This is a genomic window from Kitasatospora sp. NPDC056076, from assembly GCF_042266305.1.
GTDB lineage: Bacteria > Actinomycetota > Actinomycetes > Streptomycetales > Streptomycetaceae > Kitasatospora.
Genome location: NZ_JBHJWG010000033.1, coordinates 1 through 57,671, shown reverse-complemented (window position 1 = coordinate 57,671; position 57,671 = coordinate 1). Strand labels below are relative to the sequence as shown.

Here is a 57,671-nt window from a genome sequence, read left to right as displayed (position 1 = left end):
GCCGGGGCGCGGGTGCGGGCCCGGTCAGTCCTCCTGGCCGTAGCGGGCCAGGTACGCGGCGAAGCGGGCGACGTCCTCGTCGGACCATTCGGTGAAGCGGGCGGTGAAGGCCGTCCGGCGCTGCTCGTTGGCGTCCCGCAGCAGGGTGAGGCCGCCCTCGGTGGCGCGCAGGATCTGGCCGCGCTGGTCGTCCGGGTCGGTCTCGCGGCGCAGCAGGCCGAGCTTCTCCAGCGCGGTGACCTGGCGGCTGACGGTGGACTTGTCGAGCATGAAGTACGCGGCCACGTCGGCGGCCCGGCAGCCGCCGCGCTCGGTGATCAGGTCGAGGATGCTGTACGTGACCAGGGAGAGGTCGGGGTGCAGCTGGGAGGCCTTGTGCCGGGCACGGCGGGCGAAGGCGGTCAGCTCGCGCTGGATGGTGTCGATGGACGACTCGCGGCCGGGCACGGCGTTCCTACCTCCTCGGGATTTGTTGCACTATACAACGGATTTACCCCGGGGTCGCGCGCCTCTCCGCCGCCGGGCCGCCGTTCGCGGGGTCCGGCGGGTCCTGCCCTACCCGCCCTGCCTGCCAGGCGCGGGCCGCCGCGATCCGGCGGGTCGCACTCGGGTGAGTGGCGAACAGTAGCTCAAGCAGCCTCGGCGGGTCGACATCCGAGACGTTCACCACCGCCAGTCTGCGCTGCATCGCCACGAACTGCTCGGCGTCCCCGGTCAGTTCGAGGGCGTGCCGGTCCGCCCTGGCCTCGATCCGGCGGCTCACCGCACACTGCACCGGCCCCGACAGCGCGCCGATCAGCGCCGCCGACGCGGCCAGCAGGGGCAGCGCCCGGGGATCCGCCGCGTCCGCGGCCCCGGCCGCCGCCAGCAGCGGCCGCCAGTTCGCCAGCAGGCCCAGCAGCACCACCGCCACTGCGGCACCCAGCGCCCCGAGCGCCGTACCGACCGGCACGTCCCGGTGCTTGACGTGCCCCAGTTCGTGCGCCACCACCAGCTCCACCTCGCGCGGCTCGGCGGCCGTCAGCAGGGTGTCGTACGCGACGATCCGGCGGGTCGCGCCGAACCCGGAGACGTACGCGTTCAGCGCGGTGGTCCGCCGGGAGGCGTCCGCCACCAGGACGTCCCGCACCCGCACGCCGTCCCGCTCGGCCAGCGCCAGCAGTGCCGTCCGCAGCTCGCCCGGCGGCATCGGGGTGAAGCGGTTGAACACCGGCTCGATCAGCAGCGGGTGGAGGAAGGACAGCGCGGCCGTCAGCAGCGCCGCCGCCCCCGCCGCGGGGAGCCACCAGTGCCGCGGGGACCACCCGGTCAGCGCGAACAGCCCGAGCACCAGCGGCAGGACCAGCAGCAGGGTCAGCCCGAGCGAGCGCACGGCGTCCAGCGCCCAGCCCGCCCAGCCCTGGGTCACCAGGCCGAACCGGGCCCGGACGGCCCGCGCCCCCGCCCCGAACGGCAGTTGCAGCGCCTGGCCCAGCACCACCAGGGCAGCCGCGCCCGCCAGCACCCCGGCCGTCCGGGAACCGCCGAACCAGCGGCCGGTGGCGGTCACCAGCGCGGCACCGGCCGGGGTCAGGCCCAGCACCAGGGTCAGCGCCAGGCCCGCCAGGCGGCCGCCGAGCGCCCACGGCAGCTGGGCGCGGCGCAGCGCGCGGCCGCGGGCGCGCTCGGCGGGGGTGAAGTCGGGTGCGGGGGTCGCGCCGGGGGTTGGGGCTGGCGCTGGGGTGGGCTCGGGCGTCGTCATCGGCGGGGTGGCTCCGGCGGGGGTGAGGGTGGGCGGGTCCAGCATGTCCTACCGCAGGCGGCGGGCGCCCACGCGTCGCGCGCGTTCGCGCGGGGTCGTCGAGTCTCGGCCCGCTGGTGTCCTCCTGTGTCCGGAATGTTGTGGATGCGGGCACAAGCGGTGCCGATTCGGTGGCGTAGGCTGACCGCTTGCATCGACCTCGGGGGGACCACTCATGCGCCGTGCCGCGGCTGCCGTCGCCGTGCTCGTCGGCCTGACCGTCGCCACCGCCTGCGGGCCGGACGACCCGGCACCCGGCTCGGCGTCGACCGCCCCGCCCGCCGCGGCGCCCCCGGCCTCCGCCGCCGCGACCACCGGTACGGCCCCCGCAGCCGCCCCCACCAAGGGCGGCGCGCCCCGCCCGGACGGCACCATCACCGTCGCCTTCGCCGGAGACGTCCACTTCGAGGGCCGCACCGAGCCCCGGCTGTCCGTCCAGCCGCCCGAGCAGGCCCTCGGCCCGATCTCCCGCACCCTCGCCGACGCCGACCTCTCCGTGCTCAACCTGGAGACCGCGATCACCGGGCGCGGCGCACCCGAACCGAAGACCTACACCTTCCGCACCACGCCCAAGGCGCTGTCCGTGCTCAAGGACTCCGGCGTGGACGTCGTCTCGATGGCCAACAACCACGCCGTCGACTTCGGCGCCGACGGCCTCACCGACACCCTGGCCGCCAAGGACTCCTCGCCCGTCCCGGTGATCGGCGTCGGGCACAACGCCAAGGAGGCGTACGCCCCGTACGTGACCACCGTGCGCGGGGTGAAGGTCGCGGTGGTCGCCGCCAGCCAGGTCGAGGACATCACCAACCAGAAGTGGCGGGCCGGCGCGAACAAGCCCGGCATCGCCTCCGCCCTGGACGTCCCCGCGCTGGTCGCGGCCGTGCAGGCGGCCAAGCAGCAGGCCCCGGTCGTCCTCGTCTACCTGCACTGGGGCGAGGAGGGCAAGGCCTGCCCGACCGCCGCCCAGACCGCCGTGGCGAAGAAGCTCGCCGCCGTCGGCGCCTCCGCGGTGGTGGGCACCCACGCCCACACCATGGTCGGCTCGGGCATGCTCGGCAACACCTACATCGGGTACGGCTTCGGCAACTTCCTCTGGTACGGCACCTCCAACTACGCCTTCTCCAACGAGACCGGCGTCACCACCCTCACCCTCGCCGCCGACGGCAAGGTCAAGGGCGAGGCCTTCGCCCCGGCCACCATCGACGACAAGGGCATCCCCCAGCCGGTCACCGGCGCCGCCGCCGAGGCCGCCCTCAAGCGCCGCGACGGCCTGCGCGGCTGCGCCGGACTCACCCCGCCCCCGGCCGCCCACTGACGACGGCTGCCCACTGGCGACGGCCGTCCACCGAGACGGCGGTCCGTACATCAACGGGTGAGCGGTCAACTGGAACTGACCACCCGTAGAGCATCGTTGCGACGCCCAGTCGAGGGCGGCATCGACGCGAACCCCCTAGGGCCCGTGTTCGGACTCCCGCAGACGGGAGTCCGAAGGCGGGCCCTGGAGCCCCTGAGGCCGCTCGTCCCGTCGTCGGGGCGGGCGGCCTCTTCGCGTGCCCGGGCGGATCGGGACGCAGCAGGACGGCTGGGCGGATTGACGACGGCCCAGGTGTCGGAATCTGTCGAACGGGCTATCGGCGTAGGCGAACAAATGTGTTAGGTTAGGCTTGCCTAACATTGCTGGTCGGAGGGGAAGTCCTGTGGAACGGTCCGAATTCGCCGGTGTCGTCGCGATGGTCACCGGGGCCGGACAGGGCATCGGCGCGGCCGTGGCCCGGGCGCTGGTCGCCGAGGGGGCCGTCGTCGCGGCAGTGGACCGGGAGGCCGGCCCGCTCGCCGGGGTCGCGGCGGAATCCGAGGCGCTGCACCCGTACGCCCTGGACGTCTCCGACGCCCGAGCGGTCGACAGCGCAGTGGAGTTGATGGAACGTCAACTCGGCCCGATCGGCGTACTGGTGAACGTCGCCGGAGTGCTGCGCCCCGGCCCGGTCGTCGAACTGTCCGACGCCGACTGGGCGGAGACCTTCGCCGTCAACAGCACCGGGGTGTTCCACACCGGCCGGGCGGTCGGCCGCCGGATGGCCGAGCGGGGGCGGGGCGCCGTCGTCACGGTGGGCTCCAACGCCGCCGGGGTGCCGCGGGCCGGGATGGCCGCCTACGCGGCGTCCAAGGCGGCGGCCACCATGTTCACCCGCTGCCTCGGCCTGGAGCTGGCCCGCTCCGGGGTGCGCTGCAACGTCGTCTCGCCCGGCTCGACCGACACCCGGATGCAGCGCGGGCTGTGGGGCGAGGACGCCGAGGCGGCCGAACAGCGCGTGATCGAGGGCGACTTGGCGTCCTGGCGGGTCGGCATCCCGCTCGGGCGGATCGCCGAGCCCGCCGACGTCGCGGAGGCCGTGCTCTTCCTGGCCTCCGACCGGGCCCGGCACATCACCATGCACGACCTGTACGTCGACGGCGGCGCGACCCTGCGCGCCTGAGGCACCCCCGGGCATCCGCCGACCGCAGACCGTAGACCCGTCCCAGACTGGAGAGACCACCGTGACCACGGTGCACCACGCCCCGCCGACCCCCACCGACGGCGGCCCCGACCGAACCGCCATCGGCGCGGCCAGCGGCCTGCTCGGCCAGTACCGGGCCGCCGACGACGAGGCGTTCCTCGCCTCACCGACCCGCACCCTGCTCGCCGCGGGCGTGCACGCCCGGGTGCCGCAGGACGCCCGTCCGCTGCCCGTCCGGGTCGCCGACGCGCTGGCCGGGGCACGCCGCGACGGGGTCGAACGGCCCCTGGTGGTCGGCGCGGTGGCCTTCGACCACGACGGCCGGGACGAACTCGCCGTCCCCGCCCGGGTCCGGTCCGCCGGGGCGCTGCGCGACGACCCGCTGATCGCGCTGCCCGCGCCGCGGGCCGCGCAGGCCGGCTGGCGGATCCGCCCGGTCCCGGAGCCGGAGGCGTACGGTGCGGGCGTCGCGGCGGCCGTCGAGCGGCTGCGCGGCGGGGAGTTGAGCAAGGTGGTGCTGGCCCGCACGCTGGAGCTGACCAGCGACCGGCCGCTCGACCTGCCGGCCGTGCTGCAGCGCCTGGCCCGGCGCGACCCCGGCGGCTACACCTTCGCCGTCCCGGCCGGCGCCGGCAGCACCCTGATCGGCGCCAGCCCCGAACTCCTGCTCTCCCGCCGGGGCACGGCCGTGCTGGCCAACCCGCTGGCCGGCTCGGTGCCGCGCAGCGAGGACCTCGGCGAGGACGTCCGGCGCGCCGCCGCGCTGCTGGAGTCGCCCAAGGACCTGCACGAGCACGCCGTGGTGGTGGACGCGATCCGCGCGGCGCTGGCGCCGTACTGCCGGAACCTGGACGTGCCGGAGCGGCCCACCCTGGTGCGGACGGCGGCGATGTGGCACCTGGCCACCACGATCAGCGGTGAGCTGGCCGACCCGGCCGTCTCCGCCCTGGAGCTGGCCTGCGCGCTGCACCCGACCCCGGCGGTCTGCGGCACGCCGACGGACGTCGCCCGCCGGGTGATCGGCGAGATCGAGCCCTTCGAGCGGGGCCTGTACACCGGCATGGTCGGCTGGGGCGACGAGAGCGGCGACGGCGAGTGGGTGGTGACCATCCGCTGCGCGCAGGCGCAGGACCGCACGCTGCGGGTGTACGCGGGCGCCGGGGTGGTCGAGCAGTCCCGTCCGGAGGCCGAACTCGCCGAGACCAGCGCCAAGTTCCGCACCTTCCTGGAGGCCGCGGGGGTGGCGCTGTGACGCCCCTGGACGAGGTGCTGGACGGATTCACCCCGTACCCGGCCGAGTTCGCCGAGCGCTACCGGGCGGCCGGCCACTGGCGCGGCGAGACCTTCGGGCGGATGCTGCGCGAGCGCGCCGCCGCGCACGGCGACCGGATCGCCGTGGTCGACCCCGGCGGCCACTCGGTGGCGGCGGGCGAGCGGCGCTGGACGTACGCCGAACTCGACCGCCGGGCCGACCGGATGGCCGCCGGGCTGCTCGCCCGCGGGCTCCGGGCCGGGGACCGGGTGGTGGTCCAACTGCCCAACGCCGCCGAGTTCTTCGAGGTGGTCTTCGCCCTGTTCCGGATCGGTGCGCTGCCGGTCTTCGCGCTGCCCGCGCACCGCTACGCGGAGATCTCGCACTTCTGCGCGTTCACGGGCGCCGTGGCGTACGTCGTCCCCGGCGTCGAGGGCGGCTTCGACCACCGCGAACTCGCCACCCGGGTACGGGCGGAGAACCCGGACCTGCGGCTGGTGCTGGTGGCCGGCGAGGACCCGGGCGAGCACCTGCGGCTGGCGGACGTGCCCTGCGACGGGCCCGGCCCCGCGCGCGAACCCGAGCCCGGGGACGTCGCGTTCCTCCAGCTCTCGGGCGGCAGCACTGGGGTGCCGAAGCTGATCCCGCGCACCCACGACGACTACATCTACTCGCTGCGCGGCTCGGTCGAGCTGTGCGCGCTGGACGGGCGCAGCGTCTACCTGTGCGTGCTGCCCGCCGCCCACAACTTCCCGCTCAGCTCGCCCGGTTCGCTCGGCACGCTGTACGCCGGCGGCCGGGTGGTGCTCTGCCCGCAGCCCAGCCCCGAGACGGCCTTCCCGCTGATGGCGCGCGAGGGCGTCACCGTCACCGGGCTCGTCCCGCCGCTCGCGCTGCTGTGGCTGGACGCCGTGGAGCGCGGCGCCCGCGGCCACGAGAGCCTGGAGGTGCTGCTGGTCGGCGGCGCCAAGTTCAGCGAGGAGGCGGCCCGGCGGGTCGGCCCGGTGCTGGGCTGCACGCTCCAGCAGGTGTTCGGGATGGCCGAGGGCCTGGTCAACTACACCCGGCTGGACGACCCGGAGGAGCTGATCGCCACCACCCAGGGCCGGCCGATCTCTGCCGACGACGAGGTCCGGGTGGTCGACGACCAGGACCGCGACCTGCCCGACGGCACCACCGGGCACCTGCTCACCCGCGGCCCGTACACCATCCGCGGCTACTGGAACGCCCCCGGGCACAACGCGGCCTCCTTCACCGCGGACGGCTACTACCGCACCGGGGACCTGGTCCGCCGGCTCCCCAGCGGCCACCTGGTGGTCGAGGGCCGGGCCAAGGACCAGATCAACCGGGGCGGCGAGAAGGTCGCCGCCGAGGAGATCGAGAACCACCTGCTCGCCCACCCGGCCGTGCACGACGCGGCGGTGGTGTCGATGCCCGACCCGTACCTCGGCGAACGCACCTGCGCGTACGTCGTGCTCCGCGCCGAACACCGCGAACAGCCGCCGAAGGGCGTCGAGTTGAAGCGCTTCGTGCGCGGGCGCGGACTGGCCGAGTACAAGGTGCCGGACCGGGTGGAGTTCGTCGACGCCTTCCCCGCCACCGGGATCGGCAAGGTCAGCAAGAAGGACCTGCGGGCCGCCATCGCGGCCTCCCTCCCCGCATCGTGACAGCCCCCCGTCTACCCCCCATCACCCCCGTGAATCCGAGGAGTTCGACCATCGTGGGCCTGCCCCGCATTCCCTCCTACCCGCTGCCCACCGCCGGGGAGCTGCCCGCCAACCGGGTCTCCTGGACGGTGGACCCGGCCCGCGCCGTGCTGCTGGTGCACGACCTGCAGAACCACTTCCTGGACGCCTTCCCGGGCGACGCCGCGCCCCTGCCCGAACTCCTGGACAACGTCGCCGCGTTGACCGCCGCGGCCCGCGCGAGCGGGGTGCCGGTCCTCTACTCGGCGCAGCGCGGCGGGCAGAGCCCGGCCGAACGCGGACTCCAGCAGGACTTCTGGGGCCCCGGCATCCCCGACGACCCGCGCGCCACCGCGGTCGCCGACGCCGTCGCCCCGGCCGAGGGCGACACCGTCCTCACCAAGTGGAAGTACAGCGCCTTCGTGCGCACCGAGTTGGAGCAGCTGCTGCGCGAGCAGGGCCGCGACCAGCTGGTGATCACCGGGGTCTACGCCCACATCGGCGTGCAGGCCACCGCCTGCGACGCCTGGATGCGGGACGTCCGGGCCTTCGTGGTGGCCGACGCGGTCGCCGACTTCGGACCGGACGAGCACCGCACCGCACTGGAGTGGATCGCCGGGCGGTGCGGGGCGGTCACCACGACGGACGTCGTACGCGCGGCGCTGGACGGGACGGACGGGAAGTGACGGGCGTGGACGCGACCGGTTTCACTGTGGAACGGATCCGGGGCGAGGTCGCCGACCTGCTCGGCGAGGCCCCGGCGGACATCCCGCTGGACGAGAACCTGGCCGACTGGGGGCTGGACTCGATCCGGCTGATGACCCTGGCCGAGCGCTGGCGGGCCGAGGGTGCCGAGGTGGAGTTCGTACGGCTGGCGGAGCGGCCGTCCGTCGAGGCCTGGGCCGAACTGCTGGGCGTGGCCTGATGGAGGCGGTCGTACGGGAGGCGGGAGCGGGCCCGGCCGGCGCGGGGGGCCCTTCCGTGGAGGAGGGCCCGGCCGGGCTGCTCGCGGCGGAGGGGCTGGTCCTGCCGGAACCGGTGCGGTCCGGTCCGGCGGTCGAGTACCCGGCCACCACCGTGGTCGGCCCGGTCGAGGCCCAGGCGGCCCGGACGCCGCAGGCGCCGGCGCTGGTGCTCGCGGACGGCGGGGTGGTGACGTACCGGGAGCTGAACGCCTCGGCCAACCGGCTGGCCCGGGCCCTGGCCCGGCGCGGCGCCCGGCCGGGTGCGGTGGTCGGGCTGACGCCCGCCGGCCGTCCGGAGGAGCAGCTGACGGCGGTGCTCGCGGTGGCCAAGTCCGGGGCGGCGTGGCTGTCGTTGGACCCGGCGGACCCGCCCGGGCGGCGGGACTGGCTGCGCGCCGAGAACGAGCTGGTCTGCGTGCTGGGGGAGGGGACACCGGGTGCACCGGGCGGCCTCGACACCACCGGCGAGCTGGACACCGACCCGCCGCGCGCGCTCACCCCGCAGCACCTGCTCAGCGTCGGGTACGGCCCGGGCGGGCGCCCGGCCGCCGTCCGGCTGACCCACGCCGAGGCGGACCGACGGGTGCGCGAGCTCCAGGCCGCCCACCCGCTCGGGCCGGGCGACCGGGTGCTGCAACTGCGGCTGCCGCACTGGGGCTTCCTCTGGCCGCTGCGGACGGGCGCGGCGGTGGTGCTGGCGGGCGGCGGCTGACGGATGACAGCGAACAACTTTCAGCGAACAGATGATGAAAGATGAAATCTGTTCGCTGAAAGTTGTCATCTGTTATCTGTCGGCCGTCAGCCGTTGGCCGTCAGCCGTTGGCCGTCGGCCGCCCCGCCGCCAGGTCCATCGCCGTCCACGCCATCGCCACCGCGCCGTCCAGCAGGGCCCGTTCGGCCTCCGCCCCGAGCGCGGCCTCGGCGAAGGCCGCCTCGTGCGGTGCGCAGGAGCCCCCGGTGATGTCCAGGACCGGATGGATGGAGGGCACCACGTGCGAGACGTTCCCCATGTCCGTGCAGGCGAACGGCGCGCGCTCGACCGGTTCCGGCCGGCCCAGCGCCGCCGCGTTGGCGCGCCAGTGGGTGAGCAGTGCCGGGTCGGAGCGCATGTCCAGGTAGTCCGGCTCGGGCCTGGTCAGCTCCACCTCGCAGCCGGTGGCCAGCGCCCCGGCCCGGAAGCAGTCCTCGACCCGCGCCCGCAGGTGGGCGAGGTCCTCGGCCGCCGAGGCGCGGATCTCGTACTCGGCGCTCGCGCTGTCGGGGATCAGGTTCGGGGCCGTCCCGGCCGCGGTGGTGATGCCGTGCACCCGCCACTGGGGCGGGAGTTGCTGCCGCAGCAGCCCGAGCGCGACCTGCGCGACGGTGAGCGCGTCGGCGGCGTTGCGGCCCTCGTGCGGGTTGAGGCTGGGGTGGGCGGCGCGCCCGGTGTAGCGGACGGACAGGGTGCCCAGAGCGAAGGAGCGGAAGTCGGCGACCTCGACCGGGCAGGGGTGCACCATCATCGCCGCGTCCACCCCGTCGAAGGCTCCGGCCTCCAGCAGCAGGGCCTTGCCGGCCCCGCGCTCCTCGGCCGGTGCGCCGATCACCCGTACGGTGAGCCCGAGTTCGTCCGCGTACGGGGCGAGCCCGAGTGCCGCGCCGACGCCGGCGGCGGCGATCAGGTTGTGCCCGCAGGCGTGCCCCAGGCCGGGGAGGGCGTCGTACTCGCAGACCAGCGCGACGGTGACCGGCCCGCTGCCGAGGCTCGCGGTGAACGCGGTGGCCAGGCCGTGGGCGGGTGCGATGACCGAGTAGCCGTGGGAGCGCAGCAGTTGGGCGCACCAGGCGGCCGCCCGGTGCTCCTCGAAGGCGGTCTCGGGGTGGGCGTGGATGCGGTGGCTGAGCGCCAGCAGGTCGGCCGTGTGCGCGTGGACGCGTTCGCGGACGGCCTGCTTGGCCGCGCTCGGCGCCTGGTTCTCGGGCTGATTCCGGGGCTGGGTCATGGGCGTCTCCGGGATGTCAGGGGCGCGGCCGCACGGGGCCGTTGACCAGATCGTATGAAGTTAGATTAGGCTAACCTAAGTAAGGCGTTCCGGATCCCCCGAGGAGCTCTCCGCACCATGCCCGCCGTCGAAAAGCAGCCCGCCGATCAGCAGCCCGTCGATCAGCAGCCCACCGGGGCCCGGCCCGCCGACGTCCCGCTGCTCGCCGCCCAGGCCGCCGTCTGGTACGCCCAGTCGCTCGACCCCGCCAGCCCGGTCTACAACACCGGCGACGCCGTCGAGATCACCGGACCGCTCGACGAGGAGGCCTTCGAGGCGGCCCTGCGGCAGACGGTGGACGAGGCCGAGGCCCTCGGCGCGGTCGTCGTCACCGGCCCGGACGGCACCCCGCACCAGCGCCTGACCCCCGGTCACCGCTGGCCGCTGCACCGCCTCGACCTGCGGGCCGCCGAGGAGCCGTCCGCCGAGGCCGAGGCCTGGATGCGCGCCGACCTCGCCCGCCCGGCCGACCTCACCACCGGCCCGCTGTTCACCCAGGCCCTCATCCGGCTCGCCGACGACCAGCGGATCTGGTACCGCCGGATCCACCACCTCGCCGTCGACGCCTACGCGTTGACCCTCCTCGGCGACCGCATCGCCGCCCACTACACCGCCCGCACCACCGGCGCCGACCCCGGCCCCAGCCCCTTCGCCCGCCTCGCCGAGGCCGCCGCCGAGGAGGCCGCCTACCGCGCGGGCGAGGACTACCGCACCGACCGCGCCCACTGGTCCGCCCACCTCGCCGGCACCGACGCCCCGGCCGTCCTGCCGGGCACCCCCGCCGGGCGCCCCGGGGCCGAGCACTCCGGGGCCGAGCGGCCCGGGGCCGAGCGCTCCGGGCGCCCCGGGGCCGAGTCGACCCCGCTGCGGCTGACCGCCACCCTCCCCGCCGGCACCCGCGAGCGCCTGGAGCGCGCCGCCACCGCGGCCCGCGCCACCTGGGCCGAGCTCCTCCTCGCCGCCACCGCCGGCTACCTGCACCGCCTGACCGGCGCCGAGGACGTCCTGCTCGGCCTCCCGCTCGCCAACCGCCGCGGCCCCGCCGCCCTGCGCACGCCCGTCGCCGCCGCCAACGTGCTGCCGCTGCGCCTGGCCGTCCGCCCCGCCGACACCGCCGAGGACCTGCTGCGCCAGGTGGTCCGCGCCCTGCGCACCGCCCGCCGCCACCAGCGCTACCCGCTGGAGGACCTGCGCCGCGACCTCGGCCGCACCGGCGGACGCCGCGCCCTGTTCGGCCCGATGGTCAACATCAAGGCCTTCGAGGCCGACCTCGACCTGGCCGGCCTGCCCGGCGCGGTCCGCAACCTCGCCGCCGGACCGGTCGACGACCTCGCCGTGAACATCTCGCCCGGCCCCGACGGCGGCCTGCGCCTGGTCCTCGACGCCGACCCGGCCCGCCACGGCGCCGACTCGCTGGCCGCCCACCGCGACGGCCTGCTGCGCTACCTCGACGCCCTCACCGAGCTGCTGCTCACCGACCCGACGACGCCGATCGCCCGGATCGACCTGCTGGACGCCGACGCCCTGCGCCGCGCCACCGAAGGCCGCACCGAACCCCCGGTCGAGCGGACCGTGCCCGAGCTGTTCTCCGCCCAGGCCGCCCGCACCCCGGCCGCCGTCGCCGTCCGCTGCGGCGAAACCGCCCTCACCTTCGGCGAGTTGGAGAGCCGGTCCGACCGCCTCGCCCACCGGCTGCGCGGCCTCGGCGTCCACGGCGGCGCGCCCGTCGCCCTCGCCCTGCCGCGCAGCGCGGACACCCTGGTCGCGATGCTCGCCGTGCTCAAGGCCGGCGGCGCCTGCGTCAGCCTCGACCTGGCCCACCCCCGGCAGCGGCTCGCCGCCGTGCTGGCCGACGCCCGCCCGGTCTGCGCCGTCGGCACCCCCGAGGCGCTCGCCGACCTCGACCTGCCGCCCGGCCTGCCCACCGTACGGCCGTCCGACGCCGAGGCCCCCGTCACCGCCGCGGCCCCCGGTGCCACCGCGGCCCCTGAGGCCCCCGGGAGCCCCGAGGCGCCCCTGCCGGCCCCGCGCCTCCACGACGCCGCCTACGTGCTGCACACCTCCGGCTCCACCGGCCGCCCCAAGGGCGTGGTCGTCACCCACGCCTCGCTCGCCAACCTGCACGCCGGCCACGGCGAGGACCACATCGCCCCCGCCGTCCGCCGCACCGGCCGCGAGCGCCTGCGCATCGCCCACAGCGCCTCCTTCGCCTTCGACGCCTCCTGGGACCCGGTGCTGTGGATGGTCCACGGCCACGAGCTCCACCTGCTCGACGACGCCACCTACCGCGACCCGGCGGCCCTCGCCGCCCACCTCCACCGCGAGCGCATCGACTACCTCGACCTCACCCCCTCCTACCTCGAAGTCCTCCTCGCCGAAGGCGTGCTGGACGAGGACCGGCACCGCCCCTCGGTGCTCGCGGTCGGCGGCGAGGCCACCCCGCCCGCCCTCTGGCAGCGGCTCGCCGCCGTCCCCGGCCTGCACCCGATCGACCTCTACGGCCCCACCGAGACCACCGTCGACGCCTACGCCTGGACCCCGGGCCCGGACGGCGCCCCGACCGGCCGGGTGGTGCGCGGCTCCCGCGCCTACGTCCTGGACGGCTCGCTGCGCCCCGCGCCCGACGGCGTGACCGGCGAACTGTACGTGGCCGGTGCCTGCCTGGCCCGCGGCTACCTCGGCCGCCCCGACCTCACCGCCGAACGCTTCCTCGCCGACCCCTTCGGCCCGCCCGGCGACCGGATGTACCGCACCGGCGACCTCGCCCGCCGCCGCCCCGACGGCACCCTGGAGTTCCTCGGGCGCGCCGACGACCAGGTGAAGATCCGCGGCTTCCGGGTCGAACCCGGCGAGATCGCCGCCGTCCTCGCCCAACTGCCGGGCGTGGCCCAGGCCGTGGTGATCGCCCGACCCGGGCCGCAGGGCAAGCGACTGCTCGGCTACGTCGTCCCCGCCACCGGTGGACTCTCGACCGGTCAACTCCCCACTGGTACCGTCCCCGTCCCCGACCCTGACCCCGAGGCCCTGCGCGCCGCGCTCGCCGCCCGGCTGCCCGCCCACATGGTCCCGGCCGCCGTCCTGCTGCTGGACGAACTGCCGCGCACCGCCCACGACAAGCTGGACCACCGCGCCCTCCCGGAGCCCGCCGCCACCACCCCCGGCGCGGCCGCCGCCACCCCGCAGGAGGAACTGGTCTGCGGGCTGTTCGCCGACGTCCTCGGCCTGCCCGCCGCACCCGGCCGGGAGGAGTCCTTCTTCGACCTCGGCGGCCACTCCCTGCTCGCCGGTCGGCTGGCCGCCCGGCTGCGCGAGACCTTCGCCGCACCGGTCGCCTTCGCCGACGTCTTCCGCCACCCGACCCCGGCCGCCCTCGCCGCCCTGCTCCGGCCCGCAGCGCAGGACGGGCCCCCCGAGGCCGGGCCCGCCGAACCCCGCCCGGCCCTGGTGCCCGTGCCCCGCACCGAGCGGATGCCGCTCTCGCCCGCCCAGCGCGGCCTCTGGTTCCTGCACCGGCTCGAAGGCCCCAGCCCCACCTACAACATCCCGCTCGCCCTCACCCTCACCGGCCCGCTCGACCGCGCCGCCCTCACCCTCGCCCTCGGCGACCTCACCGCCCGGCACGAAGTCCTGCGCACCGTCTACGGCGAGGAGCCGGACGGCACGCCGTACCAGCGGATCCTGCCGCCCGCGCCGGTCGAACTCCCGGACGTCGAGGGCGAGCTGTCCGAGGCCGTCCGGTACGCCTTCGACCTCACCGCCGAACCCCCGCTGCGCGCCACGCTGTTCGCCCACGGGCCCGAGCGGCACACCCTGCTCCTGCTGCTCCACCACATCGCCGGCGACGGCGCCTCCACCACCCCGCTGCTGCACGACCTCGCCGCCGCCTACACCGCCCGGCTGGCCGGGCGCGCGCCCGAACTCGTCCCATTGGACATCCAGTTCGCCGACCACGCGGCCTGGCAGCGACAGCTGCTCGGCACCGTGGACGCACCCACCCCGCTCGCCGTACGGCAGACCGAGCACTGGCGCACCGCCCTGGCCGGCCTGCCCGACCAGCTCGACCTGCCCACCGACCGCCCCCGCCCGCCACTGGCCGGACACGACGGCGCCACCGTCCCCTTCGCCCTCGGCGCCGAGGCGCACACCGCCCTCGCCGCGCTCGCCCGCGCCACCGGCGGCACCGTGTTCATGGCCGTCCAGGCCGGCCTCGCCGCGCTGCTCACCCGGCACGGCTGCGGCACCGACATCCCCGTCGGCACCCCGCTCGCCGGGCGCGAGGACGAGCGGACCGCCGCCCTGGTCGGCTACTTCGTCAACTCCGCCGTGCTGCGCACCGACACCGCCGGCGACCCGTCCTTCCGGGAACTGCTCCGGCGTGTGCGCGGCACCGTGCTGGCCGCGCACGAGCACGCCGACCTGCCCTTCGACCGCCTGGTCGAGGAACTCAACCCGGCCCGCTCGCTCGCCCGCCACCCGCTGTTCCAGGTGATGCTCGCCTGGCAGAGCCGCGCCGACGAACCCCTCGCGCTCGGCGGCGGCCTGACCGCCGAGATCGCCGCGATCCCCAGCGGCACCGCCAAGTTCGACCTCACCCTCAACGCGGGGGAGCGGCCCGGCGGCGGCATCGGCGGCTTCCTGGAGTACCGCACCGACCTCTTCGACCCCGCCACCGCGACCGCCCTCGCGGACCGCCTCACCCGGCTGCTCACCGCCGCCGCCACCGCCCCGGACACCCCGATCGGCCGGCTGCCGCTGATCAGCGCGGAGGAGCACCGGCGCGCCCTGGTCGAGTGGAACCTCACCCCGTCCGTCGCAGCCGTGCCGACGGCGCCCGTGCCGGCGGCCACCGACCCGTTCGCCACCGACCCGTTCGCCACCGACTCGACCGCCACCCTGCCCGAGCTCTTCGAGGCCGCGGCCGCCGCCAACCCGCGCGCCGTAGCGGTCAGTTGCGGCGACGACCGACTCGACTACACCGAACTCTCCGCCCGCGCCGACCGCCTGGCCCGCCTGCTGGCCGCCCACGGCATCGGCCCCGGCACCATCGTCGCGCTCGCCCTGCCCCGCTCGGTCGACCTGGTCGTCGCCCTGCTCGCGGTCGCCAAGTCCGGCGCCGCCTACCTCCCGCTCGACCCCGACTACCCGGCCGACCGCCTCGCCTACATGCTGGCCGACGCCACCCCCGCCGCCCTGCTCACCGACCGGGCCACCGCCCCCCGGCTGCCCGCCCACGACGTCCCCCGACTCCTGGTCGACGGGCCGGAGTCGGCGCGGTACCCGGCCACCCCGCTCGCCCAGCACGAACGCACCCGTCCGCTGCGCGCCGAGGACACCGCGTACGTCATCTACACCTCCGGCTCCACCGGCCGGCCCAAGGGCGTGCCCGTCACCCAGCGCAACGTCGCCCGGCTGTTCAGCTCCACCGACCACTGGTTCGGCTTCGACGCCCAGGACGTCTGGACGCTCTTCCACTCCTACGCCTTCGACTTCTCGGTCTGGGAGTTGTGGGGCGCGCTGCTGTACGGCGGCCGGCTGGTCGTCGTCCCGCACCTGGTCAGCCGCGACCCGGCGGCCTTCCTCGACCTGCTCGCCCGCGAGCGCGTCACCGTGCTCAACCAGACCCCGTCCGCCTTCTACCAGCTCAGCGCCGCCGACCGGGACCGCCCCGGCAGCGAACTCGCCCTGCGCTACGTGGTGTTCGGCGGCGAGGCGCTCGAACTCGGCCGCCTCGACGACTGGTACTCCCGGCACCCGCAGGACGCCCCGACCCTGGTCAACATGTACGGCATCACCGAGACCACCGTGCACGTCTCGTACATCGCCCTCGACCGGGCGAGCGCCGCCGCGACCAGCAGCAGCACCATCGGCGTCAACATCCCCGACCTGCGGGTCTACGTCCTGGACCAGCACCTCCAGCCCGTCCCGCCCGGCGTCACCGGCGAGATGTACGTCGCCGGGGCCGGCCTGGCCCGCGGCTACCTCGGCCGGCCCGAACTCACCGCCACCCGCTTCGTCGCCGACCCGCACGCCGAACTGTTCGGCGAGCGGGGCACCCGGATGTACCGCTCCGGCGACCTCGCCCGCCGCCGGGCGGACGGCGTGCTGGAGTACTTCGGCCGCGCCGACCAGCAGGTGAAGCTGCGCGGCTTCCGGATCGAACTCGGCGAGATCGAGGCCGTGCTGGCCGCCCACCCGGCCGTCGCCGACGCCGCCGTGGTGGTCCGCGAGGACGTCCCCGGCGACAAGCGCCTGGTCGGCTACGTCGTGGGCACTTCCCCCACCGCCCCCACCACCCCCGCCGCCTCGCCCGAGGACCTGCGCGCCCACGCCGCCGCCGAACTGCCCGCCCACATGGTCCCCTCCGCTGTGGTCCTGGTCGACCGGCTGCCGCTGACCGCCAACGGCAAGCTCGACCGCCGGGCCCTGCCCGCCCCCGAGGCCCCCGCCGCCAAAGCCGGCCGCCCGCCCCGCAGCCCGCGCGAGCAGCAGCTCTGCCAGCTCTTCGCCGAGGTCCTGGGCCTGGAGGCAGTCGGGGTCGAGGACGACTTCTTCGCGCTCGGCGGCCACTCCCTGCTGGTGGTCCGGCTGGCCGGCCGGATCCGCGAGGTGCTCGGCCTGGAGGTCGGCATCGGCGCGCTGTTCCAGGCCTCCAGCGTGGCCGCGCTCGACGCCGCCCTGTCCGAGGGCGCCCCCGGCGCCGACGCCCTGGACGTGCTGCTCCCGCTGCGCCCGACCGCCCCCGGCCGCCGGGCCCCGCTGTTCGCGATCCACCCGGCCGGCGGCCTCAGCTGGTGCTACACCGGCCTGATCCGCCACCTCCCGGCCGACGTCCCCCTCTACGGCCTCCAGGCCCAGGGCGTCGGCGCCGCCACCGTCGGCGAACCGCTGCCCGCGACCATGGAGGAGCTGGCCGCGCACTACGCCGACCGGCTGCGCGAGGTCCAGCCCGAGGGGCCGTACCGGCTGCTCGGCTGGTCCACCGGCGGGATCATCGCCCACGCCGTCGCCGTCCGGCTCCAGGAGCTCGGCCAGCGGGTCGAACTGCTCGCGATCCTGGACGCCTACCCGGCCGAGGGCTTCCGCGAACTGCCCGTCCCGGACCAGGCCGAAGCCCTGGAGGCGCTGCTCACCATGGGCGGCTTCGGGCCCGACGACCTCGCCGGGCAGCCGCTCGAACTCGACTCCGTCATCGAGCTGCTGGGCCGCGAGGGCAGCCCGCTGGCCGGACTGGACCGGTCCACCGTGACGGCGCTCAACGAGATCTACCTCAACACCAACCACCTGGTGCGCGGCTACGACCACCGCCCCTTCCACGGCGACGTCCGGTTCTTCCGCGCCACCGTCGACACCATCGACGAGACCCTGGTGCCCGAACTCTGGGCCCCCTACGTGACCGGCCGGATCCACAACACCGACGTGGCCTGCTCGCACAAGGACATGACCCTGCCCGCACCGATCGCGCACATCGCGAGCGTGATCGCCGACCACCTGGAGAACCCCGACCATGAGTGACGCCCCCGCCAACCCCTTCGACGCCGACGGCGAGTTCCTGGCCCTCGTCAACGGCCAGGGCCAGCACTCCCTGTGGCCCGCCTTCGCCGCCGTCCCGCCCGGCTGGGGCGTCGCCCACGGCCCCTGCGCCCGCCCCGACGCCCTCGCCTGGATCACCGCGCACTGGACCGACCTGTGACCCCTCCCGCCGTCGCGTCCCCGGCGCGCCCCCTGCTCGCGGGGCGCGCCGCCGTGGTCGTCGTGTACACCGCCGCGATGTGCATGAACGGCCTCGACTCGACCATCGTCAACCCCGCGCTGTACCGGATCGCCGAGGACTTCGGCCGGCCCGTCCCGGCGGCCAACTCCGTCGAGACCGCCTTCCTGATCGGCCTCGCCCTCGGCCTGCCGGTGGCGGGCTGGCTCGGTGACCGGTACGGCGTGAAGCGGGTCTTCCTCGGCGCGCTCGCCGTCTTCACCCTCGCCTCCGCACTCTGCGCCGCCGCCCCCGGCCTCGGCGCCCTGGCCGCTGCCCGCGCCGTCCAGGGCGTGGCGGGCGGCCTGCTCACCCCGGTCGGCATGACCCTGCTGTTCCGCGCCTTCACGCCGGAGGAGCGCCCGCGCCTGGGCCGGATCCTGATCGTGCCGACCGCCCTGATGCCCGCCCTCGGACCGCCCCTCGGCGGCTTCCTCACCGAACACCTCTCCTGGCACTGGCTGTTCCTGGTCAACCTGCCGGTCGGCATCGCCGCCGTGGCACTCGGCCTGGCCGCCCTGCGGACCGAACCGGAACCCCCGGCCGGCCGCTTCGACACCCGCGGCTTCCTGCTCGCCACCCCGGGCCTCGGCCTGCTCACCTACGCCCTCGGCTTCGGCCCGGCCCACGGCTGGACGGCACCGGCGGTCTGGCTCGGCGGCCTCGCCGGAGCCGCCCTGCTCGGGCTCGCGGTACGCAACCAGCTCCGCTCGCCCGAACCGCTGGTGGACCTGCGGCTGCTCGCCGACCGCTCCTACGGCGCGGCGAGCTGGCTGGCGCTGCTCACCTCGGCCGGTCTGATGGGCGCCCTGTTCGTGCTGCCGCTGCTCTACCAGGCCGCCCGCGGCGCCACCGCCCTGGACGCCGGGCTCAGCGTCTTCCCCGAGGCGATCGGCCTGATGGCCGCCTCCCAGGTGGTCGACCGGCTGCTGCCCAGGCTCGGCCCGCGCCGCCTCGCCCTGCCCGCCCTGCTGCTGGCCGCGGCGATCCTCGCCGCCCTCGGCCTCGCCGAGAACCCCTGGGCCGTACGGGCGTTGATGTTCGCCGTCGGACTGGTGCTGGGCACCGCCGTGCTCACCGTCCAGATCGCCGGCTTCGCCGACGTCCCGCCGCCCGCGATGGGCCGGGCGATGGCCCTCTTCACCATCCTGCGCACCCTCGGCGGCGCCATCGGCATCGCCGCCACCGCCGCCCTGATCGGCGCCCTCGGCGACGGCGCCGACCCCGCCCCCTACCGCCTCGCCCTCGCCGTCACCGCCGCACTGGTCGCCGCCGGAGCCCTCCTCGCCCGCCGCCTCCCGGCCCAGGGCCCACCCCCGCCCCCGGAGGGCTGAGGGGCCCGGAACGCGGCTGCGCCGCAGGTCAGTCCTGGTGCATCATCGGGGGATGACGAACGCTGCCTCCTTCCGCGAGCCCGGCAACTGGCTCGGCGGGTTCTACGAACTGGCCATCGAGGTCGGCCCCACCGGTGACGACGACCGGCTGGCGGCCGCCCTCGCCGCCGTCTGGACCGCAGCGGGTGTCGAGGGCTGCGTCACCGGCCGGGACGCCGAACCCGAGGAACAGCCGGAGGCCCCGTGCACCCTCGCCTCGCTGGCCGGGACTGGCCATCTCCAGGGCCGGGTCCGGCTGCCGGAGGGGCAGTTGGTGGTGTGCGGGTGCATGGTCGTCCGGGAGGAGGACGGCAGCGACTGGCTCGACTTCTACGTCCCGACCGGCGCCCTGGACGCGGCCGGGGTGCCGGCCCGGGCCGGTCTGATGTCCTACCGGTCGGCCGCCCTCGACGACTGGCTCGCCGCCGTCGCCACCGAGGCCCACCGCACCGTGTCCTTCCCCCTCGCCCTGGTCGGCTGGGAGGTCTCCGGCAGCACCGACGCCGCCACCCTCGCCGGCCGCCCACCGGCCCACCGCACCGTCGGCTACCTCCTCCCGCAGGGCGGCAGCCTCCATTACGCCCAGGCCAACGCCTGACCCCGGTCCGGCTGGAGGCTCGCCCGTCCGCTCGGTCCGCCGCCGTACGGTGGCGGGAGCACCGGAGGAGGGCGCATGAACCCCGAGCGCTACCGGCTTCTCGAAGAGGCTCGGCGGAGCCTCCCGGACGGCTACAAGGTCGAGCTGTCCGGCGACGTCATCGTCATGCAGGCGTCGCCGCGCCCGACCCACCAACTGAACCTCGCGCTCGTCCAGCGCCAGTTCGAGGCCCACTGCCCGCCCGGGTACTTCCCGACCGGGAACAGCGACCTCTCCTCGCCCGGGGCGGGCGCCGTGCGCAACCCCGACCTCACCTACCTGCCCGAGGACGTCGTCGATCTCAGCGGCCACGAGATCCCGGCCGAGCTCGCGCTGATCGCGGTCGAGGTCGTCTCCCCGTCCAACCCCGAGAACGACTGGACGGGGAAGGTTCGGGACTACCCGCGGATGGGCTTCCCGCTCTATCTGATCATCGACCCGCGCCAGAGGACCGTCACCCTGTTCTCGGAGCCGAACCGCGACCGCTACCACACCCGTACCGAGCGGGAGTTCGGCGAGACGATCCGGATCCCCGAGCCGTTCGGCTTCGAGCTGGACCTGGCGCGGCTGGTCCCGTACCGGGACTGAGAGGGCTTCACCCGTTGGCGGGAACTTGGCACGGTGGTGCCGCGCGGCGGGCGGGGTGATACTGCATTGGGCTGACACCTTGCAGGCTGACGCCCGGACCCCGGGCCACCCCTTGGAGGTACCTGATGACCGTTTCGCTTCCCGAGCTCACCGGGGACTACGTCCTCGACCCCGCGCACTCCCGGATCGGCTTCGTCGCCCGGCACGCCATGGTGACCAAGGTGCGGGGCGCGTTCGGGCAGTTCGAGGGCACCGCGCACCTGGACGGAGCCGATCCGACGCGGTCGACCGGCCAGGTGGTGATCAAGGCCGAGAGCATCGACTCCGGAGTCGAGCAGCGCGACCAGCACCTGCGCACCAACGACTTCCTGGACGCCCCCAACTTCCCGGACATCACCTTCCGTTCGACCTCGGTCGAGGCCAAGTCCGACACCGACTACCGGGTCACCGGTGACCTCACCATCAAGGACACCACCCGCCCGGTGGCCATCGACTTCGAGTACACCGGCAACGCGGTGGACCCGTACGGCAACTTGCGGGTGGGCCTGGAGGGTTCGCTGACGATCAGCCGCAAGGAGTTCGGCGTGACCTGGAACGCGGCGCTGGAGGGCGGCGGCGTGCTGGTCGGCGACAAGGTGGTGCTGGAGTTCGACATCTCCGCGATCAAGCAGAGCTAGCGAGGCGGAGAGAGGCGAGGCGAGCCGGCGGTCCCTCTCGAACACCGTCCGGGAGGGACCGCCGACTCAGCTCCGAGCCGGAGCCGCCGCGGCTTCGGCTCAGCCGAAGAGGGTGTCGTGGACGGTGGCCATCCGCGCCTGGGCGGGGTGCCTCTTGACCCAGTCCGTGATGTTGTTCACCGCGACGTCGGTGTCGGTCTCCTTGCGGTAGTCCGAGAGCCGGGATCCGGCGATCACGCCGTTGACCCCGATCTCGCCGAGCATCCGTGCCGCGCAGTCGGCACCGTCGGGTGAGGAGCCCATGGTCCAGGCGAAGACGCCGGCGATGTTCCCCGCCTCACGGTTGGCGACGCTGTCCCTGAGCCCCGTGACCTTGTCGCCGTTGGTCTTCATGCAGGTCCCGGTCAACGTGGCGAAGACCGCCGAACCGTCGGTGGCGAACCGGTGCTTGGTGGGGATTCCGCCGCCCTCCCGGGAGAAGGTGTCGCGCACCTGCGCGTAGGTGCCCGTCACGGCCGTCGACTCCAGGGGGTCCAGGTTCTGCTTGAGCGCGTTCCAGGCGGCGTCACTGCTCGACGAGTAGGGCACCTCGTACATCACCCTGATCCCGGCGGCCAGCAGTTTGTCGCGGACCAGGCCTCGCAGTGCACTGATCTGGGCGGGCTGGTCGCCGTCGGTGGACGACTTGATGTCGACCCACACGGCCGTGAGGTTCTTGCCGTTGCGCCGGGCGTTGGCCAGCGCGTCGAAGACGGCACCGGTGCGCTTCCGCTTGATGTTGACCAGGTCGACGCTCTCCGAGGCCGGGTTGCCGGGGTCGCAGGAGACCCACTGCCTGGTGCCGCCGCACGCGCCGGAGACGTTGAACGCGGCATCGACCTCGACGCCGTTGTAGCCGGCGGCGAGGGCGTTGTCGACCTGGTCGGCGGAGTTCAGGTTGTGGGCGAAGACGTAGATCGGGCGCGGGGGATGCGGGGCGGCCGGGGCCGAGGTCACGGGCATCGCGGTGAGGAGGACCGCGGTGATGCCGACCGTGGCGTGGCCACCACCCCGGAGGCGGCGCAGGCTGCGGGAGACCCGCTCGGATCGTGCCATAAGAGGACACTCCTTCCTGAGGGGTGTACGTCCTGTTCATGTCAAGTTCGAGAGTGAGTGGCTCCGCGGGATGTGCCCGGCGGGATGTGACGCAACTATGCCGAGCAGGCGTCAGGCGTGCAAGACCACCGATACGGGCAAACCGTCAGCACCCGCGCCGGCCCACCCGGGCCGGCGTGACTGCCCGGCCCCTCAGTCGTTGGGGCAGAGGATCAGGTCGTCCAGCGCGTGGCGGCGCGGGCGGTCGCCCAGTTCCGTGACGGCGGCGCGGATGCGGTGCAGGTGGTCGACGGTGAGCTGGAGCGGGGGCTCGTCGGGCTGGTGGGTGGTGCGGATCGGGTAGTCGACGCCCGGCTCGCGGGTCATCTCGATGTGGCAGCCGAGGACGTGCGTGACGGGCCGCTCCCGGGTGAACGCGATCAGGCGCTCGATGCTGCGACCGAAGGCGGGCCAGTCGTCGATGTAGAGCCGACCGGGGTAGACGGTGTCGCCGGTGAGCAGGAAGCCCGTCCACGGGTCGTAGTAGGTGACGGCGGCCGGGTGGTGGCCGGGGGTGGCCAGGCACTCGAGGATCCGCCCGCCGCCGAGGTCGACGCGCGCGGTGGCCTCCGGGTCGTGGTCGAAGCCGAAGTACGCCCAGGCGGTGGGCCGGTCGGCGCCGACCAGGGCGGTGTCCGGCCGGTCGGCGAACTGCCCGTCCCCCGCGACGTGGTCGCCGTGCGGGTGGGTGTGCAGGACCAGCAGCGGGTAGTGGTCGCGGGGGTTGCGGGCGAGCCACTGCGCGATCAGGCCGTCGACGGTCGCCCGGAGCGGGAAGTACGCGGGCTCGGCGGTCGCCCCGGTGTCGATGAGGACCGCCCGGTCCGCCCCGAAGAGCAGGAACAGGAACGGCGCCTCGTAGTGCACCGCCTTGTTCTGCCGCAGGATGACGGTGTTCTCGTCGTACGCGTAGGCCTGGATCTCCGGGTCCGTGTCGTGCTTCGCGGACGGCGAGCCGTGGATCCACGGCACGTCCAGCGGACGGGCGATCGGTGCGTCGGCGGCGGTCATGACGACTCCCTGGGTGCGTCGTCTTGGCGGGCCGGGTACGGCGCACATCTCGTCCGGGGCGGGCGCCGTCGCGCTGCCGTCGGCGACGCTAGCACGGGTCGTTCGCCGACGCCCGGCCCAGCAGGTGCGCCAGCCCGTCCGCGAGGCCGCCGCGCCAGCAGGCGTAGTCGTGGCCGCCGTTGAACTCCTGGTAGTGGAGGTCGTAGCCGCGTGCCGTGAGCACGTCGCGCAGGTGGCGGTTCTGGGTGAGCAGCATCCACTCCTGGAGGCCGACCTCGATCCAGAACCGGGCGTCCCGGTGGGGTTCGGCGGCGAAGCGGCGGGTGAGCCACTCGCTGCCGGCGTCGAACTCGGTCTCGTCGGGCCACCAGAAGGAGCCGGACTGGGAGAGGGCGTTGCCGAAGCGGTCCGGGCGCCGGAAGGCGGCGTAGGCGGCGGTGAGGCCGCCGGCGCTCTGGCCGGCGACGACGGTCCGGCGCGGGTCGTCGGTGGCGTCGAACTCCGCTGCGGCCCAGGGCAGAAGGCGGTCGGCGAGGAGGTCGACGAAGGCCGGGTTGCAGCTCAGGTCGTCGGGGCGGCCGGGGCCCATGGTGTGCACCAGCAGGGCGACGGTGGGCGGGATCGCGCCGTCGGAGGTCAGGTTGTCGAGGGTGTCGCCGACGGAGAGCACCTCGCCCCACATCTCGCCGTCGAGCAACACCGCGACCGGGTACGGGCCGAGGCCGGGTCCGTACCCGGCGGGGAGGTGGACGTCGACCCGCCGCCCGGCCACCGTGCGGGGGAGGGTGCGCCCGCGCGGCACGTCCTCGCGCCGCCGGGCGTACGGCTGGGCGGGGGCCTGCGGCAGGCTGAGCACGGAGGCGGGGTGGCGGCCGTCGCGGGCGGGCAGGCGGGGTTCGCTGTCGTGGGGGTCGGGGCGGGCGTGGTCGAGGACGTGCAGCCAGTCGGCGCGGGTGGTGCCGGGGGGAGCGCCGTGGAAGGGGTGCAGCTGGTAGGAGGCGCGGTGGTCGGCGCGCAGCCGGTAGGTGATCTCCCAGCGGCCGCCCCGGCGTTCCATCAGGTGGGGGGTCAGGTCGCCGGCGTGCCGGTCCTTGTCGGTGACGGTGTGGACGAGGGCGAGCACGCCGTTGCAGTCCTGTTCGGTGGAGATGAAGGTGACCAGCCGGTACGCGGCGTCGTCCGGGTCGGGTGCGATCAGCGGGAAGGCGTTCAACGTCTTTCTCTCCAGGATCAGTTGGTACGGCGCCCGAGCAGCACCCAGAGCAGGAAGGGGCCGCCGAGCACGGTGGTGACGATGCCGACGGGGATCTCCACCCCGCCGATCAGCACCCGTCCGAGGGTGTCGGCGAGCACGACGAGCAGGGCGCCGGTGAGCGCGGAGCCGAGCACCGGCACCCGGGTCGGTCCGGCGAGCCGGGCGGCGAGTACGGGTGCGGCGAGGGCGACGAAGCCGACCGGCCCGCAGATCCCGACGGCGAGCCCGGCGAGGGCGACGGCGAGCAGCAGGCAGGCGAGCCGGACCCGCCCGGGGTCGACGCCGAGCGAGGCGGCCACGCTGTCGTCGAAGCGCAGCACCGCCAGCCGTCGGGCCACCACCAGGGCGGTCGGCACCAGGACGGCGAGTCCGAGGAGCGCGGGTGTGGCGATGGCGTAGTCCCGGCCGTTGAGGCTGCCGGAGGTCCAGACGTACAGCGAGCCGGCGGAGTTGAGCGAGCGCCGGGCGAGGGCGACCTGGATGACGGCCGAGGCGAGCGCCGACATGGCGAGTCCGACGACCAGGACCCGGTAGCCGCGGGCGCCGAGCCCGCCGGAGACGAGGGTGACGACCAGGACGGCGGCCAGCGCGCCGAGCGGTCCGGCCCACCAGGCGCCGAAGGTGCCGGAGGCGGTGGCGGAGATCAGTACGGCGGCGGTGGCGCCGTCGTTGACGCCGAGGAGTTCGGGGGTGGCGAGCCGGTTGCGGGCCAGGGTCTGGGTCAGGCAGCCGGCGAGTCCGAGGGCGGCTCCGGCGGCGAGTCCGGCGACGATCCGGCCGAGGCGGAACTTCTGCACCAGCAGGACGTCCAGCCGCTCGCCGTAGCCGAACACGGCCTGGAAGGTCTTGCCGAGGCCGAGTTCGCTCTGTCCGGCGTGCGCGGAGACGACCACGACGGCGAGCAGGGCGGTGGCGAGGCCGAGTCCGGCGAGCAGCGGCCGGCGCGGCACCAGCAGGGACCAGGCGCCGTACCGCAGGGCCGGGTCCGGCCGCGCCGGGCGCTGTTCGGCGCGCTGGACGGGCGGGGCCTCGGCGGCGGGGTCGCCGATCGCCAGGGCGGCGGAGCGGCGGGAGCGGACGATGGCGATCAGCGCGGGGGCGCCGACCAGGGCGACGATCACCGAGACCGGCGCCTCGAAGGGCCGGGCGACCACCCGGGCGAGCACGTCCGCGCCGGTGAGCACGGCGGCGCCGAACAGCCCGGCGAACAGGGTGAGTCGGCCGATCCGGGGCCCGGCGAGGGCGCGGGCCAGGAAGCCGGCGAGCAGGCCGAGGAAGGAGATCGGCCCGGCCAGGGCGACGGCCGAGGCGGTGAGCAGGGTGACGGCGGCGGCGACGGCGGCGCGGGTGGCGCCGGGGCGGTGGCCGAGGCCGCGGGCGAGGTCGTCGCCGAGGGCGAGGGCGGTGAGCGGCCGGGTGGTGAGCAGGGCGAGCAGGAAGCCGGCGCCGAGGACGGGGGCGAGTTGGCCCAGGGTCGTCCAGCCTTCCACCCCGGCCAGTGAGCCGAGCACCCAGACCCGGTAACGGTCGTACGCTTCGGGCGAGTTGACGATGAGCACGCCGGTGATGCCGCCGAAGGTCGCGCCGACGGCGGAGCCGCCGAGGACCAGCCGCATGGGGGAGCCGCCGCCCCGGCTGCCGGCGATCAGCAGGACCAGGGTGCTGGCGAGGACGGCGCCGCCGAATGCGAAGGCGAGGTACCCGTAGGAGGTCTGCACGCCGAGCACGGCGATGCCGAGGACGACGCCGAGCGAGGCGCCCGCGTTGACGCCGAGCAGGCCGGTCTCGGCCAGCGGGTTGCGGGTGACCGACTGGAGCTGGGCGCCGGCGACGCCGAGGGCGGCGCCGACCAGCAGCGCCGTCAGGGTGCGGGGCAGCCGCAACTCGCCGACGACGAGGGCGAGTCGGCTGTCGGCGCGGGCGCCGTCGCGGTCGAGCAGGTAGTCCAGGACCCGTCCCGGCCCGACCTCGCCGGCGCCGACCGAGAGCGAGAGCGCGGTGAGCGCGAGCAGCACCGCGACCGCCCCGGCGGCGACCGGCCAGGCGCTGTCCCGGAGGGGGCGGGCCGGTGGGGGAGGGGCGCCGGGCGCGGTGACGGCGGGCGCTTCGGGGGCGCCCACTTGCGACGATGTCATAAGGTAAGGCTAACCTAATGGCCGGAGCGTCCCGCCGGCACCGCCGTCGTGCCGGGCTGCCCGGACGCCCCCAACTCCCGTACCACCCCCGCCCCGGAGGCACCCATGCCGTACGCCCAGAGCCCGCTCCACCCCGTCCGCCGCCGCGCGGCCCAGGCGCTGGCCGTCACCGGGGCGGCCGCCCTCCTGCTCACCGGGTGCGGCTCCTCCGGGTCCTCGTCCACGTCCGCGGACCCCTCCAACTCCGCGTCCGCCGCCCCGGGCAGCGCGGCGGACGCGGCCAACGGCGGCAAGCGCACCGTCAAGGACGCCACCGGCAAGGCCGTCGAGGTCCCCGCCGAGCCCAAGCGGATCGTCACCCTCACCCAGGAGGACCTCGACGCGGTGCTCGCCCTCGGCCTCAAGCCCGCCGGCATCACCAACGGCCAGGGGCTCAACGAGCCGCCCGCGTACCTCAAGGACAAGGTCCAGGGCGTGCCGGTGGTCGGCAACCTGCTCCAGCCGGTGATGGACAAGGTGATCGCCGCCAAGCCCGACCTCATCCTGGCCGGGGACATGCAGGACGAGCAGGTGCTCAAGCAGCTGCGCGAGATCACCCCCGCCACCCTGGTCACCATGGCGCCCACCGACGACTGGAAGCTCGCCTTCCGGGGCATCGGCAACGCCGTCAACAAGCTCGACCAGGCCACCAAGGTGATCGACGACTACCAGGCCAAGGCCACCAAGGCCGGTGCCGACCTCGGCAAGAACAAGGGCGCCGCCGTCTCCATCGTCCGCTGGAACCCCACCGGCCCCAGCTGGATGGAGAAGAAGCAGTTCGCGAGCGGCGTCGCCCTCGACATGGGCCTCACCCGCCCGGCCGCCCAGGACAAGGACGGCAACGCCCACAGCCCGGCGCTCAGCCTGGAGAAGCTCGCCGAGATCGACGGCGACTGGCTGTTCCTGTCCACCCTCACCGACGACGGCAAGGCCGCCCTCAAGGACGTCCAGTCCAAGCCCGCCTACCAGCAGTTGAACGCGGTGAAGAACAACCACGCCGTCACCGTGGACGGTTCGGTCTGGTCCACCCGGGGCGGCCCGCTGGCGGCCGACGTCGTCATCGGCGACCTCGGCAAGGCCCTGTCCGGTTCCTGAGCGCGCGGAACCGGGGGGCTGAGAGATGGAGTTGACGATCCAGGGCGTCACCGCCGGGTACCGCCCCGGCCGCCCGGTGCTCGGCGGCATCGACCTCACCGTGCCCGCCGGGCAGGTGGTGGCGGTGGTCGGCCCGAACGGCTGCGGCAAGTCCACCCTGCTGCGGGCGGTGGCCCGGCTGCACAGGCCGGACGGCGGGCGGATCCTGGTCGGCGGCGAGGACATCTGGCGGTTGAGCCCGCGCCGGGCCGCCCACCGGGTCGCGCTGCTCCCGCAGAGCCCGCAGGCCCCCGAGGCGGTCACCGTGGCCGGCCTGGTCCGCTACGGGCGCCACCCGCACCAGGGACTGTTCCGCCAGTGGTCGGCCGACGACGAGCGGCTCACCGCCGAGGCCCTGCGCGCCACCGGCGTCGACGCCCTCGCCGACCGCCGCCTCGACCAGCTCTCCGGCGGCCAGCGGCAGCGCTGCTGGCTCGCCATGGTGCTCGCCCAGGACGCCCCGGTGGTGCTGCTGGACGAGCCGACCAGCGCGCTCGACCTCGGCCACGCGGTGGAGGTGCTGGAACTGGTCCGTACGGTCGCGGCCGGCGGGCGCACGGTGGTGATGGTGCTGCACGACCTCGCGGCCGCCGCCCGCTACGCCGACCTGCTGGTCGCCCTGCGGGACGGCACGGTGGTGGCCTGCGGGCCGCCCCGGGAGGTGGTGGACGCGCCGCTGGTGCGGGCGCTGTACGACATCGACAGCCACGTCCTGGCGGCCCCGGACGACGGCGCCCCGGTCATCGTCCCGCGGGCGCCGACGGGCTGAGGGGCCGGTCGGCCGTGAAGGCGGCGCCACCCGGACGGGGTGGCGCCGCCTTCACGCGTCCGCAGGGCCGCGGATCGATCCTGCGTACCCGATCGACCACCCGTTCGAGTGGTTTCAACTCGCGCGCTCCCCGGCCGTCTCCCCCCGCCCGTCGCGTTGTCAGTGACCCTCGCTACGTTCCTCGCATCGCTGGTCAGCGGGGCGATCCGAACGACGTTCCCCGGTGGGAGGAGTACGGCTGTGGCATGGGTGGAAACGGGCGCGGGAGGGTACCGCGTCACGCTCGACGGAGAGGGCCGGGTGGTGTGCCGCAACGCGGCGGGCCGCCCCCTCAAGTCCGTCCCGTCGAAGCTCGGTGACGACCCGGTGGTCGCCCAGCTCAAGCAACTCGCCGAATGGCTCGCCGCGCACGAGCGGCGCTGCCAGGAGGACGTCGAGCGGTGGATGGTGCGCTCGCTGCCGGTCCCCGCCGCCGTGCTCGCCGCCGTCTGGCCCGACGAGGCCTGGCAGTCCGTCCTGCGGGACGTCGTGGTCACCGGCGCGGACGGCGCCGTGGCCGGCTTCCTGCGCGACGCCGACGCCGAGCGCGGCCTCGGCCTGGTCGACCTCGACGGCGACACCGTGCGCCTGACCGACGGCCAGGTCCTGATACCCCACCCGGTGCTCCTCCCGGACCTCGACGACCTGCGCGAGTTCGCCGTCGAACTCGGCGTCTCCCAGCGCGTCCAGCAGCTCTACCGCGAGGTCTGGCACCGCCCCGAGGAGCCGGCCGCGGGCACCGAGGTCCACACCTACGCCGGCGGCCGCTACCGCGAACTGCGCGAGCTGGTCGGGCGCTGCACCCGGCTCGGCTGCCGGGTCCGCGGCGGCTCCGCCGTCCAGCCGATCACCGAGGGCGGCCGCACCGTCGAGGCCCGGGTCTGGGTCGGCGACTACTACGAGTACGACGCCTGCGAGACGGGCGCGCTCAGCTGGGCCGGCCCCGACGGCCGGTCCCTGCCGCTCGCCGAGGTCGGGCCGGTCGCCTGGTCCGAGGGCATGAGGATGGCCGCCGCGCTCCACGCGGGCCGCACGATCGAAGGGGAGGACGCCGCATGACCACCGGCCCGATGACCACCACCGTCCCGCAGCAGCGCGCCGCGGAGCCCGAGGCACTGCTCGACGCCGGCGCCGTCCTGCCGCCCGGCACCCTGGCCGACGCCGGCCGCCCCGACAGCGCTGCCGACGTGCTGACCGCGCGCGGCTACACCCACCCCGCGCTGGACGGCCGCCGGATCGTCCGGCTGGTCCCCGGCGCGCTCGGCCCCGCCGAGGACCTCGCCCTGGACTTCCTCGGCCTCGCCCCCGAGGGCGCGCCCGCCGAGGTCGGCCAGGTCCGCCAGGAGGCGCTCGGCTTCCCGGCCTGGGCACTCGTCCACGACCCGGCCAACGGGCACCACGCGCTCGCCCTGGTCAAGGAGCTGGAGCGGCTGGCCCGCCAGGCCCGGTCCAAGCCCGGCGCCGCCAAGGACGGCTTCGACGAACTCGCCACCCGGCTCGGCCGCGCCGTCCCGCACTTCCTGCCCACCTTCTGCGAGGAGGTCGGCCGGATCTTCGTCACCCACGGCAACCAGACCTACGCCGCCGCCTGGTTCGGCAAGGCCCGCGAGGCCGAGCGCACCCACAACCTGGCCGTCGACGAGGAGCGGCTGCGCGCCGTCTTCCTGGAGTTCGCCCTGGCCGGCGCGCTCACCGTCAAGTCCCTGCGCCAGTACGTCAAGGAGCTCGCCCGGCGGCTCGACCCGCAGACCGCCTGGCTGCGCTTCCGCCAGCTGTGCACCGAGCGCTCCGCGGCCGGCATGGCCCCGTACGCCGGGGTCGCCGAGGACGCCCGCGCGCTGATCCGGGCCGCCGGGCTGGACCGCGCCGCGCACGAACGGGCGCTGCTCGCCGAGCTGCTGGAGTCCCCCGCGGTCAACCGGGCGCCCGCCGCGTTCTGGAAGTCCTGGCACGGCGCCCTGGTCGAGCTCGGCAGCGGTGACGCCGCGGTCCGCACCCGGCTGCTGGAACTGCTGCCCGACCCGGCCGCCGGCGGCACCGACGCCGCCGTCCAGGACTCCGCCTGGCTGGCCGTCCTCGCCGCCACCGGCGCCGAGGACCTGCTCACCGGCCCGCGCGCCGAGGGCGCCGAGCCCGCCGCGCAGTGGCTCCGGCGCTGGTGCAACCACCTCGGCCGCGGCTGGCGCAACCGGCCCGGCTGCCCGGCCACCCTCGCGCTGGCCGGCCGGATGGTCGAGCGGCTGCGCGCCGACGCCGTCCCGGTCGACCTCTTCACCGGCATCAGCGGCAGCCTCACCCGGCTCGACCTGCTGGAGCTCCTGCTGGCCGAGGGCGTCCCGGTGGCCGACCCGCCGGCCGGCCTGGGCTTCGACCTGCGCGAGTGGGTCACCCAGAGCGGCCCGGCCGCCGCCGGCGCTCCGACCGGCGCTCCGACCGGCGCTCCGAGCGCCGCGACCGACGGGGCCAGGACCATCGGCGGCTCGCTCGCCGCCGTCGCCGCCGACGCACGCTTCCGGCCGCTGCTGCGCCGCTCCGCCCCCGGCGCCTGGGCGCAGGCCGTCGAACACCGCTGTGCCGCGCTCCCCCTGCTGAACGAGCTGTTCCGGGAGTGGGCCGAGGAGCGCGCCGAGGAACTCACCGCCGTCCGCGGCCTGGCCGGCGCCGTCGACCTGGTCCGCTCGCTGACCCCGCACCGCACCGCCATCCGCACGGTCGCCCCGGCCGCCGCCGAGAAGATCGCCGCGCTCGACGTCGCCGGGCTGCTCGCCGGCGCCCTCGCCGCCGGGATCCTGGACGAACTCGGCTGGCCCGCCCTGGAGGAGGCGCTCGCCCGGCTCGCCGACCCGCCCGCCGCCGACGCCCTCCCGGACACCGCCCCCGGACACCGCCCCCGCGGCCTGAACGACCTGACCGTCGAGGACGCCTGGCCGTACCTCGTCCTCGCCCGCCACGACCGGGCCCTCGTGGTCGGCCCGGACGCCATCCTGCTGGAGCACACCCTGCGGGTGCCCCCGCTGCCGGGCGTGCGCAACCGGCCCCGGCTGCGCCTGGTCGACGGCGAGCTCCTCGTCGTCTGGTACGAGGGCAACGAGCAGAAGGCCTACTGGTCCGGCCGCCCGGACCAGACCTTCGAACTGACCGGCCGCACCATCGCCGGCTACTACTACGGCGAACGCCACCCGGACGACACCTCCCTCCCGCTGCCCGGCGGCGGCCGCACCACCGGCGCCCGCCCGCTGCACCCCGGCGACACCCGGCTGCCCGAGGAGCACCCCGTCCTCGGCGACGGCACCGGGTACTGGACACTGCGCCACGCCCCGGACGGCACCCCCGTCCTGCGCGAACTCGACCCGGCCACCGGCACCCTGGGCCGGGCCGCCGAACCGCCGGTGATCGCCGCCACCGCAGCGGCCGGCCGGCTCGTCACCGGCAGCACCGGCCTGCTGCCGCTGCAGCCCGGCCTGGAGGGCACCCCGCTGGGCACCGACGGCACCGTGCTCGGCAGCTGGGTCCGGCACGACCCCGGGCGCGCCGTCACCACCTTCACCGCCGACGGGCAGCGCATCGTCCTGCCGCTGAACGAGCGCACCGACACCCACATCCTCCCGGTCGGCCGGCTCGCCCTGCCCGGCGCGCGGGGCCCGGTGGTCAGCCGCACCGGCGAGTTCCTCGACCTCGGCCTGCCCGACCTGGCCGACCGCTCCGACCGCACCGCCGACCTGCGCTCCTGCCGGTCGGGCGAACTCTCCGCCGCCGGCACCGCCCTGGTCCCGCCGTACGACCACTGGCACGCCCTGAGGCCCCGTGACGAGGCCGGTTCCCGGGTGCTGCGCGCCCTGACCGCCGAACAGGCCGCCCGGCTGGTGGACCTCGCCTGGCCGGTCGACGCCGAGCCCGTCCCCGCGGACGAGCAGCGCTGGATCACCGTCCAGGGCGTACGGCGCCCGCTCGCCCAGCGCGGCGAGGCCCGCAACAGCCTGCCGGTCGAGGCGGTCGGCGCCGCCCTGCCCGCGATCACCCACCCGCTGCTGCTGGCCGGCGTCGCCGGGTTCGCCCGCACCGCCGCCGACCTGCTCGACCGGATCGCCCGGTTCCTCCCGCAGCCGGAGGCCGAGCGGCCCAGCAAGGCCGAGGCCGCCGAGTGGCGCCCCGAGCACGGCCGCGACCACCAGCTGCGCGACGCCGTCAGCGCCGTCCTGCCCGGGACCCCGGGCCTGGGCAACAACTGGGGCGACTCCGAGCAGTACTGGGTGCTCAACAACCTGCGGGCCGTCACCGCCGCGTTCACGGCCCCGACCGCCCCGACCGCCCCGACCGCCCCGACCGCCGTGGCCGTCCCGACCGCTGAGGCCGCCGCGGCCGTCCCGACCGCCGTGGAGGGCGAGGGCTGGACCCCCCAGGGCACCGTCACCCTGCGCGGCGGCGAGGCCCACCACGGCTGGCGCAACCTGCTCGGCCGGGTGGACGTCCTCGCCCACGCCATCGCCGACCCGCTCACCCCGCCGGCGCACCGCTCCACCCTGGTCCTGCTGCTCGGCGAGCTCACCAAGGGCCCGCTCGCCGACCGCGGCGCCACCCTGCGCGAGGTCGTCCTCGGCGAGACGGACGAGCGCGCCAAGGGCCGCCGGCCGGAGGCCTACCGCCAGGGCGAGGTGCTCCGCCGCGGCGACCGCACCGTGGTGATCCTCGACTACCGCCACCAGCAGGAGGACGGAACAGCGCACTGGCGGGCCGTCGACCACGACCCGAGCGGAGAGTTCGGTCCCGTCGCCCACTTCACCACCCTGGAGGAGCGCCGCATCGAGGAGCGGGTGAACACCGCCTGGACCGAGAAGTTCCGGCGGGTCGCCGCCCTGCGCGGCAGCGTCCCCTGGCAGAGCGAGCACGCCGCCGCCTTCGCCGAGCTCACCGGTATCGGCACCGCCCGCGCCACCCTGCTGCTCTGCCCGCCCCCCGGCCTCCTGAACTGGGGCAACGTCGAGGTGCCCGCCGAACACGGCCTCAAGACCGCCGAGGTCAGGGCCGCCCAGGCCTGGCTGCGCAACCACGACCACCACGCGATCGCCGACGTCTGGGGCGCCCTGCTGCCCCTCGACGACCCGAAGCGGCTGTGGACGGAGGGCCCCGACACCGCCGCCGCGGCCGAGGCCTGGATCCGGCACTTCGGACGCCTCGTCACCCTCCCCGAGGACGCCCTGGCCGGCGTCCAGGGCGTGCCCATCGGCACCATCGAGGAGCTGCTCAACCCCGGCCGCACGCCCTGGCTCACCCGCACCACCGCCTACCGGCTGACCACCGGCAGCCGGGCCGCGCTCCAGCTGGAGCCCGCGGACGCCACCGCCGCTCCCGGCCCCGGCACCCTCCCGGGGGCGATCGACGCCCTGCGCTGGCTCGGCTACCACCTGCCCGCCGACAGTCCGCTGCGCCCGCTGCTGCCCACGGCCGCCGCCGCGCTGCGCACCCGGCTCGCCGACCCCGAACTGCTGCTCGGATTCGGCCTGGTCAGCACCACCCAGGGCACCTCGGTGTCGACCGTCCTGCGCGCACACTTCGGCCGGCCCGCCGAGGGCGGAGCCGACCCGGACGGCCTGGTCCGCTGCGGTCCGGCCGTCGTCCTCAGCCCCTACCGCACCGAGTACGAGCAGATCTGGCTGCGCCCCGCCGGCCTCACCGGCCCGGACGACCCGCTGATCGACCTGCTCATCGGGCTGACCGACGGCTACTGGTCCGGCTCCGACCTGGCCGCCGTCCGGTCGATCCTGGGCGGCGAACCGGAACGCCTGGCCGCGGGCGCCCCAGCCGTGCCGGCCGCCGACGAGGGCCCGGTCTGGCTGCAGAACCCGCAGCTCAGCGCCCCCGAGCTGGTCGCCGAGGCGGCCCGTACCCACGGCCTGGGCGAGGATGCGGCCGCGCTCTACCTCCAGCTGCTCGCCCTGCCCGACCCGACGGACCGCAACGCCGCCCGCTGGACGGGCTGGAAGCCCGCCCGGCTCAAGCGCGCCCGCGCCGAACTCGCCGCCGGCGCACTGGTGCTGGAGGCCAAGCGGGCCCGGGCCGGCCGCAGCCTCTTCCTGCCCGGCGGCTGGCAGGAGGCCAAGGCCCCCGCCCTGCCGGTGGAGACCTGGAAGGCGGGTCTGTACCAACTGTCCACCCACCGGCCGGTGCTGCCGCACCTGCCCGTGCCCGAACTGTTCGCCCGCGCCTGGCAGCGCACCCTCGACGGCGACACCCCCGGCTACGAAGAGCTCCGGACCAGCAAGCGCAGGAAGGCCCGCCGATGAGCGCCACCGAGACCACCGCCACCGACACCACCGCCACCGGGACCACCGCCACCGACTCCCCGGTACGGCAGATCGTCCCGCCCGAGGAGAAGCACGCCGCCGAACTGGAGTTCCTCGCCGCCCACGACAGCGGCCCGCGCCCGCCCGGTTGGCGCCTCACCCCGCGTGCCGTGGTCACCTTCGTCATGGGCAGCGGCGGCGAGAAGCTCAAGGCCGGACGCCGCAGCCTGGCCGTCGAGCCCAAGTTCGTCGGCGAGCGCGCCCTGGTCGAACGCTGCGTCGTCACCCTCGCCGGCGAGCGCGGCCTGCTCCTCGTCGGCGAACCCGGCACCGCCAAGTCGATGCTCTCCGAACTGCTCGCCGCGGCCGTCTGCGGGACCAGCGCGCTCACCGTCCAGGGCACCGCCGGCACCACCGAGGACCAACTCAAGTACGGCTGGAACTACGCCCTGCTGCTCGCCAAGGGCCCCAGCCGCGAAGCCCTCGTCCCCTCCCCGGTGCTCACCGCGATGACCACCGGGGCCGTCGCCCGGGTCGAGGAGGTCACCCGCTGCCTGCCCGAGGTACAGGACGCCCTCGTCTCCCTGCTCTCCGAACGGCGCATCGCCGTACCCGAGTTGGCCGGCACCCCGGACGGCCAGCTGCACGCCGCGGCCGGCTTCACCCTGATCGCCACCGCCAACCTGCGGGACAAGGGCGTCAGCGAGATGTCCGCCGCCCTCAAGCGGCGGTTCAACTTCGAGACGGTCGGCCCGATCGGCAGCCTGGCCGCCGAGGTCGAGCTGGTCCGCCGTCAGTCCACCGTCGCCGTCGCCCGGGCCGGCGCCGGCTACGCCGTGGACGATGCCGTCCTGGAGGCCCTGGTCACCGCCTTCCGCGACCTGCGCACCGGCCGCTCCACCGAGGGCTGGGAGGTCGAACGCCCCTCCACGGTGATGAGCACCGCCGAAGCCGTCTCCGTCGCCACCGCACTCGGCGTCACCGCCGCCTACCTGCCGGACGGCGGCGACCTCCTCGGCCGGCTCCCCGGCCAACTCCTCGGCGTGGTCCGCAAGGACGACCCGGCGGACGCGGCCCGGCTGCTCGGCTACTGGGACGGCCCGGTCCGCCGCCGGGCCGAACAGGGCGCCGCCACCTGGCGCACCCTGTGGGACCTCCGCCCGGCGCTGGAGGCCTGACGATGACGAGCAGCGCGGTGAGGACCACCACCCCGGACGACCCGGCCGTCCGCCCCGGCCCCGGCGCCGTATGCGGCCACGGCACCGATCCCGGTGCTGACCTCGGCACGGCCCCCGGTACCGATCCCGGCACCGACCCCGCGGTCCGGGCCGAGACGGTCCGGGCCGAGACGGCCCGGCTGGCCGGCTCCGGCACCGACCGTCCCGGGCCCTACCTGATCGGTGTGCGCCACCACGCGCCCTCCCTCAGCGCGGTCCTCCCCGCGCTGCTCGACGCCGCCCGGCCCGAGGCCGTCCTGGTCGAACTGCCCGCCGAGTTCCAGCCCTGGCTCGACCACCTCGCCGACGAGGCCACCGAGGCCCCCGTCGCCCTCGCCGCCGCCCCGGCCGGCGAGGATGATGCGGACAGGGACGATGCGGGCGCGGCCCCCGGCGGGCTCGCCTTCTACCCCTTCGCCGACTTCTCCCCGGAACTCGTCGCCCTGCGCTGGGCCCGGCGCAACGGCGTCGAAGCCATCGCCTGCGACCTCCCGCTCGCCCACCGCACCGGCCCCGCCGGCCCGCGCGGCCGCCGCCCCGCGGCCGGCCCCGACACCCCCGGCGTGGCCGACGCGCTGCGCCACCGCCTCACCGGCCGTGCCACCGACGACGATCTCTGGGACCGCCTCGTCGAGACCGCCGCCCCCGGCTCCGGCCCGGAGGCCGTCCGGCGCGCCGCCCTCCTGGTCGGCTGGGCCCTGCGCCACGACGCCGGAACCGGCCCCGGCGTCGACCCGTACGACCTGCGCCGCGAAGCCTGGATGCGCGCCCGCATCCGGGCCGCCTCGGCGGGCGGACGCCGGACCGCCGTGGTCGTCGGCGCCTTCCACGCCCCCGCCCTGCTCGACGGGCCCACCGCTCCCGAGGAGCCGCCCCGCCCCGACGAACCCGGGCACGTGCTCTCCCTCATCCCGTACACCTACCCGCTGCTCGACGCCCGCTCCGGCTACCCGGCCGGCATCCGCGACCCCGAGTGGCAGCACACCGTCCTCGACGCCGGCGGCGACCCGGAGCGCCTCGACGAGGCGCTCACCACCACCGCCGTCCGGATCTGCGCCGCCCTGCGTGCCCAGGACCACCCCTCCGGCCCCGCGGACGCCCGCGAGATCGTCCGCCTGGCCGGCGACCTCGCCCGACTGCGCGGCCACGCCGCCCCCGGGCGCGGCGAACTCGTCGAAGCCGTCCAGTCCGTGCTCGCCCAGGGCGAGCCCCTCGGCCGCGGCCGGGCCGTCGCGCGCGCCCTCGAACAGGTCCTGGTCGGCACCCGCACCGGGCGCCCCACCCCGGCCGCCCCGCGCAGCGGCCTCGGACCCGCCGTCGAAACCCTGCTCGCCGACCTGGGCCTCCCCGGCCCCGCAGACCCGGGCCCGCGCGAACTGCGCCTCGACCCGCTGCGCAGCCCCCTCGACCGCCGCCGTGAGATCCTCCTCCACCGCCTCGCCGCCTGCGGCGTCCCCTACGCCGACCCCGTCCCCACCACCGGCCCCGGCGGCACCGAAACCCTCGGCACCCGCTGGCGCCTGCACTGGACCCCCACCGTCACCGCCCTGCTCACCGTCGCCGGCACCCGGGGCGTCACCCCCGCCCAAGCCACCGAGGGCGCCCTCCGCAGCCGCCTCCCCGACGACCCCACCCCGCGCGAGATCATCGACGGCCTCACCGCCGCCGCCTCCTGCGCCCTCCCCACCCTCACCGCCACCCTCCTCACCCGACTCACCACCACCCTCCCCACCACCGCCACCCTCCCCGACCTCCTCGCCGCCCTCGCCCTCCTCGACCGCCTCACCGCCGGCCACCTCCCGGTCACGGCCCCCAGGGAAGCACCTGCGGGTGAAGCACCTGCGGGTGCGGCCGGTGCGGGCCGGGCGCCGGAGGCCTCGACCGGCGGGGCGGAGTCAACGAGTCCGTCCTCCAGCGGTGTTGACAGTCGGACCGGCCCCGGACTGCCGCTGCGGGCGGCGATGGACCTGTTGACCGCCGTGGCGGTGCGGCAGGTCGAGGGGTTGGGGGGTTCGGACGATCCCGCGGACGCGCGGGCGTTGGTGGAGCTGGCCCGGCGGGCGGACCAGTTGGGCGGGGTGCGGCTGGGGTGCGCGCTGGGGGAACTCGCCGAGCGGGGGAGCCCGTTGGTGCGGGGCGCGGCCGGGGCGGTGCGGGTGCTGCTCGGGCAGGAGCCCGCGCAGATGCTCGGCGGGCGGGCCGCGTCCTGGGTGGACGGGGCGACCGACGTGCGGGCGCGGCAGGTGCTCGGACGGTTGCTGGTCGGGTTGTTGACCGCTGCCGAGGGCCTGTTCGACAGTGCGCCCGAGGCGCTCGAACCGGTGCTGGAACGGGTCGGTTCGCTCTCGGACGCCGCCTTCCTGGACCGGCTGCCCGCGCTGCGCGGTGGCTTCGACACGCTCAGCCCGGCCGCCCGCGACCGGCTGCTGGTCTCCGTCGAGGACCGCCTGGGCACCCGCCTGGCGGCCCTGCCGGAGCAGACCGACCCCGCTCTGGTGGCCCGTTGGGTCCGCGCGGACCTGGCGGCCCGCCGGGTGCTCACCGGGAGAGGCCTGCTGCCGGCCGCTCCCCGGACCGCCGACCAGGTGTCCGAGCCTGGCTCCGGGTCCGAGCCCGAGCCCGGGGCCGGGCCCGCGACGGCGACCGGCCCGGTACCGTCCCCGTCTCCCGCTCCCGGGCGCGTCCTCACGCCCGCCGAGCGCTGGCGCCTGCTGCTGGGCCGCCCGGGCACGGGCGGCCTGTCCGGCCGCAGCGCCCGACTCGCCACCGCGCTGGACGAGTTGTACGGCAGCGGCCACGGCGAGGGCTCCGGCCCCGGCCTGGACGACCGGGGTGGCAGGGGCGGCCGCGAGGCGCCGTTCCCCGGAGTGCGGGAGTGGGCCGAGGAGTTGGAGGCCCTGTTCGGTCCGGGCGTCCGGGAGGAGGTCCTGGCGGCCGCCGTCGCCCAGGGCCGTACGGACGTGCTGGAGGCGATCGACCCGTCCGCCGTCCGCCCGTCGGTGGACCTGCTGCGCGCGGTGCTGGACCACGCGGGCGGTCTGCCCGAGGCCCGGGTGGCCAAGCTGCGTCCGCTGGTGCGCCGCATGGTGGACGAGTTGAGCCGCGAGCTGGCGACCCGGCTGCGCCCGGCGCTGACCGGGATCAGCGTGCCGCGCCCGTCGCGGCGCCCGGGCGGCGGGCTGGACCTCCACCGGACGATCCGGGCGAACCTGGCCACGGCCCGCCCCGGGCCGGACGGTTCGGGCACCGTGATCGTGCCGGAGCGCCCGGTGTTCCGGACCAGGGCGCGGCAGGCCAACGACTGGCGGCTGATCCTGGTGGTGGACGTGTCGGGGTCGATGGAGGCGTCCACGGTCTGGGCGGCGCTCACCGCCTCGATCCTGGCCGGGGTGCCCTCGTTGAGCACCCACTTCGTGGCCTTCTCCACCGAGGTCCTCGACCTGACGGAGCAGGTGGCGGATCCGTTGAGCCTGCTGCTGGAGGTGAGCGTCGGTGGCGGCACCAGCATCGCGACCGGTCTGCGCTACGCCAGGGAGCTGGTGACGGTGCCGTCGCGGACGCTGATCGCGGTGGTCAGCGACTTCGAGGAGGGCGGCCCGGTCAACGCGCTGCTCGCCGAGACCCGGGCCCTGGTGGACTCCGGCGTGCACCTGCTGGGCTGCGCGGCGCTGGACGACTCCGGGACGGCCCGCTATTCGAAGGCGGTCGCCGGCCAACTGGTCGCGGCCGGGATGCCGGTGGCGGCGCTGAGCCCGCTGGAACTGGCCCGCTGGGTGGGGGAGAAGGTGCGATGAACGCCACGACACAGACAGAGCGGGCTTCACAGACCGGGAGCAGCTGGCCGGGGGTCCGGCCGGAGGTGGTCGCCGAGGTGGTGTCGGGGCTGAGCGCCCGCCTGCAGAAGCGGCTGGACGGCGCGGCGGCGAAGCTCGCCGAGCGGCCGCTCAGCCGGGAGGGCGACGAGTGGCGGGTGCAGGTGGACGAGGAGGTCCTGCTCGTCCTGCACGCCCCGGGCGGGGTGGTGGCCGGCCCGTCCGACGTCCGGTGCGGCTGTCTGCTCGCCCCGGCCTGCGTCCACCGGGCCGCCGCCGTCAGCCTCTGCCCGCTGGCCGAGGCCGAGGCCGAGACCGACGATCCGGGCGTCGGGACCACGCCGGCCGAGGCGCCGGGAACACCTGCCGCGACCACCACCACAACCCCGCCTGAGCCCGGATCCGAACCCCGACCTGGACCCCGACTCGAACCCGGACCCGAGTCGGGACCGGAACCCGGACCCGCCGCCCTCACCCCGGCCGAGCGCGGCGCCGCCCGGCACCTCCACCGCGCCGCCTGCGCACTGCTGGCCGCCGGGGTGAGCGGGGCGGGCGCGGTCGCCCAGGCGGAGCTGCTGCGGGCCGGCCACGGGGCGCGGGTCGCGGGGCTGTACCGCCCGGCCGCGGCGGCGGTCGCCGTGGTGACCGGGATCCGGGCGGCGCGTTCCGGTGCGCCCGACCACCGGCTGGCGGACCTGGTGGCGGCGCTGCGCGAGCTGCTCGGCCTCACCACCGCCCTGAACACCCTGACTGCCGTGACCACGCCGACCGCCCCGGTCACCTCGGTCGGCGCCCCGACCCCGCCCGCCGCCCCGCCCCCGCTCGCCGCCCTGCGCGGCACCGCCCGCCAGGCCTACGCCGAGGAGGGCGGCCTGCGGCTGTACGGGCTGTTCGCCGAGCCGGTGCTGACCGCGACCCACGCCGGGGCGGTCAGTTGGGCGGTGGACGCGGGTGGCCGGCTCAGCACGATCGCCGAGGTGACCCCGCACGGCGATGTCACGACCGCCGCCCCGCTGGCCGTCGCGGCGGGCAACCGGACGGTCCGGCTGGGCGATGCGGCGCTGAGCCACCGTGAGTTCAGCCGAGCGGGGCTGGCGGTCCAGGGCGCGACCAGGTCCACGGGTGGGCGGCTGGGCGCGGGTGCCTCGGTGCGGGCGGTCCGCGCGGCGGGCGCGGCCTGGACGGCGGAGCCGGTGGCCCGGCTCTGGGCCGAGCCGCCCGCCGCCCAGGTGGCCCGGGCACTGGCGGCGCAGGAGCTGCTGTACGGGAGTCGCCCGGCGGGGAGCGACCTGTTGTTCCTGGACGTCGTCCTGCTGGGCACGGCCCCGACCGGTCCTGGCGGGGCGCTCCAGCTGCTCGCCCGTCCGGTCGGGGGCGGCACGGTGGTCGCGCTGCGCCCGGGGCACGAGCACCCCGATCTGGCCTTCCGGGCCAATCTGGCCCTGCTCGCCACGGCCCCGGGCCTTCGGCTGCGGCTGATCGGACGGCTGGAGCGCGCGGACCGTCCGGAACTGCGGGTGCTGGCGATCGGCACGCCCTCGGACGGCTCCGGTCACGACGGCCCCGACGGCCCCGACGGCCACGACCGCCTTGCCCTGCCCGCCGACCGGGCGGACCGGGTCAACCTCGGCCTGGAACGCCTGCAGACCGCTGACCTGCCCGCCGGCCCGTCCACCGGGCCATCCGCCGATCTGCCCGCCGATCCGTCCGCCGGGCTCCCGGCGGAGCTCCCCACCGCGCCGCCGCTCGGCCCGCCGGTGCACGTGCTCGGCCGCCGGGTGGAGCAGACCGTCACCACCGGCCGGTCCGCGCCGGCGCCCGGCGCGGCCACGGCGGCGGCGGACCGGGCCCTGCTGCGGGCGTCGGGGCTGGCGACCGCCGCCGAGCTGCTGGACGGCCTGCGGGCGGCTGCCGCGGACCAGCGGCGTGACGTGTTCGGCCGGATCGTCGCGGATGACCACGACGCCTTCGCCACCGCCTGGCTGGCGGCCGCCGACTACACCGAGGCGCTGGCGACCGCGCTCTGCTCCGCCTCCTGGGGCGGCGAGCAGGACGACTCGGAGGACGGCCCGGAGGACGGCCCGAAGAACGGGACGGAGGACGGGAAGGAGCTGTGAGCCGATTTATTTGCAGAGACCGATAATCGGCGCCGAATGGCATACTTGTACGAGAGGGGACAGCTCAGGACGCACAGGTGAACGTGAAGGGAAGGCGAGCCATGGCCATCCGCGACGACGCGGCCGAGGTCCGGGCCGGTGGCTGGCGGACGCTCGCCGCCCTGCACGGGCTGATCGACGCCGCGCTGGAGAAGGCGCTCCAGGCGGAGCACAAGCTCTCGGTGGTGGAGTACACGGTGCTGGAGGCGCTCTCCCGGCAGGACGGCTGGCACATGCGGATGCAGCAGCTGGCCCGTGCGGCGGCGCTGAGCAGCAGTGCCACCACCCGGCTGGTGAGCCGCCTGGAGGACCGGGGCCTGCTCAGCCGCTACCTCTGCGCGGACGACCGGCGCGGCATCTACACCGAGCTGACCTCCGAGGGCCGCGCCCTGCTGGAGGCCGCCCGCCCGGTGCACGACGCCACCCTGGAGGCGACCCTGGCCCAGGCCGCGGAACTCCCCGAGCTGGCCCCGCTGGTCGACGCGCTCGCCGAGCTCAGCCCGACGAAGGCGTGATCCCGGCCCAGGCGTGACCCGGGCGGCTACCGCCGCCCGGCCGCCTCAGCGCCGCCTGGCCGCCTCAGCGCCGCCCGACGGCCAGCGCGTCCCGGTGCACCCGGTCGAGCAGGGCGAGCAGCAACTCCTTGCTGGACGCCCGCTCCCGGACGTCGCACAGCACCACCGGCACCTCCGGCCCGAGGTCGAGGGCCCGGCGGACGTCCTCCGGGGTGGCGTCGCGGCGGCCGTGGAAGCAGTTGACCCCGATGGCGAAGGGGATTCCGCGCTGCTCGAAGAAGTCCACGGCGGCGAAGCTGGATTCGAGCCGCCGGGTGTCGGCGAGGATGATCGCGCCGAGGGCGCCGAGGGCGAGGTCGTCCCACATGAACCAGAAGCGGAACTGCCCGGGCGTGCCGAAGAGGTAGAGCACCAGGTCCTCGCGGACGGTGATCCGCCCGAAGTCCATCGCCACCGTGGTGGTGGACTTGCCCTGGACGCCTTCGAGGCTGTCGACCCCGATGCTGGCGCGGGTCATCCGCTCCTCGGTCTGCAGCGGTTCGATCTCGCTGACCGAGCCGACCATGGTGGTCTTCCCGACGCCGAAGCCGCCGGCGACGAGGATCTTGACCGCGCCCGGCACCAGGCTCTGGGTCGTCAATTCGGGTCTCCTGGAGAGGAACTGTGGGGATGCTGCGGGTGCGGTGGATGCGGTCGACGCGGTGGACGCGACGGGTGCGGCGGATGTCACGGACGCGGCAGCCGGTCAGAGTCTGCGGACGCCTTCGATCACGGCCTGGATCAGGGAGATGTCCGGTGCCTCGGCGAGCTGGACCGGGGCCCGGGTGAGGATCAGCCGGGCCTCCGCCAGGTCGTCCAGCAGCACCTTGACCACGCTCACCGGCAGGTCCATGGTGGCCGCGATCTCGGCCACGGCCAGCGGGCGTTCGCGGCACAGGTCGAGGATCGCGGCCGGTTCGGGGGTCAGCCGGCTGGTGTCGGTGCGCGGGTCGGCGGTGACCACCAGGGTGATCAGCGCGAAGCCGTCACGGACCGGGCCGGTGCGCCCGTTGGTGATCGCGTAGGGGCGGACCAGGTGGCCGGCGTCCTTGTCGTAGAACCAGCCCTCGTCGGCGTCGGCGCTGGTCACGCACCGCCACCCGCGCCGGGTCGGCCCGCGTCGCTGCGCGGCGCCGCGGTGAGGTACTGGCCGACCTGCTTGACCAGCATGTTGATCTCGTAGGCCATCAGTCCGGCGTCCACCTGCTCGCTGGTGAGGACGGCGAGCCGGGCGCCCTGTCCGGCGGTGGTGACGAACAGGAACAGCTGGTCCATCTCGACCACGGTCTGCCGGACCCGTCCGCCGTTGAAGCGGTGTCCGGCGCCGCGGGCCAGGCTCTGCAGGCCGGAGGCGACGGCGGAGAGGTGCTCGGCGTCGGCCCGGTCGAGGCCCTGGGACGTGCCGACCAGCAGTCCGTCCTCGGAGAGGACGATGGCGTGCCGGGTCTCGGGTACCCGCGCCACCAGCTGGTCCAGCAGCCAGTTGAGGTCGCGCTGGGTCTCGGTGTGCTGCGTCATCACTGCTGTTCCTTGGCTTCCTGAACGGCGGGGGCTTCCGCGGTGCCCTCGGGGGCGGAAGGTGCGGCCGGGTGGGGGGCGATGGCGGGCGCGTCCGGTCCGGTACCGGTCGCGCGGGCGCTGCGGGTGCCGCGCTGGATGGCGGCCATGGTGGCGCGGGACCGCGTCGGCGAGGGGTCGTCGGCCTCGCCGAACCGGGGGCCAGCCGGGGCGGGGCGGGCCCCGTACGGCGAGGACGGCGCGGTCGGGGTGGACGGCGGCATCATGGTGCCGGGCGCGTTGGCCTCGCGGAGCTGCTCGGCGAGGCTGGCGTTGCGGACCCGCTGCGGCAGGATGCGCGGGGTGCGCAGTTCGCCGTCCGGGCCGTGCTCCACGCTGTCCTCCTGCGGGCGTTCGTGGGTGGGCGTCGACCGGTCGGCGGGCACCCCGTCGAGACCGCCCGCCGAGTCCACGACGGCTGGATCGACGACCGCAGGATCGACGACGGCCGGGTCCGCCTGAGCCCCGTCCCCATGCCCGGGGGTCGCGCCGGCGCCCGGGTCGAGTTGCGCGGCGAGCTGTGCGGCGAGTTCCGCCGACGGCCCGGTGGGCAGGTCGTACGGGCGCGGCAGCACGGGCCGGGGGACCACCACGGCCCCGGGCAGCCCGGGGATCTCGGCACCGACCGTCAGCCCGGCGTTGTCGAGGACGGGCCCGCCGTCCTCACCGTCCGGCCGTGCGAACTCCTGCGGCCCGAAACCCTGTTGGCCGAACTCCTGTGGTCCGAAGCCCTGTTGGCCGAACTCCTGCGGTCCGAACTCCTGCCGCGCGAGCAGCTCGCCGAGGATCACCCCGCCGTCGGCCCCGCCGCCTGCCGGCTCCGTCGGTGCCGTCGGCACCGCCGGGGAACCGACGCCACCGATCCCGTCGACCCCGCCCGAGGTGCTGCTCGTCAGCCCGTTGAGCACCCCCGCCAGCGCGCCGGACAGCTCGTCGTCGACCACGCCGAAGTCTCCGTCGGACGGCCGCGGTTCGGGTACCGGGGTCCGGGTGACCCGTGCGCCGGACGGCAGCCCGGGCACCGTGGCCGGCTGCTCCGCCTGCTCCAGCAGCACCGAGGGCACCAGCACCACGGCCCGGGTGCCGCCGTACGGCGAGGGCCGCAGGGTGACCTGGATGTCGTGCCGGGCGGCGAGCCGGGCGACGACGAACAGGCCGAGCCGCAGGTCGTCGCCGAGCGCGGAGACGTCCAGCTCGGGCGGGTTGGCCAGGTACTCGTTGAGCCGCTCGTACTCCTCCTCGGTCATCCCGAGGCCGCGGTCCTCGACCTCGACCGCCAGGCCCTTGGGGACCTCCTGGGCCGAGACCTGCACCTGGGTGTACGGCGGGGAGAAGGTGGTGCCGTTCTCGATCAGCTCGGCGATCAGGTGGATCACGTCGGCGACGGCCTGCCCGCTGAGCGAGGCGCGCGGCACGCCCTGGACGACGACCCGGGCGTAGTTCTCGGTCTCGGAGACGGCGCTGCGCAGCACGTTGACCACGGGCACGGCGTTGCGCCAGCGCCGGGCGGGCAGTGCGCCGCCGAGGATGACCAGGTTCTCGGCGTTGCGCCGCATCCGGGTGGCCAGGTGGTCGACGGCGAACAGTTCGCGCAGCAGCTCGGGTTCCTCGTGTTCGCGCTCCAGCGCGTCGAGCATGCTGATCTGCCGGTGGATCAGGATCTGGGTGCGGCGGGCGATGTTGAGGAAGACCTTCTTCGTCCCCTCGCGGCCCTGGGCCTGGTGGACGATGGCGGCGACGGCGGCCTGCCGGACGGCGGCCAGGCCGTCGGAGGTCTGCTGGACCTCGTCGCCGACCCGCCGGGACGGCGCCCAGGTGGGCGGGGTGGGCACCGGCTCCCCGGCGCGCAGCCGGCCGACGATCTCGGGGATCTCGTGCTGGGCGAGCGCGAAGGTGTCGCCGCGCAGTCCGGCGAGCCGGGCGGACAGCGACCGGGCGGCCCGGATGCCGCGGACCAGGCTGACCAGCAGCACCAGCGCGACGGCGGCGGTGCCGACCAGCAGCGCGGTGCGGTTCGCGGTGTCGCGCAGCAGGTAGGCGGCGTAGCCCCAGGCGGCGGCGAGGCCCAGGCTGGGGACCAGCACGAGGGCGAGGAGCGAGCTGCGGAGGGAGCCGGACCGGCCGGCGCGGTGGCCCGTGCGGGGGGCCGATATGCCTGGCATCTGATTCCTTGTTGCAGGGCCGAGTTGCAGGCCGGGTCTCGGGTCCGGACGGTGGGTCGGCCCGAGCGGACCGGACCGGGCGTCAGGGAGCCGAGGCCCGGGGTCGCCGGACGGGGTGACGCGGTGTCACGGTCCGTGCGGGTGCAGCTCGGCCGCCGACGGCAGGAAACCTATCAGTCCCAGGTGGCCCCATCGCAACATCAACTGACGATATGTGAACGGGCGATGGCAGGAACGGCCAGTTCCGGTCGGAGCGTTCGCCGACGGATCGTCGCAGCTCAGCGCGGTCGGTGCGGAGCGGGGACGGCTCCCCGGGAGGTCGGTGGGCCTCTCGGGGAGCCGTCAGGAGCAGGTCAAATCGTCGCCATACCGAAAGTTCGCCACCATCCGGGCGGCGGCTGCGGATCCGGCGCTCCCGCCGCGCGGCTCGGTCCTCCGTGCGGCTCGGTCCTCCGTGCGGATCACCCCGCCGCGGAGAGCGGCACCACGCGAGCGCTCCGGACGCCCCGGACCCCGCGCGGGCTGTACCCGTACAGCTCCTCCGCCGGGGAGACCCCGGCGGCGCGGGCGGCCCCGGAGGCCCCGGACTCCAGCGCGTTGAGCTCGGTCCACGCCCAGCTCGCCAGGTCGGCCAGCTCGGCCGACCACTGCTTGCCGTAGGTGCCCGTCGCGACCTGTCCGAGCCGCAGCTTCTGCACGTCCGAGGTTCCGGCCGGGGCGTAGATGTGGGTGGCGTCCCGCAGGTAGCGGATGATGTTGTGCTCCTCCTGGGTGCCGCGCGCCGCGAAGATCTCCATCGCCTGACGTGCCGAGTCCATCGCGTACTCGGTGTTGATCAGCTTGGCGTTCATCAGCTCGGCGTCGCAGGCCTTGCCGTTGTCGAGCAGGTGCGAGGCGTGGTAGGCGGCCAACTTGGCCGTCATCAGCCGGGACTGCATCTCGCCGAGCTTGAGGGCGATGCTGTTCAGCTGGTTGATCGGCTTGCCGTAGAGCACCCGCTCCTCGGCGTAGCGCACCGTGTCCTCCACCACGGCGACGTGGATGCCGAGCGCGACGGCGCCCAGGTTCAGCCGGCCGTACAGGGTGGAGGAGGAGTAGGCGACGTCGAGGCCCTGCCCCTCCTCGGCGAGCCGGTTGCCGACCGGGACGCGGCAGTCCTCGAAGACGAGCTCGCCGAAGCTGAACCCGTGCAGGCCGCCCTGGGTGCCGACGGTGCCGGTGCGGAAGCCGGGCCGGTCGCTCTCGACCAGGAAGGCGGACAGCCCCTTGCTGCCCCGGCCGGTACGGAAGACCACGCCGTGGACGTCGCCGATGTGCGAGTTGCCGACGAACACCTTGCGGCCGTTCAGCACGTACTCGTCACCCTCGCGACGCGCGGTGCCGCCCATGCCGAGCACATGGCCGCCGGACTCCGGCTCGGTGACCGCGATCGTCGGCAGGCACTCCCCGGAGGCGAACTTCGGCAGCCACGCCCGGCGTTGGGCGTCCGAACCGAAGTGGATGACCTTGGCGACGCCGAGCTGGGAGGCCTGCGCCATCGCGCCCATCGCACCGCTGACCCGCGCCAGCTCCTCGACGATCACGGTCTTGGCGAGGTGTCCCAGGCCCAGGCCGCCGAACTCGCGCGGGATCGTGACGCCGATCCAGCCGCGGCGGGCGATCTCCCGCGAGAGCTCGAACTCGATCTCCCGGTCGGCCTCCATCCGGGCCACCTGAGGACGCACCTCCTTCTCCGCGAACTCACGCACCTCGGCCCGGAGGCTCTCGTGTCGTTCGTCGGTGAAGTAGTCCATCGCCATGCTTGGTCCTCTCATTCCGGTGGGTGTCGTGCCTCCCGTTCATGCCGTAGATGCCGCTCCGGCCGCTCCCCCTGAGGGTTCGGGTGGGGGTGTGGAGGTGTGGCGGTGCCGATCGCTTCCAAGCCATCGGTGCATGCGGACCTGGGGTCCGTCTTCGAACTCCCGTCTGCGGGCCGACGCCGGGGCACGCGCCTCGCCGCGTTGTCGTCGGTCGCCAATGCGCTGCATTGGGCTCCCTCCTCCGCCTTGCGATGCACGCACCCCAACGCCGCCCCGCCCGCCCTCCGGGCGGACGACGGGAGTTTGAAGACGGACCCCAGGGGCGGCGCTCCCGTGGGGCCCGGGGAACTACCGTCCGTGTCTTCGGCAGGGCTCATTGTCATATGGGCACATGGGATCCATACATAGTGGATCTTGGAATGGCGGGATTCGGCCCGTCCGCTTCGGGGCGGGTTTTGCCAGGGGGTCGGGAGGGGATTGACCTTCCCCCCTCGGCCGGAGCGCCCGTGGTCGCTCACATGCTGCTTTGACTGTCCATCAGCAACGTCGGTGGCCGGTACCGGTAGCACCGCGGCGCCCGGATGTCTGATTACATGTGCGCCATGACTGATGTGATGAGCACTCAAGGCCAGTTCCCGAGTGCTGCCGGGGAATCCGAGCGGACCCGCAGGCTGCGCAGCCTGGGTCTCAACGAACCCTCCGCGGACGAGGCCTTCGACCGCTTCGCCCACCTGGCAGCCAGCATCACCCGCGCTCCCATCGCGATGGTCAACTTCATCAACGACGAGCGCCAGATGTTCCGGGGGCTCTACATTCCGCCAAATTCCTCCGACCTGGCGGCCGAAGAAGGCGCGTCCTGGGCGGATCGGGGCATCGCCTTCGACCTCCCCACCCGACAGATGCCGATGAGTCACGGTTTCTGCCCGCACGTGGTCGCCCAGCGCTCACCCCTCGCACTGGACGACATCCTCGCCTACCCCCGGTTCGCCGGTAACCCGGTCGTGGACGAACTCGGCGTCCGGGCCTACCTCGGCGCCCCGCTCGTGGACGACACCAACACCGTCATCGGCACCGTCTGCGTCCTCGACCGGGAACCCCGGCAGTGGGGACGCGAGCGGCTGCGCGACATCCAGCACCTCGCCGAGGCGCTGCTCTCCGAGATCCGGCTGCGCGACAACCTGCTCGCCCAGCAGCAGGAGATGTTCGCCGCCTTCGACGGCTCCCCGTTCCCCATCATGCTGACCGACGGCCCCGGCCAGGAGATCCGCTACGCCAACGCCCAGCACGCCGAAACCTTCGGCGCCCCGGTGGCGTACGGCTCGATCGGCACCGCCTACCCCCAGCTCGGCGCGGCCGGCCTCCAGCAGGCCGTCGCGGAGGCCTTCCACACCGGACGGGCCACCGTCCTCAACGACGTCCGGATCCAGTCCGGCCGTCCCGAGGCACAGCGCATCCAGCAGATCTTCAGCTTCACCTGCACCCCGCTGCGGACCGCGCGCACCGGCCAGGTCAACGGCGTCCTCACCGTCGGCATGGACGTCACCGCCCAGTCCCGCACCGAGGAGGAACTCGGCACCCTGGCGGCCCTGCTGGTCGACCGGCTCCAGCAGAACGGCGCGGCCACCGCGACCGGCCGACCGGGCATCGCCGGCGGCACCGGACTCGTCCTGCCGAGCTGAGCGGCCGACCGCCGCTCGTGCGCGGCAGCACGGCGCCCGGGCGCAACCGGCCACCGCACCAACCGAACCACTCGCACCACTCGCACCACTCGTATCAACGGCGCCAACCGCGCCAACCGCGCCAACCGCATCAACCGCACTGCCCATCGCACCACCCGCACTGCCCACCACTGTGGCGGGGCGCCTCTCACCCCCGAGGAGAGGCTCCCCGCCACAGTGCTGTCCCGGCCGGACCCGCCCTCCCGGCCGAGAGCGCTGTCCCAGTAGGGCCCGCCGTCCCGGCCGGGCCGCAACCAGCGAGCCGCCGTCCGCCGCCGGTCCGCCGGTGGTAGGCATGGGCCGCATGGACTGGATGGACTGGTTCGCCGCCCCCGACTACTGGCTGAGCCGACTGCTCGTCCAACGCCTGCTCGCCGGCCTCTACCTGATCGGGTTCCTCAACGCGGCCGCGCAGTTCCGCGCCCTCATCGGCACCGACGGCATGCTCCCGGTGCCCCGCTTCACCGCCCGGGTCCCGTTCCGCCGCTCGCCCGGCCTCTTCCACCTCCACTACAGCGACCGCTTCTTCACCGCCGTCGCCCTGACCGGCGCCGCACTGGCCGCCGCGGTGGCGGCCGGCCTCGGCGACGTCCTCCCGCTCTGGGCCTCGATCCCGGTGTGGGCGGTGCTCTGGGCCCTCTACCTCTCCATCGTCAACGTCGGGCAGACCTGGTACTCCTTCGGCTGGGAGTCGCTGCTGCTCGAAGCGGGCTCGCTCGCCGCCTTCCTCGGCAACGCCGACACCGCCCCGCCCACCCCCGTGCTCTGGCTGATGCGCTGGCTGGTCTTCCGGGTCGAGTTCGGCGCCGGGCTGATCAAGCTGCGCGGGGACAGCTGCTGGCGCGACCTGACCTGCCTGCGCTACCACCACGAGACCCAGCCCATGCCCGGACCGCTCAGCTGGTTCTTCCACCACCTGCCCGACCCGCTGCACCGGGTCGAGGTGGCGGCCAACCACGTCGTCCAACTCCTCGTTCCGATCGGCCTGCTGCTCCCGCAGCCCGTCGCGAGCTACGCCGCCTGCGCCGTGATCGCCACCCAGCTGTGGCTGATCGCCTCCGGCAACTTCGCCTGGCTCAACTGGCTGACCGTCGTGCTCACGCTCGCCGCCGTCGAACCGGCCCGCCTCGGCCTGCCCGTCCGCGCCCACACCGTCCCCGACGCCCCCGTCTGGTACCAGGCGGTGGTCATGGCGGTCACCGCCGCCGTCCTCGTGCTCAGCTACTGGCCGGTGCGCAACCTGCTCTCCCGGGGCCAGGTGATGAACCGCTCCTTCAACCGGCTGCACCTCGTCAACACCTACGGCGCCTTCGGCAGCGTCAACCGTCTGCGCCGGGAGGTCGTCGTCGAGGGCACCGACGAGGCCGTCGTCACCCCGCACACCGTCTGGCGCGAGTACGGCTTCAAGGGCAAACCCGGCGACGTGCGCCGCCTTCCGCGCCAGTACGCCCCCTACCACCTGCGCCTGGACTGGCTGATGTGGTTCGCCGGCATCTCGCCCGCCTACGCCCGGCCCTGGTTCCTGCCCTTCGTCGCCCGCCTGCTGGCCGGCGACCGGGCGACACTGCGGCTGCTGCGCCACAACCCCTTCCCCGACGCCCCGCCGACCCACGTCCGGGCGACCCTCCACCTCTACCGGTTCACCGGATGGCGCGAACTGCGCGAAACCGGCGCCTGGTGGCACCGCACCGCGCTCCACGCCTACCTCGCGCCGGTCGACCTGGCCGCCCTCGGCCGGGCCGGCCACCACCCGCCGCCCACCCGGCCCGGCCGCGGCCTGCGCACCGTCCCGCTCGACCGGCTCCGACGGTCCGCTCCACCCGAGCCGGGCCCGCCCCGGACGGAGCACCCCGGCCACCCGTCCGGACCAGCACCGGGCCACCCGGGTGGCCCTCCCGAGTAGCGGCCAGGCGGGCGGTACGGCATACGACACCAGTCCGTCCGGCGGTGGGTGCGTGCAAGGCTCGAACGGGCACCCGTATTCTGGGCCTCCACAACCGGCGGTCCGACCCGCACGCCCCCCGGTCCCGCCCCAGGGGCCCCGTGCACCCGGGCCGCCGCCCCCTCGCCGTCAGCCCCGCCGTCGTCGCCCAGAACCGGACCTCACATGACAGTGCTTCACTCGCGCAACGCCGACGCAGCCGACCCGGCGGACGTCGCCGACGCCGCAGACGTCAAGGACCCCCAGGACGCCGCTGCGGAGCCCGACCTCCGCGAGGACCTCGGCCGCTACGCCGAACTCGGGGCCTTCACGCTCAGCGCCGACACCCACGCCTGGTACGCGGCCGTCGACACCGTCGCCACCCCCGAGGACGCCCGCGCCGCCTCCACCGCGCTCGCCGAACTCCGTGGCAGCGACCTCCAGCAGACCTGGGAAGCCGTCACCGCGATGGCCGCCGAGGTCAAGCTGGACGAGCCCGACACCGTGGCCAAGACCGCGCTGCTGGTCGAGATGCTCCAGCGGGTCCGCCGCACCTCCGCCACCCTCACCGACGCCGCGTACGACGCCGACCTCGTCGCCCTCGCCGCCGCCACCGCGGACAGCACCTGGCGCCGCGAGAACGGCGTCAAGCTGTCCTGGCTGCGCGGCCGCTCGCTGCGCAAGCAGGCCGCCGCCCTCGCCCACGACCGCAAGGTCCGCCGCGAGGACCTGCACGAGGCGCTCACCTCCGCCGAGATCGAGCGCCGCGCGTGGGCCGCCGTCGCCCCCGCCGGCACCCTCCCGCGCGTGCCCGCCGACGGCAGCCTGGTCGAGCGCACCGCCCAGGCCTTCGAGCCGATCAACACCGGCCTGCGCGGCCTCGCCCGACTGCTGCCCGAGCACGACCTCGACGGGCTCGCCTTCGCGGAACTTGCCGACCTGGTCGAACGCCTCGCCGCCGACGAGGGCACCCTCTACCGCCTGCCCACCATCCGCGGCCTGCGCGCCACCCTGGAGGAGGCCGGCCTCGCCGACCTGCTCGCCGAACTCACCGCTGCCAAGGCCGACCGCCGCGCCGCCGAGGCCGCGTACGCGGCGCGGCAGGCGCTCGCGGGCGGGCAGCGGGACGGGCTGGCGGGGTCGTCGGCCGCGGAGCCGGTCGTCGCGGAGCCGGCTGCCGAGGAGCTGGACACCGAGGAGACGGACACCGAGCTGCCCGAGGCCGAGGCCGAGGCCGAGGCCGAGGCCCAGGTCGAGGCCGAGGCCGACGCCGACCCCTCGGCGGAGGCCGTGAACGAGTTCCAGGCCGAGGCGGACGTCGAGGCCGAGTCGGCTGCGGTGGAGGAGGAGAAGGAGGAGGCTCCGGTCGCCGTGGTCTCCCTCCCGGCGCCCTCCCCGGCCGCTGACGACCTGGTGGCCGCCGCCACCGCCGCCCTGGCCGAGGCCGCAACGGCGGACGAGGTCGCGGAGGAAGCGGACGAGGCGAAGGCAGAGTCGGTCGAGGTCGAGGAGCCTGCCGCCGAGGTCGAGGTCACTGCCGAGGCCGAGGCCGAGGTCGAGGCCGCGGCCGAAGTTGAGGCCGAGGCCGTCGAGGTCGCGATCGCCGTCGAGCCGGAGGTGATCGCGGAAGCACCCGTCGAGGTCGCCGAGCCCGAGGCCGCTGAGCCTGAGGTCGCCGAGCCCGAGGCCGCTGAGGTCGAGGAGTCGCCGATCGAGGTCGACGCCGTCGAGGAGGCTCCGGCCGTAGCGGAGGAGGAGGCCGAGGCTGTTGCCGAGGCGCCCGCCGTCGAGGTCGCGCCCGAGATCGCCGTCGAGGTCGAGGCCGTCGAGGAGCCCGTTGTCGAGCCGGAGGCCGTGGTCGAGGCCCCTGTCGTCGAGGTCGTCGAGGTCGTCGAGGTCGTCGAGCCGGTGGCCGAGGTCGAGGTCGTCGAGGAGGCTCCGGTCGTAGTTGCCGAGGCGCCCGCCGCCGAGCCCGAGCCCGAGCTTGCCGTCGAGGAGCCGGTTGCCGAGCCGGAGGCCGTGGTCGAGGCCCCTGCCGTCGAGGCCGTCGCCGAGGTCGAGCCCGAGCCCGTCGCCGAGGCGGCCACCGGCCGTCCCGCGAAGCCGGACTTCACCCCCGGCCGCCCCGTGACCGCCTACTCGGCGGACGAGCTGCTCGCCGTCGTCCGCTGGATCGACGGTGACGGCACCGGGCGGAGCGACGAGGAGCTGCTCCGTGCGGCCATGAAGGAGCTGGGCTTCGCCCGCCTCGGCCCCCGGATCAAGGAGGCGCTGGGCGCCGCCGTCACCGCCGCGCGCGGCTGACGTCCGGGCGGCAGCCGGACACGCAGGGCCCGGGACGCGATCGCGTCCCGGGCCCTGCGCCGTGTCTGCCGGTCCTGCTGCGAAGGGGCGGTCAGCCCGCCTTGTTCCAGGGCTGGCTCGCCATCAGCGCCTTCACGTTGGCGACGTACTTCGGGTTCGGTATGTCGAGGCTGCCGACGACCTCGCCCGAGGTGGGGTCGGTGACGGTGGTGTAGTGCACGTTGCCCGCGCCCGCGTTGTACGCGGAGATGACCAGGTCGAGCAGCGGTGTCTTACCGGTGGCCGGGTCGGGGGAGAGGTCGTACTTGCCGCCGAAGGAGGAGTCGCCGTAGTAGGCGACCAGCCAGTCGATCAGCTGGGTGCCGAGCTGGACGTTCCCGGTGAGGGTCTTGGGGTCGGAGCTGGTGCCGTACTTGCCGTTCATCCAGCTGACGGTGTTGGGCATGACCTGCATGGTGCCGATCCCGCCGTCGCAGGCGAGGATGCCGGACTGCCAGCCGCTCTCCTGCCAGGCGATCGCCTTGACCAGGTTGACCGGCAGCGGCGGGAGCTTGTCGGTGCCGCCCGAGCTGAGGTTGAGCACCCGGGACTGGCCGGCGGCCGTCGTGAGCGCCGCGGCGACCGCGGGCTTGGCCTCGTCCGGCTGGGGCTTGCTGGGCTGGCAGCCGCTCTGCGCCGGGGGCACGTGGCCGGCGGGCGGCGCGGGCGGTGCCGGGAGGGCGACGGCGCCGGGCTTGGCGGTCGGCACGGGCGCCGGGATGGCGGGCTTCTCGACCGGCGGCTGGGTGGCGGGCGCGCCGGCCGCGGTGCCGCCGCTGCCCTTGGCGTTTCCACTCTGGGCGTTGCCGCTCGGGGTGGTGGGCGAGGCCTTTGCGGCCTTGCTCGGGCCGGCACTCGGGCTGTGCGAGGCGTCGGGGCTCGCGGAGGCGGAGGCGCTCGGCGTCGGGGTGGTGCTCGCGGACGGGCTCGCGCTCGACGTGTCGGTCGGCGCGGCGGAGGCCGCGGTGAGGGTGGTGCCGGATCCGGCGCTCGGGTGCTTGTCACCGCTCTCGGTGCCGCAGCCCGCCAGGACGGCGGTCGACACGGCGACGGCCGACACCAGGACGGTGGCCCGCCGGGTGGTGCGCAACTTCATTGGTGGTCCCCCCACTCGTCGCCGGTGATCCCGTGATCCCGGCGAGTGGCGGTCATCCTATGGTGCGGTCGTCTCCCCCTGGACGAACGGGTGCTCGATCGCCCGCCGGAGGACGGCCGGGGCCTGTGCGAGCGAGGGCCCGTACCAGGTCAGGTGCCGTCCGCCGACCAGCGCGACCGGGATGCCGGGGAAGGCCTCCGGGCCGTCCTCGGCGGTGAAGCGGTACGGCTCGTCCGGCAGCACCACCAGGTCCGGCCGGTCGGCGAGCAGTTCGGGCAGCGGCACGGCCGGGTAGCGCTCGGGGTGCTCGGCGTGGACGAGCCGCAGGCCGAGGCGGCGCAGCAGGTCCCCGGCGAAGGTGTCGCGGCCGAGCACCATCCACGGGCGGCGCCAGATCGGCACGACCGCCCGCGGGCCGCGGTCACCGCTCGGCCGGACGTCCCGCCACGCCTCCTCCGCCTCGTCCAGCCAGGCCGGGCGCGGCAGTCGGCAGGCGACGGTGAGCAGCCGGTCCAGCGAGCGGAAGGCGTCGTCCAGGGTGCGGATGTCGGTGACCCACACCGGAACCCCGGCCGCCCGCAGCGCCTCCAGGTCGGGGCGGCGGTTCTCCTCGTCGTTGGCGATCACGAGGTCCGGGCCGAGCGCGAGGACGCCCGGCACGTCCGGGTTCTTGGTGCCGCCGATCCGGGTGACGGCGAGTTCGGCGGGGTGGCTGCACCAGTCGGTGGCGCCGACCAGCAGGCCGGGCGCGGTGGCGGCGACGGCCTCGGTCAGCGAGGGCACCAGCGAGACCACCCGGCGGGGCGGCAGCGGCCCGAGCCGTACGGGCAGGCCGAGGTCGTCGTGCGGGTCGGTGAGGTCTGCCACCCGGCCACCCTATGCGCGACCACCGGGTACGGGGGCCTCCGGAAGCTCCGGAAGCTCCGGAAGTCCCGGAAGTCCCGGGAACCCGGTGCGGGCCCCGCCCGACTACCTGGTCCGGGTCCGCAGCGCGGGCCCTCAGCACGATCACCGACCAGGAGAGTCCTCATGCGCCCTCGCGTCGTCTGCGGTATCGCGGCCGCCGTCGCCCTGTTCGCCACGGCCTGCGGAAGCGGCGGTGGCGGGAACGGTGGCGGTGGCAGCGCCGCCCTCACCGCCCAGGCCACCCCCGCCGGGGCTGCCTACCCCGTCACGGTCGCCGACTGCGCGGGCAAGGAGACGACCATAGCCAAGGCCCCGACGAAGATCGTCACCAGCAACGCGTCGAGCCTGGAGCTGCTGCTCCAACTCGGCGCGGGCGACCGGGTGATCGGCACCGGCTTCCCGCCCGGCAAGGGCACCCTGCCGGCCGCGCTCGCCGAGCAGGGCGCCAAGGTCCCGGTGCTCGGCGACAGGACCATCCCCAAGGAGAAGCTCCTCGGCTCCGGCGCCGACCTCTACGTCGACACCTTCGGGGCGATGCCGATGATGGGCGGCGGCGCCACCGGGCCCAGCGAGGCCGAGTACGCCGCGGCCGGCATCCAGCACGTCTACCTGCTCTCCACCGCCTGCGCCGGCACCCCGAAGGCCGCCAAGGCGCCGCGCACCGACCTCGCCGGGATCGAGGAGGACATCCGCCGCCTCGGCGCCGTCACCGGGACCGGCGCCCGGGCCGAGGAACTCGTCACCGGGATGGAGAAGCAGATCGGCGGGGTCCGCACCGCGCTCGCCGCCGTCCCGGAGGACAAGCGGCCGAGCTACTTCGTCTTCGACTTCGACGCCGGGACCAAGCAGCCGGTCGCGGTCTGCGGCCGGCAGGTGGCCAACGCCGTCATCACCCAGGCCGGTGCCCGCAACGTCTTCGCCGACTGCGACGCCGACTTCAAGCCCGGCTCCTGGGAGGACGTGGTGGCCAAGAACCCCGACTGGATCCAGCTCGCCGTGCGCAACCGCGGCAGCGAGGAGGACACCCGCAAGGCCTTCGACGACGCCGAGGCGTTCCTGCGCGGCTTCCCGGCGACCCAGGGCCTCAAGGCCGTCCAGGAGGGGCACTTCGTCCGGCTCGGCTCCGAGGTGACCACCATCGCGGGTGTGCGCAACGCCGACGCCGTCCGGCAGATCGCCGCCACCGTCCACCCCGACCTCGTCAAGAACGGGCAGTAGGCGGTGACTTCGGCCGACCTCGCCGAGGCTCCGGACAACCGGAGCCCGGACAGCCGTGGTCCGGACAGCCGGAGCCCGGGCCACGGGAGCCCGGACAGTGAGCGCCCGGACAGCCGGCGCCCGGCCCGCACCCTGCGGGCCGGGCCGCTGGCCGCCGCGCTCGCCGCCGCCCTGGTGCTCGCGCTGACCAGC

Annotated in this window: 39 protein-coding genes, 1 pseudogene and 1 riboswitch; of the genes and pseudogenes, 26 read left to right on the top strand and 14 right to left on the bottom strand. The window is 75.3% G+C overall.

Translation table 11 applies throughout. The features are described 5' to 3' along the window. Nucleotides 1-24: 24 nt before the first annotated feature. Both ACFC1T_RS25350 and ACFC1T_RS25345 read right to left on the bottom strand, forming a co-directional pair. Nucleotides 25-447 (bottom strand): MarR family winged helix-turn-helix transcriptional regulator, encoded by a 423-nt coding sequence (locus ACFC1T_RS25350; protein WP_375892035.1) that lies wholly within the window; start codon nucleotides 445-447, stop codon nucleotides 25-27. A 43-nt stretch (nucleotides 448-490) separates the two neighbouring features. Next, nucleotides 491-1,786 carry a M48 family metalloprotease gene (locus ACFC1T_RS25345; protein WP_375892033.1) on the bottom strand — a complete coding sequence of 432 codons (1,296 nt, stop codon included), beginning with the start codon at nucleotides 1,784-1,786 and terminating at the stop codon, nucleotides 491-493. 169 nt (nucleotides 1,787-1,955) lie between these two features. Here ACFC1T_RS25345 and ACFC1T_RS25340 point away from each other — a divergent pair, with 169 nt between their 5' ends. The 7 genes from ACFC1T_RS25340 (at nucleotide 1,956) to ACFC1T_RS25310 (ending at nucleotide 8,892) form a co-directional block, all read left to right on the top strand. Beyond that, a complete protein-coding gene (locus ACFC1T_RS25340) occupies nucleotides 1,956-3,095 on the top strand; it encodes a CapA family protein (protein ID WP_375892031.1) in 1,140 nt (379 codons plus the stop codon). A gap of 415 nt (nucleotides 3,096-3,510) precedes the next feature. Beyond that, the gene (locus ACFC1T_RS25335; protein WP_375892113.1) at nucleotides 3,511-4,257 is read left to right on the top strand and encodes a 2,3-dihydro-2,3-dihydroxybenzoate dehydrogenase; all 747 of its coding nucleotides are present in this window, start codon (nucleotides 3,511-3,513) and stop codon (nucleotides 4,255-4,257) included. A gap of 61 nt (nucleotides 4,258-4,318) precedes the next feature. Beyond that, the gene (gene dhbC / locus ACFC1T_RS25330; protein WP_375892029.1) at nucleotides 4,319-5,530 is read left to right on the top strand and encodes an isochorismate synthase DhbC; all 1,212 of its coding nucleotides are present in this window, start codon (nucleotides 4,319-4,321) and stop codon (nucleotides 5,528-5,530) included. Then, nucleotides 5,527-7,197, top strand: a complete 1,671-nt coding sequence (locus ACFC1T_RS25325) for a (2,3-dihydroxybenzoyl)adenylate synthase (protein WP_375892027.1) — start codon at nucleotides 5,527-5,529, stop codon at nucleotides 7,195-7,197. The genes dhbC and ACFC1T_RS25325 overlap by 4 nt, the downstream gene beginning before the upstream one ends. Before the next feature lie 53 nt (nucleotides 7,198-7,250). Beyond that, a complete protein-coding gene (locus tag ACFC1T_RS25320) occupies nucleotides 7,251-7,901 on the top strand; it encodes an isochorismatase family protein (RefSeq protein WP_375892025.1) in 651 nt (216 codons plus the stop codon). A gap of 5 nt (nucleotides 7,902-7,906) precedes the next feature. After that, nucleotides 7,907-8,140, top strand: a complete 234-nt coding sequence (locus tag ACFC1T_RS25315) for a phosphopantetheine-binding protein (RefSeq protein WP_375892023.1) — start codon at nucleotides 7,907-7,909, stop codon at nucleotides 8,138-8,140. A 56-nt stretch (nucleotides 8,141-8,196) separates the two neighbouring features. Beyond that, on the top strand, nucleotides 8,197-8,892 hold the full coding sequence (locus ACFC1T_RS25310) for an AMP-binding protein (RefSeq protein ID WP_375892021.1): 696 nt from the start codon (nucleotides 8,197-8,199) through the stop codon (nucleotides 8,890-8,892). A 100-nt stretch (nucleotides 8,893-8,992) separates the two neighbouring features. Here the strand turns inward: ACFC1T_RS25310 and ACFC1T_RS25305 are convergent, their stop codons facing one another. Next, entirely contained in the window at nucleotides 8,993-10,162 is a 1,170-nt protein-coding gene (locus tag ACFC1T_RS25305; RefSeq protein WP_375892020.1) for an amidohydrolase, read from the bottom strand. Nucleotides 10,163-10,279: 117 nt separating this feature from the next. Here ACFC1T_RS25305 and ACFC1T_RS25300 point away from each other — a divergent pair, with 117 nt between their 5' ends. The 6 genes from ACFC1T_RS25300 (at nucleotide 10,280) to ACFC1T_RS25275 (ending at nucleotide 21,223) form a co-directional block, all read left to right on the top strand. Then, complete coding sequence (locus ACFC1T_RS25300) at nucleotides 10,280-17,713, top strand: amino acid adenylation domain-containing protein (protein WP_375892018.1); 7,434 nt, start codon at nucleotides 10,280-10,282, stop codon at nucleotides 17,711-17,713. Then, nucleotides 17,706-17,891, top strand: a complete 186-nt coding sequence (locus ACFC1T_RS25295; protein WP_375892016.1) for an MbtH family protein — start codon at nucleotides 17,706-17,708, stop codon at nucleotides 17,889-17,891. Before ACFC1T_RS25300 ends, ACFC1T_RS25295 begins: the two co-directional genes overlap by 8 nt. Beyond that, the gene (locus tag ACFC1T_RS25290; RefSeq protein ID WP_375892014.1) at nucleotides 17,888-19,282 is read left to right on the top strand and encodes a DHA2 family efflux MFS transporter permease subunit; all 1,395 of its coding nucleotides are present in this window, start codon (nucleotides 17,888-17,890) and stop codon (nucleotides 19,280-19,282) included. Before ACFC1T_RS25295 ends, ACFC1T_RS25290 begins: the two co-directional genes overlap by 4 nt. A 52-nt stretch (nucleotides 19,283-19,334) precedes the next feature. Continuing rightward, nucleotides 19,335-19,919, top strand: coding sequence for a hypothetical protein (locus ACFC1T_RS25285; RefSeq protein ID WP_375892013.1), 585 nt, complete (start codon nucleotides 19,335-19,337; stop codon nucleotides 19,917-19,919). A 75-nt stretch (nucleotides 19,920-19,994) separates the two neighbouring features. Further along, on the top strand, nucleotides 19,995-20,546 hold the full coding sequence (locus tag ACFC1T_RS25280) for a Uma2 family endonuclease (protein ID WP_375892011.1): 552 nt from the start codon (nucleotides 19,995-19,997) through the stop codon (nucleotides 20,544-20,546). Nucleotides 20,547-20,671: 125 nt separating this feature from the next. Next, nucleotides 20,672-21,223, top strand: a complete 552-nt coding sequence (locus ACFC1T_RS25275; RefSeq protein ID WP_375892010.1) for a YceI family protein — start codon at nucleotides 20,672-20,674, stop codon at nucleotides 21,221-21,223. Nucleotides 21,224-21,322: 99 nt separating this feature from the next. Here ACFC1T_RS25275 and ACFC1T_RS25270 read toward each other — a convergent pair whose 3' ends face one another. The 4 genes from ACFC1T_RS25270 to fhuB form a co-directional block, all read right to left on the bottom strand. Next, nucleotides 21,323-22,318: a hypothetical protein gene (locus ACFC1T_RS25270; protein WP_375892008.1), complete on the bottom strand. Its 996-nt coding sequence runs from the start codon at nucleotides 22,316-22,318 to the stop codon at nucleotides 21,323-21,325. Between the two features lie 192 nt (nucleotides 22,319-22,510). Then, complete coding sequence (locus tag ACFC1T_RS25265) at nucleotides 22,511-23,368, bottom strand: MBL fold metallo-hydrolase (RefSeq protein ID WP_375892007.1); 858 nt, start codon at nucleotides 23,366-23,368, stop codon at nucleotides 22,511-22,513. Between the two features lie 12 nt (nucleotides 23,369-23,380). Next, nucleotides 23,381-23,440, bottom strand: a riboswitch (guanidine-III (ykkC-III) riboswitch). A 16-nt stretch (nucleotides 23,441-23,456) separates the two neighbouring features. Beyond that, nucleotides 23,457-24,581, bottom strand: a complete 1,125-nt coding sequence (fes, locus tag ACFC1T_RS25260; RefSeq protein WP_375892005.1) for an enterochelin esterase — start codon at nucleotides 24,579-24,581, stop codon at nucleotides 23,457-23,459. A gap of 17 nt (nucleotides 24,582-24,598) precedes the next feature. Beyond that, complete coding sequence (gene fhuB, locus ACFC1T_RS25255) at nucleotides 24,599-26,758, bottom strand: Fe(3+)-hydroxamate ABC transporter permease FhuB (protein WP_375892004.1); 2,160 nt, start codon at nucleotides 26,756-26,758, stop codon at nucleotides 24,599-24,601. A gap of 105 nt (nucleotides 26,759-26,863) precedes the next feature. On the opposite strand from fhuB, the gene ACFC1T_RS25250 reads away from it, so the two are divergent. The 8 genes from ACFC1T_RS25250 (at nucleotide 26,864) to ACFC1T_RS25215 (ending at nucleotide 42,720) form a co-directional block, all read left to right on the top strand. Then, nucleotides 26,864-27,892, top strand: a complete 1,029-nt coding sequence (locus tag ACFC1T_RS25250; RefSeq protein WP_375892002.1) for an ABC transporter substrate-binding protein — start codon at nucleotides 26,864-26,866, stop codon at nucleotides 27,890-27,892. A gap of 25 nt (nucleotides 27,893-27,917) precedes the next feature. After that, nucleotides 27,918-28,700 (top strand): ABC transporter ATP-binding protein, encoded by a 783-nt coding sequence (locus ACFC1T_RS25245; RefSeq protein WP_375892001.1) that lies wholly within the window; start codon nucleotides 27,918-27,920, stop codon nucleotides 28,698-28,700. A gap of 240 nt (nucleotides 28,701-28,940) precedes the next feature. Then, nucleotides 28,941-29,798: a DUF4132 domain-containing protein gene (locus ACFC1T_RS25240; protein ID WP_375891999.1), complete on the top strand. Its 858-nt coding sequence runs from the start codon at nucleotides 28,941-28,943 to the stop codon at nucleotides 29,796-29,798. After that, entirely contained in the window at nucleotides 29,795-35,020 is a 5,226-nt protein-coding gene (locus ACFC1T_RS25235) for a hypothetical protein (protein WP_375891998.1), read from the top strand. The genes ACFC1T_RS25240 and ACFC1T_RS25235 overlap by 4 nt, the downstream gene beginning before the upstream one ends. Continuing rightward, nucleotides 35,017-36,198: an AAA family ATPase gene (locus ACFC1T_RS25230; protein ID WP_375891997.1), complete on the top strand. Its 1,182-nt coding sequence runs from the start codon at nucleotides 35,017-35,019 to the stop codon at nucleotides 36,196-36,198. The genes ACFC1T_RS25235 and ACFC1T_RS25230 overlap by 4 nt, the downstream gene beginning before the upstream one ends. A gap of 2 nt (nucleotides 36,199-36,200) precedes the next feature. Next, complete coding sequence (locus tag ACFC1T_RS25225; protein WP_375891995.1) at nucleotides 36,201-40,031, top strand: DUF5682 family protein; 3,831 nt, start codon at nucleotides 36,201-36,203, stop codon at nucleotides 40,029-40,031. Further along, nucleotides 40,028-42,166: a hypothetical protein gene (locus ACFC1T_RS25220; protein WP_375891993.1), complete on the top strand. Its 2,139-nt coding sequence runs from the start codon at nucleotides 40,028-40,030 to the stop codon at nucleotides 42,164-42,166. The genes ACFC1T_RS25225 and ACFC1T_RS25220 overlap by 4 nt, the downstream gene beginning before the upstream one ends. 101 nt (nucleotides 42,167-42,267) lie before the next feature. Next, on the top strand, nucleotides 42,268-42,720 hold the full coding sequence (locus tag ACFC1T_RS25215) for a MarR family winged helix-turn-helix transcriptional regulator (protein ID WP_375891991.1): 453 nt from the start codon (nucleotides 42,268-42,270) through the stop codon (nucleotides 42,718-42,720). A 64-nt stretch (nucleotides 42,721-42,784) separates the two neighbouring features. Here the strand turns inward: ACFC1T_RS25215 and ACFC1T_RS25210 are convergent, their stop codons facing one another. The 5 genes from ACFC1T_RS25210 to ACFC1T_RS25190 all read right to left on the bottom strand — a co-directional run bounded on the left by ACFC1T_RS25210 (nucleotide 42,785) and on the right by ACFC1T_RS25190 (nucleotide 48,277). Further along, nucleotides 42,785-43,360 (bottom strand): ATP/GTP-binding protein, encoded by a 576-nt coding sequence (locus tag ACFC1T_RS25210; RefSeq protein ID WP_375891989.1) that lies wholly within the window; start codon nucleotides 43,358-43,360, stop codon nucleotides 42,785-42,787. 105 nt (nucleotides 43,361-43,465) lie between these two features. Then, a complete protein-coding gene (locus tag ACFC1T_RS25205) occupies nucleotides 43,466-43,849 on the bottom strand; it encodes a DUF742 domain-containing protein (RefSeq protein ID WP_207813170.1) in 384 nt (127 codons plus the stop codon). Next, complete coding sequence (locus tag ACFC1T_RS25200) at nucleotides 43,846-44,277, bottom strand: roadblock/LC7 domain-containing protein (protein WP_375891987.1); 432 nt, start codon at nucleotides 44,275-44,277, stop codon at nucleotides 43,846-43,848. The genes ACFC1T_RS25205 and ACFC1T_RS25200 overlap by 4 nt, the downstream gene beginning before the upstream one ends. Continuing rightward, the gene (locus tag ACFC1T_RS25195; protein ID WP_375891986.1) at nucleotides 44,277-46,478 is read right to left on the bottom strand and encodes an ATP-binding protein; all 2,202 of its coding nucleotides are present in this window, start codon (nucleotides 46,476-46,478) and stop codon (nucleotides 44,277-44,279) included. Before ACFC1T_RS25195 ends, ACFC1T_RS25200 begins: the two co-directional genes overlap by 1 nt. A gap of 461 nt (nucleotides 46,479-46,939) precedes the next feature. Then, nucleotides 46,940-48,277, bottom strand: coding sequence for an acyl-CoA dehydrogenase family protein (locus ACFC1T_RS25190; RefSeq protein WP_375891985.1), 1,338 nt, complete (start codon nucleotides 48,275-48,277; stop codon nucleotides 46,940-46,942). A gap of 602 nt (nucleotides 48,278-48,879) precedes the next feature. Here ACFC1T_RS25190 and ACFC1T_RS25185 point away from each other — a divergent pair. From ACFC1T_RS25185 to ACFC1T_RS25175, 3 genes are all read left to right on the top strand, one after another. Then, nucleotides 48,880-49,956 carry a GAF domain-containing protein gene (locus tag ACFC1T_RS25185; protein WP_375891983.1) on the top strand — a complete coding sequence of 359 codons (1,077 nt, stop codon included), beginning with the start codon at nucleotides 48,880-48,882 and terminating at the stop codon, nucleotides 49,954-49,956. A 352-nt stretch (nucleotides 49,957-50,308) separates the two neighbouring features. Beyond that, on the top strand, nucleotides 50,309-51,898 hold the full coding sequence (locus tag ACFC1T_RS25180; protein ID WP_375892111.1) for a lipase maturation factor family protein: 1,590 nt from the start codon (nucleotides 50,309-50,311) through the stop codon (nucleotides 51,896-51,898). A 204-nt stretch (nucleotides 51,899-52,102) separates the two neighbouring features. Beyond that, nucleotides 52,103-54,220: a hypothetical protein gene (locus tag ACFC1T_RS25175; protein WP_375891981.1), complete on the top strand. Its 2,118-nt coding sequence runs from the start codon at nucleotides 52,103-52,105 to the stop codon at nucleotides 54,218-54,220. Between the two features lie 91 nt (nucleotides 54,221-54,311). Here ACFC1T_RS25175 and ACFC1T_RS25170 read toward each other — a convergent pair whose 3' ends face one another. After that, nucleotides 54,312-55,355, bottom strand: a complete 1,044-nt coding sequence (locus tag ACFC1T_RS25170) for a transglycosylase SLT domain-containing protein (protein ID WP_375891979.1) — start codon at nucleotides 55,353-55,355, stop codon at nucleotides 54,312-54,314. Nucleotides 55,356-55,412: 57 nt separating this feature from the next. Further along, nucleotides 55,413-56,165 carry a helical backbone metal receptor gene (locus ACFC1T_RS25165; protein ID WP_375892110.1) on the bottom strand — a complete coding sequence of 251 codons (753 nt, stop codon included), beginning with the start codon at nucleotides 56,163-56,165 and terminating at the stop codon, nucleotides 55,413-55,415. Nucleotides 56,166-56,384: 219 nt separating this feature from the next. Between ACFC1T_RS25165 and ACFC1T_RS25160 the strand changes: the two genes are divergently transcribed. Both ACFC1T_RS25160 and ACFC1T_RS25155 read left to right on the top strand, forming a co-directional pair. Then, nucleotides 56,385-57,479 (top strand): ABC transporter substrate-binding protein, encoded by a 1,095-nt coding sequence (locus ACFC1T_RS25160; protein ID WP_375891978.1) that lies wholly within the window; start codon nucleotides 56,385-56,387, stop codon nucleotides 57,477-57,479. A 3-nt stretch (nucleotides 57,480-57,482) separates the two neighbouring features. Then, nucleotides 57,483-57,671: pseudogene (locus ACFC1T_RS25155) on the top strand (hypothetical protein); the annotation flags it as partial.

Bases quoted from the DNA above. Each gene is read 5' to 3' on its own strand.
- fhuB (WP_375892004.1), bottom strand. From the start codon at position 26,758: ATGACATCGTCGCAAGTGGGCGCCCCCGAAGCGCCCGCCGTCACCGCG.
- ACFC1T_RS25230 (WP_375891997.1), top strand. From the start codon at position 35,017: ATGAGCGCCACCGAGACCACCGCCACCGACACCACCGCCACCGGGACC.
- ACFC1T_RS25270 (WP_375892008.1), bottom strand. From the start codon at position 22,318: ATGGCACGATCCGAGCGGGTCTCCCGCAGCCTGCGCCGCCTCCGGGGT.
- ACFC1T_RS25245 (WP_375892001.1), top strand. From the start codon at position 27,918: ATGGAGTTGACGATCCAGGGCGTCACCGCCGGGTACCGCCCCGGCCGC.
- ACFC1T_RS25180 (WP_375892111.1), top strand. From the start codon at position 50,309: ATGGACTGGTTCGCCGCCCCCGACTACTGGCTGAGCCGACTGCTCGTC.
- ACFC1T_RS25195 (WP_375891986.1), bottom strand. From the start codon at position 46,478: ATGCCAGGCATATCGGCCCCCCGCACGGGCCACCGCGCCGGCCGGTCC.
- ACFC1T_RS25215 (WP_375891991.1), top strand. From the start codon at position 42,268: ATGGCCATCCGCGACGACGCGGCCGAGGTCCGGGCCGGTGGCTGGCGG.
- ACFC1T_RS25280 (WP_375892011.1), top strand. From the start codon at position 19,995: ATGAACCCCGAGCGCTACCGGCTTCTCGAAGAGGCTCGGCGGAGCCTC.
- ACFC1T_RS25305 (WP_375892020.1), bottom strand. From the start codon at position 10,162: ATGACCCAGCCCCGGAATCAGCCCGAGAACCAGGCGCCGAGCGCGGCC.
- ACFC1T_RS25170 (WP_375891979.1), bottom strand. From the start codon at position 55,355: ATGAAGTTGCGCACCACCCGGCGGGCCACCGTCCTGGTGTCGGCCGTC.
- ACFC1T_RS25335 (WP_375892113.1), top strand. From the start codon at position 3,511: ATGGTCACCGGGGCCGGACAGGGCATCGGCGCGGCCGTGGCCCGGGCG.
- ACFC1T_RS25200 (WP_375891987.1), bottom strand. From the start codon at position 44,277: ATGACGCAGCACACCGAGACCCAGCGCGACCTCAACTGGCTGCTGGAC.
- ACFC1T_RS25160 (WP_375891978.1), top strand. From the start codon at position 56,385: ATGCGCCCTCGCGTCGTCTGCGGTATCGCGGCCGCCGTCGCCCTGTTC.
- ACFC1T_RS25185 (WP_375891983.1), top strand. From the start codon at position 48,880: ATGACTGATGTGATGAGCACTCAAGGCCAGTTCCCGAGTGCTGCCGGG.
- ACFC1T_RS25190 (WP_375891985.1), bottom strand. From the start codon at position 48,277: ATGGCGATGGACTACTTCACCGACGAACGACACGAGAGCCTCCGGGCC.
- ACFC1T_RS25285 (WP_375892013.1), top strand. From the start codon at position 19,335: ATGACGAACGCTGCCTCCTTCCGCGAGCCCGGCAACTGGCTCGGCGGG.
- ACFC1T_RS25295 (WP_375892016.1), top strand. From the start codon at position 17,706: ATGAGTGACGCCCCCGCCAACCCCTTCGACGCCGACGGCGAGTTCCTG.
- ACFC1T_RS25220 (WP_375891993.1), top strand. From the start codon at position 40,028: ATGAACGCCACGACACAGACAGAGCGGGCTTCACAGACCGGGAGCAGC.
- ACFC1T_RS25225 (WP_375891995.1), top strand. From the start codon at position 36,201: ATGACGAGCAGCGCGGTGAGGACCACCACCCCGGACGACCCGGCCGTC.
- ACFC1T_RS25175 (WP_375891981.1), top strand. From the start codon at position 52,103: ATGACAGTGCTTCACTCGCGCAACGCCGACGCAGCCGACCCGGCGGAC.
- ACFC1T_RS25235 (WP_375891998.1), top strand. From the start codon at position 29,795: ATGACCACCGGCCCGATGACCACCACCGTCCCGCAGCAGCGCGCCGCG.
- ACFC1T_RS25265 (WP_375892007.1), bottom strand. From the start codon at position 23,368: ATGACCGCCGCCGACGCACCGATCGCCCGTCCGCTGGACGTGCCGTGG.
- ACFC1T_RS25300 (WP_375892018.1), top strand. From the start codon at position 10,280: ATGCCCGCCGTCGAAAAGCAGCCCGCCGATCAGCAGCCCGTCGATCAG.
- ACFC1T_RS25275 (WP_375892010.1), top strand. From the start codon at position 20,672: ATGACCGTTTCGCTTCCCGAGCTCACCGGGGACTACGTCCTCGACCCC.
- ACFC1T_RS25345 (WP_375892033.1), bottom strand. From the start codon at position 1,786: ATGCTGGACCCGCCCACCCTCACCCCCGCCGGAGCCACCCCGCCGATG.
- ACFC1T_RS25250 (WP_375892002.1), top strand. From the start codon at position 26,864: ATGCCGTACGCCCAGAGCCCGCTCCACCCCGTCCGCCGCCGCGCGGCC.
- ACFC1T_RS25340 (WP_375892031.1), top strand. From the start codon at position 1,956: ATGCGCCGTGCCGCGGCTGCCGTCGCCGTGCTCGTCGGCCTGACCGTC.